Annotated in this window: 38 protein-coding genes (1 of these 38 cut by a window edge); 15 read left to right on the forward strand and 23 right to left on the reverse strand. The window is 45.6% G+C overall.

The window, feature by feature from the left end:
- On the forward strand, positions 1-373 hold the end of the coding sequence (locus tag NDI35_RS11455) for a prolyl oligopeptidase family serine peptidase (RefSeq protein WP_445312844.1). The gene continues 1,724 nt to the left of window position 1, outside the view; the window shows 373 of its 2,097 coding nt (coding positions 1,725-2,097); its start codon lies beyond the left edge, outside the window; it ends in the stop codon at positions 371-373.
- A 774-nt stretch (positions 374-1,147) separates the two neighbouring features.
- On the forward strand, positions 1,148-8,101 hold the full coding sequence (locus NDI35_RS11460; protein ID WP_445312845.1) for a DUF4347 domain-containing protein: 6,954 nt from the start codon (positions 1,148-1,150) through the stop codon (positions 8,099-8,101).
- A gap of 149 nt (positions 8,102-8,250) precedes the next feature.
- On the opposite strand, the gene NDI35_RS11465 is transcribed toward NDI35_RS11460, so the two are convergent.
- From NDI35_RS11465 to NDI35_RS11475, 3 genes are all read right to left on the reverse strand, one after another.
- Positions 8,251-8,400 carry a hypothetical protein gene (locus NDI35_RS11465; RefSeq protein ID WP_445312846.1) on the reverse strand — a complete coding sequence of 50 codons (150 nt, stop codon included), beginning with the start codon at positions 8,398-8,400 and terminating at the stop codon, positions 8,251-8,253.
- Positions 8,401-8,757: 357 nt separating this feature from the next.
- The gene (locus tag NDI35_RS11470) at positions 8,758-9,381 is read right to left on the reverse strand and encodes a GNAT family N-acetyltransferase (protein WP_333178813.1); all 624 of its coding nucleotides are present in this window, start codon (positions 9,379-9,381) and stop codon (positions 8,758-8,760) included.
- A 479-nt stretch (positions 9,382-9,860) separates the two neighbouring features.
- Complete coding sequence (locus tag NDI35_RS11475) at positions 9,861-10,163, reverse strand: hypothetical protein (protein WP_445312847.1); 303 nt, start codon at positions 10,161-10,163, stop codon at positions 9,861-9,863.
- A 932-nt stretch (positions 10,164-11,095) separates the two neighbouring features.
- Here NDI35_RS11475 and NDI35_RS11480 point away from each other — a divergent pair.
- Both NDI35_RS11480 and NDI35_RS11485 read left to right on the forward strand, forming a co-directional pair.
- The gene (locus NDI35_RS11480; protein WP_445312848.1) at positions 11,096-14,620 is read left to right on the forward strand and encodes a response regulator; all 3,525 of its coding nucleotides are present in this window, start codon (positions 11,096-11,098) and stop codon (positions 14,618-14,620) included.
- Between the two features lie 561 nt (positions 14,621-15,181).
- A complete protein-coding gene (locus tag NDI35_RS11485) occupies positions 15,182-15,628 on the forward strand; it encodes a hypothetical protein (RefSeq protein WP_445312849.1) in 447 nt (148 codons plus the stop codon).
- A 219-nt stretch (positions 15,629-15,847) separates the two neighbouring features.
- Here the strand turns inward: NDI35_RS11485 and pheS are convergent, their stop codons facing one another.
- Positions 15,848-16,852, reverse strand: a complete 1,005-nt coding sequence (gene pheS / locus NDI35_RS11490) for a phenylalanine--tRNA ligase subunit alpha (RefSeq protein WP_015177077.1) — start codon at positions 16,850-16,852, stop codon at positions 15,848-15,850.
- A gap of 223 nt (positions 16,853-17,075) precedes the next feature.
- Here pheS and surE point away from each other — a divergent pair, with 223 nt between their 5' ends.
- Both surE and NDI35_RS11500 read left to right on the forward strand, forming a co-directional pair.
- Positions 17,076-17,882 (forward strand): 5'/3'-nucleotidase SurE, encoded by an 807-nt coding sequence (gene surE, locus NDI35_RS11495; protein WP_445312850.1) that lies wholly within the window; start codon positions 17,076-17,078, stop codon positions 17,880-17,882.
- A gap of 127 nt (positions 17,883-18,009) precedes the next feature.
- On the forward strand, positions 18,010-18,408 hold the full coding sequence (locus tag NDI35_RS11500; protein WP_445312851.1) for a hypothetical protein: 399 nt from the start codon (positions 18,010-18,012) through the stop codon (positions 18,406-18,408).
- Between the two features lie 252 nt (positions 18,409-18,660).
- Here NDI35_RS11500 and NDI35_RS11505 read toward each other — a convergent pair whose 3' ends face one another.
- Together NDI35_RS11505 and NDI35_RS11510 are read right to left on the reverse strand one after the other, a co-directional pair.
- The gene (locus NDI35_RS11505) at positions 18,661-19,878 is read right to left on the reverse strand and encodes an LL-diaminopimelate aminotransferase (RefSeq protein ID WP_445312852.1); all 1,218 of its coding nucleotides are present in this window, start codon (positions 19,876-19,878) and stop codon (positions 18,661-18,663) included.
- A 186-nt stretch (positions 19,879-20,064) separates the two neighbouring features.
- Complete coding sequence (locus NDI35_RS11510; RefSeq protein WP_333052940.1) at positions 20,065-20,391, reverse strand: thioredoxin family protein; 327 nt, start codon at positions 20,389-20,391, stop codon at positions 20,065-20,067.
- Between the two features lie 144 nt (positions 20,392-20,535).
- Here NDI35_RS11510 and NDI35_RS11515 point away from each other — a divergent pair, with 144 nt between their 5' ends.
- Positions 20,536-21,288: a lipoate--protein ligase family protein gene (locus NDI35_RS11515; RefSeq protein WP_445312853.1), complete on the forward strand. Its 753-nt coding sequence runs from the start codon at positions 20,536-20,538 to the stop codon at positions 21,286-21,288.
- Between the two features lie 283 nt (positions 21,289-21,571).
- Here the strand turns inward: NDI35_RS11515 and NDI35_RS11520 are convergent, their stop codons facing one another.
- The 4 genes from NDI35_RS11520 to psaK form a co-directional block, all read right to left on the reverse strand.
- The gene (locus NDI35_RS11520) at positions 21,572-22,357 is read right to left on the reverse strand and encodes a DUF928 domain-containing protein (RefSeq protein ID WP_445312854.1); all 786 of its coding nucleotides are present in this window, start codon (positions 22,355-22,357) and stop codon (positions 21,572-21,574) included.
- A 38-nt stretch (positions 22,358-22,395) separates the two neighbouring features.
- Complete coding sequence (locus NDI35_RS11525) at positions 22,396-24,351, reverse strand: CHASE2 domain-containing protein (RefSeq protein ID WP_445312855.1); 1,956 nt, start codon at positions 24,349-24,351, stop codon at positions 22,396-22,398.
- Between the two features lie 70 nt (positions 24,352-24,421).
- On the reverse strand, positions 24,422-25,618 hold the full coding sequence (locus NDI35_RS11530; RefSeq protein ID WP_445312856.1) for a site-2 protease family protein: 1,197 nt from the start codon (positions 25,616-25,618) through the stop codon (positions 24,422-24,424).
- Between the two features lie 80 nt (positions 25,619-25,698).
- Complete coding sequence (gene psaK, locus NDI35_RS11535; protein ID WP_333251456.1) at positions 25,699-25,983, reverse strand: photosystem I reaction center subunit PsaK; 285 nt, start codon at positions 25,981-25,983, stop codon at positions 25,699-25,701.
- A 133-nt stretch (positions 25,984-26,116) separates the two neighbouring features.
- On the opposite strand from psaK, the gene NDI35_RS11540 reads away from it, so the two are divergent.
- Positions 26,117-26,764 carry a phosphoribosylanthranilate isomerase gene (locus NDI35_RS11540; protein WP_445312857.1) on the forward strand — a complete coding sequence of 216 codons (648 nt, stop codon included), beginning with the start codon at positions 26,117-26,119 and terminating at the stop codon, positions 26,762-26,764.
- 133 nt (positions 26,765-26,897) lie between these two features.
- On the opposite strand, the gene NDI35_RS11545 is transcribed toward NDI35_RS11540, so the two are convergent.
- Complete coding sequence (locus NDI35_RS11545) at positions 26,898-27,212, reverse strand: acylphosphatase (RefSeq protein ID WP_445312858.1); 315 nt, start codon at positions 27,210-27,212, stop codon at positions 26,898-26,900.
- Between the two features lie 59 nt (positions 27,213-27,271).
- Here NDI35_RS11545 and NDI35_RS11550 point away from each other — a divergent pair, with 59 nt between their 5' ends.
- Both NDI35_RS11550 and NDI35_RS11555 read left to right on the forward strand, forming a co-directional pair.
- On the forward strand, positions 27,272-27,823 hold the full coding sequence (locus tag NDI35_RS11550; RefSeq protein ID WP_445312859.1) for a CPBP family glutamic-type intramembrane protease: 552 nt from the start codon (positions 27,272-27,274) through the stop codon (positions 27,821-27,823).
- Positions 27,824-27,868: 45 nt separating this feature from the next.
- Entirely contained in the window at positions 27,869-29,203 is a 1,335-nt protein-coding gene (locus NDI35_RS11555) for a HEAT repeat domain-containing protein (protein ID WP_445312860.1), read from the forward strand.
- Positions 29,204-29,518: 315 nt separating this feature from the next.
- Here NDI35_RS11555 and NDI35_RS11560 read toward each other — a convergent pair whose 3' ends face one another.
- Together NDI35_RS11560 and NDI35_RS11565 are read right to left on the reverse strand one after the other, a co-directional pair.
- Complete coding sequence (locus NDI35_RS11560; protein ID WP_445312861.1) at positions 29,519-31,417, reverse strand: BamA/TamA family outer membrane protein; 1,899 nt, start codon at positions 31,415-31,417, stop codon at positions 29,519-29,521.
- Between the two features lie 167 nt (positions 31,418-31,584).
- Positions 31,585-31,785, reverse strand: coding sequence for a hypothetical protein (locus tag NDI35_RS11565; protein ID WP_006634481.1), 201 nt, complete (start codon positions 31,783-31,785; stop codon positions 31,585-31,587).
- A 158-nt stretch (positions 31,786-31,943) separates the two neighbouring features.
- On the opposite strand from NDI35_RS11565, the gene NDI35_RS11570 reads away from it, so the two are divergent.
- On the forward strand, positions 31,944-32,774 hold the full coding sequence (locus NDI35_RS11570; RefSeq protein WP_445312862.1) for an alpha/beta fold hydrolase: 831 nt from the start codon (positions 31,944-31,946) through the stop codon (positions 32,772-32,774).
- A 129-nt stretch (positions 32,775-32,903) separates the two neighbouring features.
- Positions 32,904-34,385, forward strand: coding sequence for an ATP-binding protein (locus tag NDI35_RS11575; RefSeq protein WP_445312863.1), 1,482 nt, complete (start codon positions 32,904-32,906; stop codon positions 34,383-34,385).
- Positions 34,386-34,539: 154 nt separating this feature from the next.
- Here NDI35_RS11575 and NDI35_RS11580 read toward each other — a convergent pair whose 3' ends face one another.
- The 7 genes from NDI35_RS11580 to NDI35_RS11610 all read right to left on the reverse strand — a co-directional run bounded on the left by NDI35_RS11580 (position 34,540) and on the right by NDI35_RS11610 (position 46,994).
- Positions 34,540-34,893: a slr1659 superfamily regulator gene (locus NDI35_RS11580; protein WP_445312864.1), complete on the reverse strand. Its 354-nt coding sequence runs from the start codon at positions 34,891-34,893 to the stop codon at positions 34,540-34,542.
- Between the two features lie 66 nt (positions 34,894-34,959).
- A complete protein-coding gene (locus NDI35_RS11585) occupies positions 34,960-35,568 on the reverse strand; it encodes a slr1658 family protein (RefSeq protein ID WP_445312865.1) in 609 nt (202 codons plus the stop codon).
- A 31-nt stretch (positions 35,569-35,599) separates the two neighbouring features.
- Complete coding sequence (locus NDI35_RS11590; RefSeq protein WP_445312866.1) at positions 35,600-36,835, reverse strand: adenylate/guanylate cyclase domain-containing protein; 1,236 nt, start codon at positions 36,833-36,835, stop codon at positions 35,600-35,602.
- 156 nt (positions 36,836-36,991) lie between these two features.
- Positions 36,992-42,442, reverse strand: a complete 5,451-nt coding sequence (locus NDI35_RS11595; RefSeq protein WP_445312867.1) for an AAA family ATPase — start codon at positions 42,440-42,442, stop codon at positions 36,992-36,994.
- Positions 42,443-42,694: 252 nt separating this feature from the next.
- Complete coding sequence (locus tag NDI35_RS11600; RefSeq protein WP_445312868.1) at positions 42,695-44,227, reverse strand: type 2 periplasmic-binding domain-containing protein; 1,533 nt, start codon at positions 44,225-44,227, stop codon at positions 42,695-42,697.
- A gap of 166 nt (positions 44,228-44,393) precedes the next feature.
- Positions 44,394-46,520 (reverse strand): SpoIIE family protein phosphatase, encoded by a 2,127-nt coding sequence (locus tag NDI35_RS11605; RefSeq protein ID WP_445312869.1) that lies wholly within the window; start codon positions 46,518-46,520, stop codon positions 44,394-44,396.
- A gap of 150 nt (positions 46,521-46,670) precedes the next feature.
- Positions 46,671-46,994, reverse strand: a complete 324-nt coding sequence (locus NDI35_RS11610; protein ID WP_445312870.1) for an SDR family NAD(P)-dependent oxidoreductase — start codon at positions 46,992-46,994, stop codon at positions 46,671-46,673.
- A 211-nt stretch (positions 46,995-47,205) separates the two neighbouring features.
- Between NDI35_RS11610 and NDI35_RS11615 the strand changes: the two genes are divergently transcribed.
- A complete protein-coding gene (locus tag NDI35_RS11615) occupies positions 47,206-47,565 on the forward strand; it encodes a VOC family protein (RefSeq protein WP_333343970.1) in 360 nt (119 codons plus the stop codon).
- Between the two features lie 3 nt (positions 47,566-47,568).
- Positions 47,569-48,849, forward strand: coding sequence for a recombinase family protein (locus NDI35_RS11620; RefSeq protein ID WP_445312871.1), 1,281 nt, complete (start codon positions 47,569-47,571; stop codon positions 48,847-48,849).
- Here the strand turns inward: NDI35_RS11620 and NDI35_RS11625 are convergent.
- The 3 genes from NDI35_RS11625 to NDI35_RS11635 form a co-directional block, all read right to left on the reverse strand.
- Positions 48,846-50,117, reverse strand: a complete 1,272-nt coding sequence (locus tag NDI35_RS11625) for an adenylate/guanylate cyclase domain-containing protein (protein ID WP_445312883.1) — start codon at positions 50,115-50,117, stop codon at positions 48,846-48,848. The two genes, NDI35_RS11620 and NDI35_RS11625, sit on opposite strands and share 4 nt — an antisense overlap.
- A gap of 195 nt (positions 50,118-50,312) precedes the next feature.
- Positions 50,313-53,993, reverse strand: coding sequence for a GAF domain-containing protein (locus tag NDI35_RS11630; protein WP_445312872.1), 3,681 nt, complete (start codon positions 53,991-53,993; stop codon positions 50,313-50,315).
- An 86-nt stretch (positions 53,994-54,079) separates the two neighbouring features.
- Positions 54,080-55,648, reverse strand: coding sequence for a sensor histidine kinase (locus NDI35_RS11635; RefSeq protein WP_445312873.1), 1,569 nt, complete (start codon positions 55,646-55,648; stop codon positions 54,080-54,082).
- Between the two features lie 681 nt (positions 55,649-56,329).
- On the opposite strand from NDI35_RS11635, the gene NDI35_RS11640 reads away from it, so the two are divergent.
- Positions 56,330-57,619 carry an AAA-like domain-containing protein gene (locus tag NDI35_RS11640; protein ID WP_445312874.1) on the forward strand — a complete coding sequence of 430 codons (1,290 nt, stop codon included), beginning with the start codon at positions 56,330-56,332 and terminating at the stop codon, positions 57,617-57,619.
- Positions 57,620-57,671 lie beyond the last annotated feature (52 nt).

The raw sequence follows: 57,671 nt of genomic DNA on the forward strand, positions 1-57,671 counted from the left end.
AGTCGGGGTTATGGATATGCTGCGCTTCCACAAGTTTACCATTGGTTGGGCCTGGACTTCGGAATACGGTTCTCCCGAAAATGCCGAGGAATTCCCGACAATTTACGGTTATTCTCCCCTGCACAACCTCAAACCGGGAACGGCTTATCCGGCGACAATGATTACAACTGCCGATCACGACGATCGCGTGGTTCCGGCCCACAGTTTCAAGTTTGCTTCTGCTTTGCAAGAAACCCACGCCGGAGAAAAACCAGTGTTAATTCGCATTGAAACTAAAGCGGGACACGGGGGCGGCAAACCTACCGCTAAAGTGATTGAAGAATTGGCTGATGAATGGGCTTTTTTAGTGCGGGAACTCGATATTGACGCTTAGCAAGCCGCGTTAGCGGGTGCGAACGACGCAGTTTCATGATTTAGATATAAAGAGGGTGTAAAGGGCGATCGTTCTTTTTGTATTCAAGGGCGATCGTTCTTTTTTGTCACCGCCATCCTAATATTAACATATATAATTTTCCACGTTTTTTTTATTAAGTTTTGTAGCGTTGAGTGGTTATTATTACATTGGTGTGAGTTTAATGTACGCCAAATTAGTATAAGTATAAATCTCTAGAAATTCGGTACTCTCAACTTTTAACAGCGATCGCACCTCAAAGTCAAAATCTGCCAATTTTTAGGAAATTAATATTTTCAGTATATTTACGGTTCAAGGTGTCTGATCCAGCCTCGATATCACCAGACGACGAACAGCGGTATGAGGGGTCAGACCCCTTATGCTGATAAATCCGTAAGTAATTTACCATATAACTAACCTTAGACCTGATATCATTTTTCCCAAAAATAGAGCATCTTGGCTAATACAAAGGCTGTTACCCCTTATTCATGTTAGGAGTTGCAGCGATCGGCCGCATCAGGACATCCAAGGGCGATCGCAGTAATTCCTGTCTAATGATTGAATAACATCACAAATAACAAATAGAGATAACTATTATGTAGCATAAAAAAAATAATTTTTAAAACTTTATAGTTGAAAGTTTATCGTCATCTATGAAAAGGGGTAGCTTAGATTTAGCAACCAAATTAACCAAAAATCAAAACCATCCCTAATCTGTCAAATTGGTCATCTACACAAACACGGAAATCTACCAATATGAAAACTAAAATCTTGAGACGAGCTAGCCATAAAGCAGAGACGGCTAGCCGAAAAAATCTAGCGATTGTGGATTCAAAAGTAGAAAACTACCAAGAGTTTCTCAGGGGAGTGAAAGGCGGTACAGAAGTAATCCTGCTCGATAGGTACCGGGATGGAATCGAACAAATTGCCAAAATTGCCGCCTCGCGGCACAGCCTCAACAGCATTCAAATAGTTGCTCACGGCGCATCAGCATCAGTACAAATCGGCCGGGCAGAACTCAATATTCACAATATAGAAACCTATGCCCGCCAATTGCAGCAGTGGGGTAAAGCTCTCAACGAAACAGGTAGTATTCTGCTGTTAAGTTGCAACACAGGTGCCGGGGAATCAGGTCCAAAATTCATACAAAAACTCAGCCAAATAACAGGAGCAAATGTTGCGGCTTCCAATAATTTAACAGGGAGTGCAGCACTAGGTGGCAACTGGGAATTAGAAATTACTACAGGACAAATAAATACCGAAATAGCCTTTGAAAAAGAAGTCTTAGAAGGCTACACATCAGTCCTGGCTACCTTAGCGGCTGAAGAATTTAAAAATTCAACCGTAATCGGGCCTTGGATATATGGAGTTGGCAACACCCTTACACCTAGCCCCGGCTTAACCGCAGGTGCCGCCAATCCCAACGGCGTTATTCCCGCTTTAGGGATTGGCGATGCACTCGGAACAGGTACTTTGAGATTAACATCAAATCAATTAAACCAAGCAGCTTTTGTAATCTACAATAACCCCATCTCGGCCACTGAAGGCCTGAGAGTTACCTTTGATTTCTTTGCCTATAACAGAGGTACTGTCCCTCCTCCGGGTGGTCCGTTACTTGGTGCCGATGGCATTAGTTTTTTCCTGATTGACGGAACAGCTACGCCAACAGAAGCGGGAGGCTACGGTGGCTCTCTCGGCTATGCTCAAAATACTTTGAGTAATCCCCCTTCACCCGGTATTGTAGGAGGTTATTTAGGTGTCGGATTAGACGAGTTTGGCAATTTTTCCAATCCTACAGCAGGGCGTGTGGGCGGCACGGGGCAGCTACCTGATGCAGTAGGACTTAGAGGCAGAGCAAGCACAATCCCAACCGAAAATTATAAATTTTTAGGTTCTAGTCTTTTAACTAACAGTTTGACTGGCGTTTCCATTGGCATAGACAATAAAGATACAAGCATTCGCGCTGAGGCTAAAAGAACCGTCCAAATTACATTATTCCCGACTAATAATTCACCAACATCTCCTAACCGTCTGACAGTAGCCTTCGACGTGAACAGGAACGGCACATTTGATGCGGGCGAAACACTGATCGACATACCAAATTTGGCAACCATAAACGGAGAAGTGCCGCGTACTTTTAAATTTGGCTTTGCTGCTTCGACAGGGGGAAACACAAACATTCACGAAGTTAACAATGTCATCGTCGAAAGTATAAATCCACCTACACTCGTAGCCGACGTTTCCATTGTTAAAAAAGGCCCGCTCTATGCCATACCTAATAGCACCATTACCTATACGATTACCTCCACAAATAACGGGCCAAACAGCGCCGAAAGCGTCCTGATTCAAGATCCCCTGCCTGCAGGCTTAAGTTTCGTCAGCACTGACAACAACGGTAGTTTCAATCCCACAACGAGGACGGTCATCTGGCCGGCTATTCCGACTCTGGCTAACGGTGCTATCGAAACCCGCACCATAACCGCAAGAGTTCTGGCAACAGTCGGCGCTTCCTTAACTAACAGTGCCTATAGCACATCCAGCACTTTCGACCCCGATCTAGGTAACAACAATAGTTCCCAACCCATCTCTCAAGTCTCAACTACAATTGTTGATGCTCTTGCCGATGTTGTTACCACCAAAATCGGGCCTGTTACCGAAACAGTGGGTAGGACAGTCAGTTACACAATTTCCACAGTCAACAACGGCCCTAGCACAGCCGAAAACGTCACAATTACTGATAGCATTGTTCCCGGTTTAACAATAGTTAGTCTATCCAACGGTACTTACGATCCAATTAGTGGCATTGTCACCTTCTCACCTGTTCCCAGCTTAGCCAGCGGTGTTCCTGCTGCGATTACCAACACAGTTAGTTTCATCGCACCCCCAGAAGCCAGCGTCAGCAACACCGCCAGAAGTACCTCCAGTACCTATGACCCTACTGCTGAGAACAATGATGGAAGCGCTGCTAAAGTCACCACAACCCTGACACCTAGTGCCGACGTTGTTACCACCAAAATCGGGCCTGTTACCGAAACAGTGGGTAGGACAGTCAGTTACACAATTTCCACAGTCAACAACGGCCCCAGCACAGCCGAAAACGTCATAATTACTGACAGCATCGTTCCCGGCTTAACAATAGTTAGTCTATCCAACGGTACTTACGATCCAATTAGTGGCATTGTCACCTTCTCACCTGTTCCCAGCTTAGCCAGCGGTGTTCCTGCTGCGATTACCAACACAGTTAGTTTCATCGCACCCCCAGAGGCCAGCGTCAGCAACACCGCTAGAAGTACCTCCAGTACCTATGACCCTACTGCTGAGAACAATGATGGAAGCGCTGCTATAGTCACAACCACTCTGACACCAACTCCCAACCAACCGCCATTTGCCAACAATGCCAACTCCAGCCTAGGGCCCAACAGCAGCAGGTTAGTCACAGGATTGGGAGGAAGCGACCCCGACCCCGACGGGTCGATCGTCTCTTACACGATCAACACTCTGCCCTCACCAGACCAAGCAGTCCTGTTTTTAGGAGATCCAGCCAACGGCGGTGTAGCAGTGACACCCGGTCAAGTCCTGACTCCAGAACAGTTGCAGCAACTATTTTTCCAAACGACGGGCACCTTTACAGGAAGCAATTTCACCTACAGCGCCACAGACAACAGCGGTGCTATCAGTCTTCCTGCTACCGCTACTGTGGATGGACTGATAGCGCCCACACCGACTCCAACTCCCACAACACCCACACCGACTCCAACTCCCACAACACCAACACCGACTCCAACTCCCACAACTCCCACACCGACTCCAACTCCCACAACACCAACACCGACTCCAACTCCCACAACTCCCACACCGACTCCAACTCCCACAACTCCCACACCGACTCCAACTCCCACAACTCCCACACCGACTCCAACTCCCACAACTCCCACACCAACTCCAACTCCCACAACTCCCACACCGACTCCAACTCCCACAACTCCCACACCAACTCCAACTCCCACAACTCCCACACCAACTCCAACTCCAACTGACAACCAACCGCCAGTTGCCAACAATGCCAACTCCAGCCTCGGGCCCAACAGCAGCCAGTTAGTTACCGGATTGGGAGGCAGCGACCCCGACGGGTCGATCGTCTCTTACACCATCAACACCTTGCCTCCAGCAGATCAAGCCGTCCTGTTTTTAGGAGATCCAGCCAACGGTGGCGTACCAGTCACACCAGGTCAAGTCCTGACTCCAGAACAGTTACAGCAACTATTTTTTCAAGCCACAGGCAACTTTACAGGAGCCAATTTCACCTACAGCGCCACAGACAACAGCGGCGCCTCCAGTCCCGCTGTCGCTACGGTGGCAGCCATACTTCCAACTGACAACCAACCGCCAGTTGCCAACAATGCCAACTCCAGCCTCGGGCCCAACAGCAGCCAGTTAGTCACCGGATTGGGAGGAAGCGACCCCGACGGGTCGATCGTCTCTTACACCATCAACAGCCTGCCCTCACCAGACCAAGCAGTCCTGTTTTTAGGAGATCCAGCCAACGGTGGTGTACCAGTGACACCCGGTCAAGTCCTGACGCCAGAACAGTTACAGCAACTATTTTTTCAAGCTACAGGCAACTTTACAGGAGCCAATTTCACCTACAGCGCCACCGACAACAGCGGCGCCTCCAGTCCTGCTGTCGCTACGGTGGCGGCTATCTTGCGGCCGGTTTCGCCAATTCCTACACCAACACCAACTCCAACAACTCCCACACCAACGCCAACTCCCACAACTCCAACTCCAACTGACAACCAACCGCCATTTGCCAACAATGCCAACTCCAGCCTAGGGCCCAACAGCAGCAGGTTAGTCACAGGATTGGGAGGAAGCGACCCCGACGGGTCGATCGTCTCTTACACCATCAACACCCTGCCCCCAGCAGACCAAGCAGTCCTGTTTTTAGGAGATCCAGCCAACGGCGGCGTACCAGTGACACCAGGCCAAGTCCTGACGCCTCAACAGTTACAGCAACTATTTTTCTTCACAACGGGCAACTTTACAGGAACCAATTTCACTTATAGCGCCACAGACAACAGCGGTGCTATCAGTCCACCCGCTACCGCTACTGTGAATGGACTGATAGGGCCAACTCCAACTCCCACACCAACTCCCACACCAACTCCCACAACTCCAACTCCCACACCAACTCCCACACCAACTGACAACCAACCGCCATTGGCCAACAATGCCAACTCCAGCCTAGGGCCCAACAGCAGCCAGTTAGTCACCGGATTGGGAGGCAGCGACCCCGACGGGTCGATCGTCTCTTACACCATCAACAGCCTGCCCTCACCAGACCAAGCAGTCCTGTTTTTAGGAGATCCAGCCAACGGCGGCGTACCAGTGACAGCAGGTCAAGTCCTGACGCCAGAACAGTTGCAGCAACTATTTTTCTTCACGACGGGCAACTTTACAGGAGCCAATTTCACCTACAGCGCCACAGACAACAGCGGTGCCTCCAGTCCCGCGGCCGCTACTGTGGCTGCCATACTTTCAACTGACAACCAACCACCAGTTGCCAACAATGCCAACTCCAGCCTCGGACCCAACAGCAGCCAGTTAGTCACAGGATTGGGAGGCAGCGACCCCGACGGGTCGATCGTCTCTTACACCATCAACACCCTGCCCTCACCAGACCAAGCCGTCCTGTTTTTAGGAGACCCAGCCAACGGTGGTGTACCGGTGACACCAGGTCAAGTCCTGACTCCAGAACAGTTGCAGCAACTATTTTTCTTCACCACTGGCAACTTTACAGGAGCCAATTTCACCTACAGCGCCACAGACAACAGTGGCGCCTCCAGTCCTGCGGCCGCTACTGTTGTCGCTATCTTGCGCCCGGTTTCGCCAACTCCCACACCCACGCCGGCATCGCCGATCATCTCAAATCCGATCGGAGAACCAGATACCGACTGTTTGTGTCAGCCCATTATTGAAAAACCGGGAATTAACTTTGCGCCCCCGCAGCAACCACCCGCAGTTGGATTTGTCCGTCCTATTTCACAATTTTCCGAAGGACAAACCACCAAAGGAACCGACGGCGATGACTTCATCGTAGACACCAAAGGCAACCAAAAAATTGTCGGTTTTGAAGGCAACGACCTGCTTTTAGGTGAAGATGGCGCGGACGAAATTTACGGCAATGAAGACAATGACACGATTTTTGGGGGCATTGACACCGATATTGTTTACGGAGACGAGGGCAACGATATCGTATTTGCAGGCAAACAGAATGACTGGATTGCCGGCGACTTAGGCGCTGACACCCTGTTTGGAGATCGAGGTGCAGATACGATTCTCGGAGACACCGGGCAGAACAACTCCCAGAGCCCTGACGATGCTCGCGATTTGATTTTCGGAGGCGAGGGTGCAGACCTCATTAACGGCAACGAGGGCGACGATACCATCCATACCGGCAAAGGTGACGATATTGCCCTTGGAGGTAAAGAAAATGACCTGGTTTGGGGCGAACTCGGCTCCGATACGTTGTTTGGTGGCATCGGCTCCGACAGCTTGTTTGGGGGCATCCGCGACCAAAGGGCCAGCGACTCCCAGGGACGCGACTTGCTGTACGGAGGCTTCGGTAACGACTTCCTCAACGGGCAACAAGCCAACGATACGCTGGTTGCTGGCAAAGATAACGATCGCGCTTACGGAGGTAAAGGCAATGACATCATCTACGGTCAATTAGGCTCCGATACCCTCTACGGCGGCCAAGGAGCTGATACTCTGCTCGGCGACAGTGGCAGTTCCCAGTCCATCGGGGATCTCGGCGAACAAGACTTAATCTTTGCCGACGGCGGCAACGACATCATCGGCGGCGGGCACGGTAATGATACCGTGCAAGCAGGTAAAGGCAATGATTGTGTTTGGGGTGGCAAAGATAATGACCTGATTTGGGGCGAGCTCGGCTCTGATACCCTTGTCGGCGACAGCGGCGACGACACCATGTACGGCGGTGCTCGAAGTCGAGCTAAAGATGTTGGCGGCGAGGACTTGCTCTTTGGGGGCATCGGTGCTGATGTGCTGTTCGGGGATGAGGGTGACGATACCATCAGTGGCGGTCAAGACAATGACTTGATTTACGGCGGCAAAGCTAACGACCTCATACACGGAGATCAGGGTGACGACTTGATTTACGGCGGTGACGGCAGCGATGAACTCTGCGGTGGCGAGGGCAACGATACCATTTATGGCGATCGTGCTGATAACCGGGCTGTCTCGGTGGGGGCCAACGACCAGCAAGACTGCATCAACGGCGGTGATGGCGATGACTTGCTTTACGGCAACGAAGGCCAAGATACTATCAACGGAGATGCTGGCAGCGATACCCTGATTGGGGGTAAAGATAACGACCTGCTCAATGGGGGCGCTGGAGACGATTGGTTGTTTGGCGACTTGGGCGACGATACTTTAATTGGAGGTATTGGGAGCGATCGATTTGTGTTGAATGGTGAGGGCGGCACTGATACTGTCATTAACTTCGAGCTAGGTGTCGATAAGTTGGTTTTGACCGACGGGCTGAGTTTCCAGCAGTTGCAATTTAGCGCCACTCCGAACGGTACCTTGCTGCTAGTAGCAGGAACCGATCGGGTTTTAGCAAATCTGGTTGGGGTTCAGGGGGCGATCGGCTCCTCGGATTTCCTACCAAATCTCTCTGAACTCTAGAATTGGCGGCGAAAGTCTCCTGTTCTGGCGAACAAAACGCCACAGCAGATCAGAACTTCTGTGGCGTTCCTCACAACCCTCAATCCGGGTTAGAAACTGTGTAGCACTTTGCCCTTGACATCGCTCTTACAGTTGCCTTTTGTTCCTCTCTAAAATGCTAAAAAATAAAGGTGTATTCCAGCCGGATTTGGTATAATATCAAATCTGTTAGCATCGGGATTATTCATAAATCTATTATCTTTATCGGCTTGAATCAGCGTCAATCCCTTGTCGTCTACGGTGAACAATTTTTTTTTCACCGCAGATACAGGCAGATAAACAGAGATTGACGCTGATTAATTATATTAATTACTGTTGCCAATTCCGTGATTTTTGACTGTTTTTTACGCCCGACGAGGCTACCGGAGTTGATATAACTTTGTATGGGGTTTTTCAGGTGTCCCCAGGTACACAATGGTTGGTAGCTCAAGTGTTTACTACCAACTAATTTTAGTGTGTTGTGCGATCGGGCCTAAGAGCAAATAAAAATTCATCACTAATTCCCCATTCCCATTTCATTGATTCACAATAGAAGGAAAGAAGAGATACACGGATAGCTATTTTTTCCTTTTTCTTGGCGAAGCCCCAATTCTCCATAATTAATTCAAATACTTAGCTTAGGATAGCGAAATCTGCTTGCGTAAAAACAGCCGGCGCGGCTGGCCGAACAGCCAACCAGTCCAATTCCAATCCACCTGTTGCAAGCGATAGCCGGCTTGATAGTACAACTGTCGCGCCGCATGATTATTTTCCAGAACGTGGAGGTAAATCTCAGAAAATCCCCATTCTCTGGCTGTCTCCTCGCAGTTGCTGAGCAATTGTTGAGCAACCCCCTGCCGCCGATACTCCGGGTGAACGGCTAAATTCGACAAATAAGGATAGTCAGAACTCGGTATTTGCCAAGGAAAGCGAGAACGCAGAGCCATTTCTACTGTTCCTGCCATGCGCTGAGCTCGGTGCGATTTATAATTCGGCGTTCCCTCCTCGCGCGAGACTAGCTCAGCAACCAGACAAATGTAATGTTCTGCCTTAGAACGCAGTCGATTTTTTAAATCTTCGTAAATGCCCAAACGCAACACTGGATACACCCATTCTACAAACCCCTCGCGGGAGTGAAAGCTCATGGCTAAAATATCAGCTAGCTGTGTTAAGTCGTTGGGCGCAGCGACCCGGATCGAAAAACCAGAAAGTCCGGGAGTTTGTTGTTGGTGAGATGGTGAGGAAAAAAATGAAGGATTCACAATGCCAGGCCACTATATTAATTTTTTTACGCGGGTTTCTAAGCTACCATCTTAGAAAATTCACTGAGGTTATACTGATCTTATAACGTAACTTATAGGCATAGTTTATTAACCAAATTAAATTACATTTTTTTTTGCTTGACTTGAACTATTATTTGAGGTAAATGGGAAACTTTTAGCCTTTAATACTCTAGTTATGAAAAAATAAAACTCATCCCCTAATACTAGATTTGTGGATAAGCTATTTGGCCTTTAAATTGAAGCTCGATCCCGGGCTTTCGGCCGGCATCACAAGAGTTTAAGTAAACAGTAGCTTACAAATTAAATGCGCGACAGCTTAGCGGGCAAGGTATTAAAAACAATCACAAAGGTTTTAATGTCAGGTTCCCGGAATCTTACCGCTCTCTGCTTACGGAAATACCCGATCGAATATAATTTATCCGTCAAGCGGTAGTTGAAAAACTCAACGACTGATCAGACTAACACCGGGCGCGCTGGCGCGTCGGATGTTGCCCGCCGCCCCCCGGCCTGGCACCCCAGCTTTCAGCAGTTGTGGGCAATCTATCGCCCGTCCCCGATCGAACCGGCCTTACCTGTTGAGCTACTGGGTACTTTTCCAACCTCCAATTTAAATTTGGATGCCTGGAAACTGTCTGCAGGGGTTTTCCCCGTCGGTTCGATACTCTGCTGCGCGCGAGCGAGACTTTCAAAACCTCGATCGAGCTGATTGACCCTGCCCAAAAACCGATACCAGCCACCGACACTCGTCGGGGACAGATCAAAATTTTAGACCCTAGTTCAAGCTCCGCGATTCATCTGTGGAGTAAATCTAAAATCTAAAATCTAAAATCTAAAATCGACTGACCGGTTTCCACAGAGTACATCCCTAGCTAAGATTAACAGATGGATGCTCGAGCTTGCGGTGTTTCGCCGTAGTAATTGGCTTGGGCGTTGGTCTGCAGGAGGCACAAAAAATGCCGAGATCGGGGAAAAAAGTGCAAGTCTAACTAAAATGGTACAGCAATTGCGTCACTCCCACAGACACCTCTGTGGTCTGTGAGCCACCCCCGAATATCAGTCAGGGGGTGGGCGCCCGATTGTGGGCGATATCCTTGGCTGACTGTTAAAGTTGCTGTTACTTGGGGGAAAAAACACAGGCGAAGAGGTTGGTTGTCTATTGTATCTTGTTGCGGGCAGCTTTCACATACCAAATAAAATAGTCCCAGGAGCCAGGAGCAAACATAAATTTGGCAAATCAACTCACAATCAGGACGGTTATTCCTATGTATTCTGAGATATCCAGACGGCAGTTAAAATGGTCAAGTTTGTGTTTGCTCTCCTGCTGCATAAAGGTAAGGGGTGAAAGAAAATTATCGGGAGACGGGTGTATATGAATATCATTAAATAATAAAATTGGGGTGCACGACAGATAACTGTGGCTCAGAAGAATTCCGAATTGAAAACCCAGACATCAAAAATCAAGGTTGATGGTTGCCTCGCACACTCACAACAACTTCATATCCACGAATTATTGTGATACCATTTTCCCAAAATAATGGCACTCTAGGCAAAATCCCAACCCTTATGTCATCAGTCATTCGCAATCGAAAATCGAAAATCGAAAATGGTATGACTTCAGCAATTTAAATCGGCGAATTCTTCCTTTAATCAGACTTATTAAATCGAACAGCCCCGGGGCACAGGAGAACGGTGCATGAATTCCCAAGAAAATCCTAAGCTAAAAATTCTGATCGTCGATGACGAACCGGATAACCTCGACTTGCTTTACCGCACCTTTCATCGAGACTACAAAGTGCTCAGAGCCGAATCTGGCCCCGCTGCTCTCGAAATTTTGGCAAAAGAGGGAGAAGTTGCGGTGATTATCTCCGACCAGCGAATGCCAAAAATGAGCGGTACGGAGTTTCTCAGCCTGACGGCAGCTCAGTACCCTGACGTGATCCGAATTATTTTAACTGGCTATACGGATGTTGAAGATTTAGTTGAAGCTATTAATGCTGGCAAAGTATTCAAATACGTTACCAAGCCTTGGGATGCTCAAGAGCTGATAAATCTTGTCAGTCAAGCTGTTGAGACTCACAATCTTCTGAAAACGCGCACCAATGAACTGCGCCGTGCTTTGAGTCAAGAATCGCTGCTTTATGCCGTTACCAATACTATCCGATCGGCTCCCAATTACCAGCAAATGCTGCAAAGAATTGTGGAAACTGTGGGGCAGATGTTTGAGGTGAGTTGCTGTCTGCTGCGGCCGTTCCAAGACGGCCGGGTGGCCGATGAGTGGTTCGTTTACCAGAAGGCAGAAACTCAAGGGTTGGGGGGCGATGAGGAAGCGATGCCCGGTGATGCTTCTGCTGCCGAACTCTCCCCGGATTTGCTGCCGGATTTGGTTTGGGAAACTCTGGATGTGGAGGTGATTCAAGATGCCCAAACTGACGATCGAGTTTTAAACTGGGATAATCAGCACCGACAGCAGGCTTACGAAGCTGCGAATATTCGATCGAGCTTGATTGTACCGCTGTTTTACAAAATCGAACTGATGGCAGTTTTGGCGCTGCACCAGTTTGAGGAACCGCGCCAGTGGCAAGACCACGAGGTACAGTTGGTAATTACGGTGGCAGACCAAGCGGCTTTGGCGCTGTCTCAAGCCCGGGCTTACGAACAGGTGCGGGCGCTGGCCAAGCGCGAGGCCTTAGTCAATACTATTACTACGGCAATTCGATCGAGTCTCGATCCCCAAAATATTTTTGCAGCCATTACTCAACAACTCGGCCAAGCTTTGCAAGTTGACGGCTGCGCCCTATCTCTGTGGACAGAAGATGATGAATACGTCCAATGCGTGGGGCTATACGACACAAATAGGGATACCGTGGCTGTAGAACAGGGTTTTATTGACAATCCAGAGGTAGTTGCCAACTCTCTGGGCTACGAGACGGCTTCTGGCGATGCTGCTGAGAACACTCGCGCCTGGGTTTTTGCCCATCCTTCTTTGCCACAGTCTTTGGTGCCGATTCGGGGCAATCCGGTGTTGCTGCAAGTTATGGTATCAAAAGAGCCGGTGGCGATCGAAGATCTCGACGAACACCCCGAGTTAAATGTTACAGAACTGCAAGTTCGATCGCCAGCCCGCGCCCTCTTAGTCGTTCCCTTACTCTCAGAAGGCAAAATCATCGGCAGCATTTCCCTGCGCCAAAATCACAGCATCCGCCGCTGGAACATCTCAGACATTGACCTGGCTCAAATAGTCGCAACTCAAGCTGCTCTGGCCGTGCAGCAGTCGCGCCTCTACCAGACTACCAGACAGCAGGCAGAACGGCTTCTGGAAGCCGATCGACTCAAAACCGAATTTTTCCAAAATATCTCCCACGAGTTCCGCACCCCTCTAACTCTAACTATCGGCCCTCTGGAATCAGCTTGCAGGCGCAAAGAAGATTTGCCCTACGAACAAGCCGTAATCGCTTTGCGTAATTCCCGCCGCCTTCTGCGCTTGGTAAATCAACTGCTGGACTTGCAGCGGCTCGATGCCGGACGGATGCAGCCGAGTTTCCGCCCCTGCGATTTGGTCGGTTTCTGTTACTCTACCGCAGAGTCGTTCCGCGCCTACTGTGAGAAAAAAGGACTGCACTTAATTACCCAACTGCAAGAATGTCCTTTACTTTATTTGGACTTGGAAAGATTTGACAAAGTTATTTACAACCTGCTGTCAAATGCTGTCAAATTCACCCCAGAAGGCGGAACTATCACCCTGAAAGTTGAATCGGCCGGCGCTCACTGCTTGTTACAAGTAAAAGACACGGGGATCGGCATTCGCACCGAACAAATTCCCTATTTATTCGAGCGGTTTCACCAAGCCGAAGGTTCAGCTAGCCGTTCCTACGAAGGCAGCGGTTTAGGTTTGGCACTTGTCAAAGAATTAGTCGAACTCCACGGCGGTCAAATTTCAGTTGAGTCAGTTTACGGTGAAGGTACTACTTTTACCGTTTGGCTGCACTTCGGTTCGACTCACTTGCCCCCGGAACAGGTACTAGAAATACCTGCGGAGTTTCACTCATCCAAAGCTGCGGTAGAACTGGCAGATGTGGAGGCGGAGTTGTCGGAAAATGAGGCTGAAAATCATAACTTTGAGGCGCTCCAACCTGTCAGATCAGAGACAGCAGTGGGAACGGTTTTGGTGGTTGACGACAATCCTGATTTGCGCTTTTATGTGTCGGCAATTCTGCGAGATTCCGGCTTTGCAGTTTTGCTCGCCCGCAACGGAGAAGAAGGATTTGCCGTGGCTAAAAAACGTCGCCCTAATTTAATTATAACTGATTTGATGATGCCTTTGATTTCGGGCTTGGATTTGATTCGGATGATTCGAGAGGATGAGGAATTGCAGGGAACTCCGGCAATTTTGCTGACTGCTAAAGCCGACGAAGATACTCGAATTGAAGGAGTAGAACGGGGTGCGGATGCTTATTTATCCAAGCCTTTTAACGATCGAGAATTGTTGGCGGAAGTGCGAAATTTGATCGCCCTCAAACAAAACGAGCGCCGAGTGCAGCAGTTGAACAGTTATTTAACTGAGTCGGTGCTACGCCGATTTTTGCCGCCGGCGATGGTGAAGGCCGCAGCGGCTGGAGATTTGGCATTGGATTTGCGCCCGGAACCGCGATTGATTACTATTTTGTTTAGCGATATTGTCGGTTTTACTCAAATGGCAAATACGCTGCGATCGCGCCGGGTAGCTGAGCTGTTGAATGAATATTTGGCGGCAATGACTAAGGCTATTTTTGACAGCGGCGGTACGGTGGACAAGTTTGTTGGAGATGCGGTAATGGCTTTCTTTGGCGCGCCGGAGGAACTAACGCCTAATGAGCAAGTACGCCGCGCTGTGGCTGCTGCTGACCAAATGCTGCGATCTCTGAAGGAGCTTAACAAGGGCTGGTTGGAGCAGGGAATTGTTGGGGAAAATGGCGTGCCTCCGGTGCGGTTTCGCTGCGGAATTCACCAGGGTACTGCGGTGGTGGGGATGTTTGGCGGCCCCGATCGATCGGATTATACTGCGATCGGGCCGAGCGTGAATATTGCCGCCCGCTTGCAAGAGGTGACGGAACCAAACACGGTGCTAATTTCGGCGGCGGTTGCAGATTATGTGGAGGAAAATCGCATTGTTAAATATAAGCCTTTGAAACTAAAGGGAATTGATGAAACGGTATTGACTTTTTTACTAAATTGTGATTAGTCATTAGTTGTTTGTTAAGTATTATATGTTGATATCCCACACACAATCTCGGAAACAACCTATTCGTAAATACAGCCGATTTCAACTGAGTGAAGTACATTCACCCCACCCGCCCCAAGGCTGTTTGATATCGATTCCGCTTGCACCCGAATCGATATCAATTGTTTAATCTTTAATCTAAAATTTACAATCGACTCACCAAAGTTCAAGATTCCAAATGGCGGCTGGGGAGTAAAATCTAAAATCTAAAATCTAAAATCTAAAATCTAAAATCTAAAATTGACTGACTTTCCTTAATCAATTGTTTAATCTTTAACCTAAAATTTACAATCGACTCACCAAAGTTCAAGATTCCAAATGGCGGTTGTGGAGTCAACTCTAAAATCTAAAATCTAAAATCTAAAATCTAAAATCTAAAATTGACAGACATTCCTTGCTTCCATCTATCAAAAGAGGGAGTTTTTTTAACCGTTGGTCGGCGGATAACCTCTCTCTAGAGAACGGTTCAGCCGAGCGCTCTGATCGAGTAGAAATAGAATGTCATATCTGATTGTGTATTGTATGAAACTGAATTCTTTTACGAAAGGGCTTTCGACAGTCGGGCGCTGGATGGCTACAACTGTGCTTTGCGTGTCAGCGATGGCCTTCGTTTGGTCTGGTGCGTTCTTCTCCAACACCGCAGCAATGGCTTCTCCTGCTGTAAACTTGATCGCAGCAGCAGATGCGGGCGATGCGGTTCAAGAAAAAGCCAGCAAAGATGCTGGACGAGCCAAGAACTTCATCCGAGATACAGAAGAGAAGGTTAAGGAAACTGCCAAGACAAATGCTTCTAAAGTCGATCGAGCATCGGATGATGGTAGTGTAGTAGAGCGCAAAGCTAAGAAAGATGCGGCCACAATTGAGAAAAGAGCATCCGAAGATTCAGCTCGGACTCAGAAAGCAGTAGACAATACCAAGAATGCTGTCGAGAGCGCTGTTGACAGCATCAAGGGTGTTTTTGGCAAGTAGACAATAAATAAGTAGGTAAGCGCAAAAAAACAATAATATCTTGCAGGGGCTTGTAGGGGCGGCTTTAGGGCTTATCTACAGTAAGGGCGAGTCGATCGTTGCAGAACCCGCCCTCTCCCCAAGGAATGTTTATTTGTACTTACTTACTTGAAACTGAAAGATTGATGTACATTGACCAAGACCTTTAGACGGCTCGTGTAAGCGACCCCAAGCCATTGTTTAAAATTGTCGCAAAAAGCGCAAATCGCTAGCATAAACCCGGCGAATGTCGTCGATTTCATAAAGTACCATTGCGAACCGCTCGACACCAAAACCGGCCGCAAACCCCGTATATTTTTCTGGATCTAAACCGACTCCTTTAAGAACATTCGGATCGACTGTTCCGCAGCCCAAAACTTCCAGCCATTTGCCGTTCCACTGCAAATCAACTTCCGCAGAAGGTTCGGTAAACGGAAAGTAACTGGTGCGGAAACGGATAGGCAAATCTTGCCCGAACATTTGCCGCAAAAATTCTTTAATTGTGCCTTTCAAGTCCGTAAATGTCAGACCTTCATCAATTGCTAAAAGTTCAATTTGGTGGAAGACTGCTGCGTGAGTAGCATCGACAGTATCGCGGCGGTAAACGCGGCCCGGAGAGACAATCCGAATCGGCGGTTTGTGCTGTTCCATGTAGCGAATTTGCACCGATGATGTCTGAGTCCGCAGCAAGTCGCCGCCTGGTAGGTAAAATGTATCTTGCATATCCCGCGCCGGGTGGTCTGGCGGTGTGTTCAGCGCCTCGAAGTTATAATAATCTGTTTCCATTTCCGGGCCGTTGGCGACGGTGTATCCGAGGCCGACAAAGATATCGAGAGCGCGGTCTATGACGGCGTTTAAGGGGTGAACGCGGCCTTGGGGGCGAAAAATCCCCGGCATCGTGACATCGATGGTTTCTGAGGCTAATTTGGCTTGGATTTGGGCGGTTTGGAGGGCGGCGCGCTTGTCTTCTAAATCCGCTTGCAGGGCTTCTTTGACTGTATTGGCGATCGCACCTACTTTGGGTCGCTGGTCTGGCGACAGTTTGCCCATCATGCCTAAAATTTGAGAGAGTTGGCCTTTTTTGCCGAGGTAGCCGACGCGCAACTGTTCGAGTTGTTCGAGGGTATTGGCAGTGGCGATCGCACTTTTGGACTCTTGACCGAGGGTTTCTAGTTGAGTTTCAATGTCGCTTAGCTGGACAGTCATTTTGATTTTAGATTTTAGATTTTAGATTTTAGATTGATGGCTGTTTTGGGCCAAGTTGAGTTTAGCGCAATTTTGGCTCTACAGTCTTGTTGATTTTAGATTTTAGATTTTAGATTTTAGATTTTCGGCAGTTACGGATAATTTGTAATAAGTAATTCGATGTTAGAGCGATCGCCCTAGTTAAATCTAGTTTAGTATTGTTATAAGGCCTATAAAAATTTCAATGAAACTTTTAATTAGCAACGACGACGGCATCTTTGCACAAGGCATCCGCAGCCTCGCCAACGCTCTCGCCGACGCAGGTCACGACGTGAGCGTAGTTTGTCCCGACAGAGAGCGTTCAGCTACCGGCCACGGCCTTACCCTGCACCAACCCATCCGCGCCGAGATTGTCGAATCTATTTTTGATCCTGCAGTCCAAGCTTGGGCCTGTTCGGGCACTCCCGCCGACTGCGTGAAACTTGCTTTGTGGGCTTTACTTGACAAACCGCCGGATTTTGTCCTTTCCGGTATCAACCACGGGCCCAATTTAGGCACGGATATCATCTGTTCGGGTACGGTTTCGGCAGCAATGGAAGGAATTATGGAAGGCATTCCCAGCATTGCTTTCAGCCTCGCCAGCTTTACTTCGCAGGAATTTGGGCCGGCGGTGGATTTCGCTGTCACCTTGCTGGCACAGTTGGAAAAACAGCCAATGGCGAAACCGATGTTGTTGAATGTCAACATACCAGCAGTCTCACAAGCAGAAATTACCGGAGTTGCGATCGCCCGTCAAGGCATTCGCCGCTATTTCGACATATTTCAAAAGCGCACCGATCCGCGCGGCAAAACTTATTATTGGCTGGCTGGGGAATTGTTAGAAGATGTAGAAGAAATCGCCGATTCGGCGGTGCCGCATGATATTCCTACGGACGTACAAGCTATTCGCGACAACAGAATAACCGTAACTCCTTTGCAATATAATCTCACCTGTGCTCCAGACTTGCACTCGTTGCGGGATTGGCAATTTGAAGGTTTTCCCAAGCAGTGAGCTCCGATCGACCCGATCGGAGCGGTAAACTAGGAATTAAGGAAAAGTGCCTCTAAAGGTCTATACCTTAGGCGTTAACACAGGCTCCCAATTACTTGTTAGTTTTTTTTACTCAAGAAAAACAGTTATGAACGCTCCCACCTATAACACTCATTCTGTCACTTGCCCGATCTGCAACCGTTCTAGCGTCGTAGGCCCAGTCGGGATGGTCAGTGGACTATTCACTTGTCCCCACTGTCATTCTCATATGGTAATTAGCTGGAGCGGTCATTTTGTGCGCGATCCTTTTAGTCTCAAACAACTGACGGTGGGAAAAATGCTCAGGCGCGAGAGCAGACCGTTAGCTCGCCTTCAGCGGGACTTTGGGCTGGGTAAGCCTTTTCCGCTGATTGCAATTTTGGGCAGTGTGGTCTTTTTCGGGTGTGCGCTAGCCGCTACGGAACAATCGCTACCCCGACAGAATTCACTTCAAGGACTTTTAGAGTGGGTGAGCGGAACTGGTAATTCCCAAGATGCCTCACGTTAACATTTCTTAAAAGAAATTGTGACAGATACTGCGTGCAAATATCTATTCCTTTAGGTAGAAATCACACTATTTTAGCAACTGCATCCATCTTGAGCTAGGGGTAAGCACTTAGACGCTGTGCCCTTCATTGTGTGCCCAAAAACGTCAAAACCCCAGTCCGGCAGGGGTTAAAACCCCTGCCTCAAAGCTCAAGTCTGGTGGGCTTAAGTCTCACGAGGGTTTTTCGGGTTAAGTTGACACATATCACATCGCTTAATTTAGAAACTCAGCAATTTTTCTAACTGCTGCTTCCAAAATTGCTGGCGACTCGACTAAGGCAAATCGCACGTAGCCTTCTCCTGATTTCCCGAAACCGGCACCGGGGGAGGCTGCGACTCCTGTACTCTGTACTAGCTGAGTGCAAAATTTCACGGAATCTTGGGCCCAAGGTTCCGGCAGTTTCGCCCAGACGTACATGGTGGCAGGGGGTACGGGTACTTGCCAGCCGATGCCCTGTAGCGCGTTTACAAAGGCATCCCGCCGTTTTCTGAAGGTTTCTACGCTGGTTCTGACGGTATCTTGAGGGCCTGTTAATGCTGCGATCGCTCCGTTCAAAATCCCTCGGTATTGGTTGAAGTCCACTGCGGCTTTTACCTGTCGCAGCGCTGCAATTAGTTCGGAATTGCCGATCGCATATCCGACTCGAAAACCTCCCATACTGTAGGATTTGGATAGTGTAAAAAACTCGATCGCCACACTCTTATCTCGATCCGCCTGAAATATTGACGGCGCCATCAATTTTCGATATTCTTCCTCGTTACCAGACTCTGCCTCTATGAGAGAATTGCGATCGTCAAAAACCAAATCCACATAAGGGAAATCGTGAACTAAAACAAGTTGATGTTCCCGACAAAAAGCCACAGCTTTCTCAAAAAAAGCAACCGGGGCGATCGCAGTTGTAGGATTGTGAGGATAGCTCAAAACCATCATCTTCGAATGAGCCAGCACTGCTGTCGGAATATCTTCAAATATCGGCAAAAACGCATTTTCTGCTAATATCGGCATCGGATAAATTTGACCGCCTGCCAAATGCACACCGCCCGCGTGGGAAGGATAGCCCGGATCGAGCAACAAAGCAAAATCTCCGGGGTTTAGTACAGCTAAAGGCAGATGCGCCGTGCCTTCTTGGGAACCAATTAACGGCAGCACTTCTGTTTCTGGATTGACTGCAATTCCAAATTTTTGCTCGTACCAAATAGCTGCTGCTTCCCGAAAAGATTTCGTCCCGTTAAATAGCAAATAGCCGTGGGTGCTGGTGTCGGACAGAGAATGTGCGATCGCATCTGTAATGTGAGCAGCCGCCGGCAAATCCGAAGAACCCAGAGACAAGTCAATCACATTTTGCCCCGCTGCTCTAGCTTGAGCTTTTGCCCGATCCATATCGGCAAATACATTAAATTGCAGTGGTTCTAAACGTTTAGCAAATTGCATATTTTCTATATTTTTGTAGAATTTTAAGGACTATTTTTATATTAGCTAAATTATTTTTTTTGCTAACCGCAGAGAGCGCAGAGGGCGCAGAGGAATATCGAGGAGAAAAGAGAGGTGTTAAAAAAATATTTTCGATTGCTATAGTTGTGAGTTGGGAGTTGGAAACTCCCGAATCATTTCCCAACTTTATAAGTGGGCGTCCAGCAAACCGATCAAAGTTTGTTTAGTAATAGCTCCTTCGTGAGAAAGCACTACTTCGGCATTTTTAAACAGCCTGAGAGCTGGGACTCCTTCTACTTTATACTGCTTGACAGTATTAGGATTGGGGTCAATTTCCATTTTAACCACTTTCAGCCGATCGCTGTAGTTGGCCGCCACCCAGTCTATCGAAGGCGCGATCAGTTTGCAAGGCCCGCACCAAGTAGCCCAAAAATAGGCAAGCACTGGTTGCTCTGCTTTCAGGACTTCTGTTTCAAATTTTTCGTCGTTAATGACAATTACACTGTTGCTCATGGTTCTGCGATTATTTTTTCTATTTATTTCTAAAGCACCGGCGGGCGTGAAACTTGCACCAACTTAGAAGACAGGCCCAAAAAACTGTTACTAATTTTAAAACATTCTGCGAATTATTGAGTGCAAACTCAGGACAGGGGACTGATGGCTAATTCTGTATGGCGTTTAATTCCACTGTTGTCGGCGTCTGGTAGCGTGCAGATGGCGATCGACCAATGGCTGCTGGAACAGCATCTAGCGGGCAAAAATCCGCCTACTCTGCGATTTTACACTTGGCAACCGGCGGCGATTTCCTTGGGCTACCACCAGCGCAGGTGGCCGGAGTTTTGGCAGCAGTTGTCTTGGCAGGGAATGCCTGTGGAGTTGGTGAGGAGGCCCAGCGGCGGGCGCGCAGTGTTGCATCAAGGGGATTTAACTTATGCAGTTGTGGCGTCGGGATTTGGAAGCAGCCGTATCAAAGCTTATCAGACTATTTGCGAGTTTTTGATTGAGGGTTGGAGGGCGATGGGTTTGGATTTGCAATACGGGGAAGCTGGAAGGGGTTATATTCACAATCCGAATTGTTTTGGTACTGCGACTGGTGCAGATTTAGTTACACTTGATGGCTGCAAGTTAATTGGTAGCGCGCAATTGCGACGGGGTGATGCTATTTTGCAGCACGGTTCGATGCGTTTGGAGCCGGATGTTAAATTATTTTCTCAAGTGTTTGAGGAGGAATTAATGCCTGTGCAATTACCTCTATCGGAACGGGGAGATGATTTGATTGCAACTGTAATTGATGTCTTGAGTGCGGCGGCTTGTCGCTGTTTTGAGATTGATTTGAAAGTGCAGCCACTTTCGGATCGGGAATGGCAGGATATTTTGGAATTAACAAGTAATAAGCTGTTGCACCTTTAACCTGCATATTTGGGGGCGGGCTTTACTGCTGCATTTTCGGAACAGCCAAAATGGCCGTTCCACAAGAGATTTCTCGAATAATTATTGTGGGGGATGTCAAAAAGTCGGCCGCCTTTTGGGAACAGGCAAGATGGCCGTTCCACAACAAAGAATTTTTATTGTAGAACAGCCATCTTGGCTGTTACTGATACAAGTTAAAAACTTGTACACTTCTTTTTATTAAAAGTCTTCTGGCCCGTTGCTCTAACGTTGCCAAAAAAGTTAAATTTATATGCAGTACAGCTTATGGCTGTGGCTGAGTTTGAACGATCGGCTCTTTGGCAATTTCGCCCAATTTCACAGAATCCAGCAAGCTTTCCCAATCAGCCTTGAACGTTGTATCATTAGGCTGATCGCGGCGAGCGGCAGCTAAAGTGCTGAGGGCATCTTGCCAAATCCCATTTTCAGCATAAATAAAGGTTTGTTGGCGCGGATCTGCCTGAGCTAATTGACGACGGATATCTGCACTGAGTTCAACTCGCCGTACAGTACCGCTTTCGATCTGATCGGCCGATCGGTCTAGAGAGTCGCAAATCACTGTAAAATTCCAACGGTAACTTTTGCCTACTTCCAAGGGCGGCACATTTTGGTTAGCGGGGATACTAACGCCGATCACCCCTGATAAATTGCTAATTGTGAGATCCTGTTTATAAATCTGCTTGCCGCTTTCATCTTTTAGGATAAATTCGGCTGATTGCGCCTCTGTTTGAGGCAAGTAGAAAAAGAACGTTGGATAGTCGGAAACAGTCCGTCCCATCTTATTTTTAGGCACTAAGGCTGTGAGACCTAGCTGACTAATGCTCGCGCAGCCACCGCGCACAGGGCGTCCCGGTTGAGTGGGGGGCGGAGCCTCCCTATCTTCAGTAGGCTGAATGAAGCGCGGCCCTCCCGGTATAGGGTTGGGTGGGCGGTCAGGTGTGGTTATTTTGGGCTGTCCCACAACTGCAAATTGAGAAATGTTAAGTGTGGCTATCAATACTATTGAGCCAACTGATATCAGATTGATGAGAAACTTAGTAATTGTTTTCATATTAACTCCATGAATTTGTAGGGAGAGATTCTCTCTTTTTATTTCTTTTTCCTTCCCAAAATCCGGTAGACATTAACTTTTTGTTCCCTGCCTCTTAACGGTAAAGGTCCCCAAGATTCTACCTCAAATTTGTCCGCCAGATGCAGAAAGGTTTCTTCTGCAATCAATATCCGGCAAGTGTCCTCTTGCCGATGCTTTTCGCAGCTTTCCAGGCGAGAGGCAATATTTACGCTGTCGCCGATCACTCCATATTCTAAACGGGTTGTGCCTCCCAGACTACCCACCATAACAGGCCCTGTAAAGATGCCTACTCGCATTTTTACGGCCGGTAAACCGCGTGTGAGCCAATTTTGATTCATTTCTGGCAAGCGCGAACTGATAGCTAGAGCGCAAGATACGGCGAGGCGAGCATCTTCGGCAATTTCTTCTGGAGTGGTGCGCGGAATGGGTACGCCAAATACTGCCAGCATTCCATCTCCAGTAAATTTATTAATCACGCCTTGATGTTCTTGGACTTCTTGGGCCATTGCTGATAAATACTCATTTAACCAACTCATTACCACTTCTGGTGGTAGTTTTTCGGAGATTGTACTAAAACCCTGCAAGTCGGTGAGGACGATCGTAGCAGTAACTTTTTGACCCGGCAATAACCCTGATTCGAGCAGATGGACGCGCTCTTTCCACAAGGCATTTGCGATCGCAGGTGATGTTTGTTGTCCTAATAACTTCATCACAATCCCTTGCTGTTGCCTCGACTGCTCGTATTTATAGGTGACTGCGACTCCTGCGGTGATTAAAAGTGCCATAGCAGGGGAAATTAGAGGTATCCACCCCTGTTGCATGAAGAGGAAAAAGGTGAATCCGAATAATGAGCCGCAACCTACGATCGCGATCGCGATCAAATCCAGGGACTTTTCTAACCGCCAAGCTAAACAACCGCCCACTGCGCCCCAAAAAGCCATCCAGAGCATTTCTTGCCATTCGTCCCAATACCAAAATAGCCCTTTGCCGTCTAACACTGCACTGAGAATTTGGCTGGTGGCCGTTGCATGAATTAATACCCCAGGCGTCGGGATATTACCGTTTTTAGTAGCGCTGTAAGGTGTCGAAAAAATATCTTTTACAGTTGGGGCGGTAACGCCAATTAAGACTATTTTACCTTTTACCAATTTGGGGTCAACTTTGCCCTCCAACAATTGAGTTAGTGTTACGATTTCTGCTATCTTTTTAGAAGAGCGGTAATTGAGCAATATTTGATAGCCTTGAGCAGGAATGTTCTGATAACCTCCTGAGTTCGAGCGCAACTTTGAAAATACTGTTTTATCTACGATAAATTCATTGTTTTCTGTAGCTTTAGATTCTATTTTGTGGCTATCAAAATATGCAAAAGCTAGCCTGGTGGAAAATGAATAAAACGTGTTTTTACCATCGCCAATAGAAATCACATTGCGACGCACTATACCATCGGGATCGAGATACAAATCGTTAAATCCTACCCGATCCTCGGGTATGTTGGGAGGTGGCTGCACTCGATCGTACTTTGAGGTGCCGATGAAGGTAATGGGAAATACCTTGGGGTTTTTCAGTTGAGTTGCTAATTCTGCATTCCCCGGTTCGTAGGGAATATCACGAATTATATCCATGCCAATAGCTGTGGCTTCCAAACGCGCTATTTCGGCGATAGCTTTTGCTAAAACGCCATCAGAAATTGGCCATCTGTTTAAAGCACTAATGTCCCCATCGGTGACTTCAACTATCAGTAACCTGGGGTCAGGGCCAGGATCGGGTCGCAACTGCACCATGAAGTCGTAAGCATTTAATTCTAGTGGCTGCAACCCGCCTAAATGCCGCACTCCCAATAGAGTTCCGGTCACGACAATCCAGATAATAGCAAGAGGCTGCAAGTCAGGGAAGGGGAAGGAATGAGTTAAGTTTTTCCAACTCCACCCTCTCTCCTTCAACTGACTATGAACTTGATGAAAGAATTTGGGCATATTAATAATTGTTGGTTTCAACAATCTAACATTGGCGCGCTCGTAAATGCCCCTTACCTATGCCGCCTTTTTAATTTTCCTGTGCGGTTTTGGCGATCGCACTTAACTGCAATCCCTGCGGATAGCTGTTTTCTTCTTTGCTGCGCTTGATGTCGGCGATTGAAATCTGGGGTTTGAGGTATTTTGCCAAAACTTTAACCACGTCGCCCCGATCGATCGTCCCCGCTACTGAACCAATCGGCGAGAGGACGATGATTCGGGGGAGTTGACGGGCTTCCATGCTGTTAATTACTTCTGCAAGGGATGCTTTTTCCGAGACTGTGGGGGTTTTTCCCAGGGGTTTCAAAATGTTGTGCAAAGTCTGAACTTGCCATTGGCTGCGTTCTGTGAAGCGGATATCGTCGATCGACACTAAGCCCAAATCCCGGCCGTTGGTCGCAGCAATGTAAAATGGAAACGGATTGACTTCTAACAAATATCGATCGGCAAATTCTCGCAGAGTCAAATCTGCATCTACAACTCGAAACTCGCGACTCATCGCATCGCTGGCTTTAATTTTGAGCAGGGCTTCTTGCAGCGAAGTAACTTGGCTATAAGCAGTGGCATTGCGAATGCCAAACCAGCCGATCAGCGCAATCCACAAGCCGCCGTACTCGCGCGCTAAAAAGCATAAACTCAGACCCAAAGCAACAGCCAGCCAACCTAAAACTTGTCCTGTTTTTGCCGCCCAGCGAACGCCGGCAAATCGAGATCCGGTGATTTTCCAAATTGCTGCTTTTAAAACTTGTCCTCCATCCAAAGGCAGACCGGGAATTAAGTTAAATAATCCCAAAACGAGATTGATTAGTGCTACCCTTTCGGTGACAATTGCTAGCAAACTTTTCGGGGGAAGAACTTGAGAACCCAAACCGAGGATTAAAAACAGCGCAAAGCTCACGAGAGGGCCGGCAATAGCTACTTGAAAAGCTTGACCCGGAGTTTTTGATTCCGAGTCGATCGAAGCTACCCCGCCAAATAAGAATAAGGTAATAGAATTAACTTTAATGCCTTGCGATATCGCCGCCAAGCTGTGTCCGAGTTCGTGCAAGAGCACGGAAGCAAACAGTAGCAGAGCTATTGCTAACCCCGCACTCCAGGAGAGCGCAGGTCCCCACAGGCGGTAACTGCTGGCGTATTCGCGGGTTGCTAAGGCTAAAATTATAAACCACGAATAATCTATAACTAGGGGGATGCCAAATAAAGAGCCGATTCGCCAACCTGTCTGCATGAAGTTTCCTGGGAAAGGAGAGCAAGAAAGAGTTTCTATTATATCTTTTCTACCCCTTGCCTTTGCCTTTCCCCTGATTTTTACAGAACTCCGGCGTTACCCAAGCCCAAGATTACTCCGGCTCCGAGCAAGTGACCGAAGCTGGCTGTTGCCAGCAATTCTGGTACGCCGAAGCCTTTGAACATTCCAGGGAGTGCGACGGGTAAAGCAGGGCCCTTGCCTCGGTTTTGCTTGGAGATGCCGTAGTAGCCGATCGTGATCGCCAGCAAATTACATAAAATCATTGTCAGTCCTACCAGTGGCGACCACTCCGGTGTTGAGGGAGTGGTAGATTGTACGGCTAACAGCAAAGATGAGTTGATCACGTTCTTATCTCCTGATTTTACAGATCAATTGATTTCCAAGATTATAAAAAGCGTTTTGCATTAAACTAAGATTTGTTTTAATAGTTAACAATTCGTTTATATTTTGATACAAATTCGGAAGGGAGGAGTCGGAGTGCGGGTTAAAATTTGCGGAATCACTAAATTAGACCAAGGAATTGCGATCGCCCGCTTGGGAGCCCAAGCTTTAGGGTTTATCTGCGTGCCCGCTTCCCCCCGCTATGTCAGCCCAGAAACAATTCGCCTGATTGTCGAGCAGTTGCCGCAAAATGTCGATCGCATCGGCGTTTTTGCCAACACCACAATAGAAAATATCTGTCAAGTAGCGGCAGAGTCAAATTTAAGCGGGGTGCAGTTACACGGAGATGAAACAGCGGAATATTGCGATCGACTGCGGAAGTTTTTGCCGGGAATTGAAATTATCAAAGCCCTGAGAGTTAAGACTCCTGAAACTCTAGAGACGGCGGCTATTTATGCTGTTCGTGTCGATACTTTACTGCTGGATGCTTACCATCCACAGCAATTGGGCGGTACTGGTAAAACGATCGACTGGAGGATGTTATCAGAGTTTAGACCGCAGTGTCCTTGGCTGCTGGCGGGCGGTTTAACACCCGATAATATTTTAAATGCAATTGATAGCGCGATCGGCAATAACTTCAGCGGTGTTGACCTTTCTAGCGGCGTAGAAATAGCGCCGGGAGATAAAGATTTGACCAAAGTTGCTCAGTTGTTTGCTAATTTAAGTCAACTTGCTCATCATTGATAAATTGGCAATACCAAATTCGCGCTTTTTATCGGATTTATTCTTTAGTCTGCTTGGGCGAAGCCTGCCGTAGACTAGGCAGACTTCGTTTGTATAGTAGCGGTTTCAACCGCAGTTTATTTCCTTTATTGTTTTATCGGCGGATCTCAAAAGTGCGTGAAGCGGAGCTATCGCCAAGGGAATCGCCCTCCGGGTCTTCGTATTCCAAAACCAACTCACTAACCGTAGCACCGGTGGGGCCGCGGCGGCACCAACTAATCATTCCTTCCACAGCTTGTTTGGAGCCTTCAAAGACAGCCTCGACGCGCCCATCGGGGAGATTTTTTACCCAGCCGCCCAGGCCGAAATACTTTGCTTGATTCCTCGTTGAATATCGGTATCCTACTCCTTGAACTAATCCCGAAACAAAAACGCGGACTCTGACGGGGGGCAATGATTGGTTTTGCATAATAAACGGCTCAACTTACTGCTAACATCTGTTTGAAAATTTTAAGGATCAGTTTGATTATGTTAAATTTTAGTGCGATGGCGCTGCCGGGATTCCTGATACGCCGCATCACCCTAGCTTTTTCAACTATTCCCGATTTCACTGATTGGCTGGTTGCAGCTATGCTCGCGCTGGTTTACACTTCGATCGCTCTTTCCATTGGTTTTTGGTCAGGATTTCTAAAAGTAGACGTGCAAACCTCTCGGCGTACAATTGTGGGAGTGCTCATTGGCTGTTTGTTAAGTCCGGGCATCACCGAGGAATTATTGTTCCGCGTGTTAATGCTGCCACATCCGTTCGAGAAGGCTTCTGGCTTAATGCTGTGGTTTTGGGGATGCGCGAGTTTGGCGGTTTTTGTAGTTTACCACCCGCTGAACGCGCTGACTTTTTATCCGGTTGGTCGATCGACCTTTATGAATCCAGTGTTTTTGCTACTGGCTGCAATTTTGGGAGTTGCGTGCTCCATCGCATACCTGCAAAGCGGTTCTATCTGGCCTGCGGTGGCCGTTCACTGGCTAGCAGTGACAGGCTGGCTGTTGCTACTGGGCGGTTACAGGAGGCTGTATGGTTAAATGTAAAAAGTCCAGCATCACTATTTTGTCGGGAGGATCTCAGTTGTGGGTATCATAGGAGCGATCGTAGGTTTTTTGGCAGGGGTAGCAGTTGCTTACTGGTTAGTGGAAAAGCGCTTAAAGAAGCAAAAGCAAGAATACTTGCAGCAAACTCGCAGAATTAGTGAGGAAATAGAATTAGCTCAGATGTCTCGTGTGCAACAAGCTGTCGAATCTCAGCAAGGAGAACGGGAAAATCAGCTTAGAAAAGCTACTATCGAACACGAAAATTTACTCAGACAAGTTACTACCCAATACGAAAACCAGCTCAAACAAGTTGCGGCTCAATACGAAAATCAGCTCCAACAAGTTCGGGCCGAACGCGACAGTCAGCTCCAACAAGTTTTGGCCGAACGCGAGAGTCAGGTCCAACCACTTGCCACCGTAGACGAGTACGAGCTGCGACGACAAATCAGCGAGGAATTAGAAGCCGCTAACAATGCTAGGATGCAGCAAAATATCCAATTTTTGCAAGCAGAACACGAACATCATTTACTCAGAGTTGCTGACGAATTGCATCTAAATTATCAAGCTCAGATGGAGCAACATTTGCAAAACCTGCAAGATGAACACGAAATTCGATTGAGGCAAATTGCCGAGGAATATGAGAACCGAGAGGTTGAGATGCAGTTAAATATGGAGGCTTTGCAAGAGCAATACGAGAGTCAGTTGCAAGCGGCTCACGAGCAGTTGAGAGAGCACGAAGCTCAGATGCAAGCTACTATCAGATCTTTGCAAGAGCAGTACGAAAGTAATGTACAACAACAAGAAGTCCCCGAGGAGCAGTTCAGTCAGTTAAATTCAACAGAATTTGCCGAAGGTTTATCACAAGAAGAAGTTTGGCAGGAACTGTCAAGTGAGTTAAATCAAACAGAAGTTGAAGAAGAGTTAAATTACACAGATTTTTCGGAACCACAACCAATTGATTTACATCAACCAGCAGTCGAACAACAGCTTCCAATTAACAGACAAGCACCAAGCTATTCCATACCGCAGTTGATGGGATGTGTTCAAAGTCAGGACAAAGAAACCCGCAAGTTTGCAGCGTCTGCTTTAGGTAAAATGGCTGCTGCTAATGCTCTGAGATCCGAAGGTCAGCGAGCAATAGAAACCTTGGGAAAATTAGCTCAAGATATTCACCCGGAGGTGCGCGAAGCGGCAGTGGAAGCACTAGCAATGATTAAGTCGGAAAAAGTGATTCCGCTGCTACAAAAAGCTTTGCGAGATATAGATAGCGGTGTGGCTAAATCGGCAAGTGCTGCGCTCAATAAGTTTAAGTTTTATCCGCGCACTCCGGCGGCTAAGCCGAAAACTGTTGATGTAAAGAAACCAAAGCGTTAAGCATTTACGAGCATAAATAAATATAGCAATTGTCAATTGTCTACCACACAGTAGGGATACAACATTGTTGTGTCCTTACCGAGGTGCTGTATTTCACTCAATTTCGATTACTACTACAAACTTGGGAGGTTGGGTTGAGGAAAGAAATCAAACTCAATTATTCGATCGACAACTCGCCCAATCCTTAGCAGCAATCACCGACACCCCCCAGCCGAGGCCGATAGGGTTGATGATTCTCTGCCAACGGCTTTGGCGGCAATTTCGTCGCACAAAATCTATTTCAGACTGTGGGTTAACTGATCTGTTGCACTATTGTTAAAATCGCTGCTTTGTACCGAGTATAAATTTGAGGTCGCCAGAGTCGCTAACACCCACATCTAAGCGAATTAATCCAAAGGACGATCGCACCCTTACACCCACCCCAACACCCGCCCCAGTCCCCGGTTTGTCCCTGACTACCGCCGGTTTTCCGAGTACACTATCTCCTGTGCCCAAATCCGACGCAAAATCAACAAATATCACGCCGCCGACATCCTGACCCACAGGAAACCGATATTCGCCGGAAGCTAAAAAATAACTCCGGCCACTGCCAATATCCCCGCTATCGTAACCCCGCACAGAATTGCGGCCGCCGAGGCGAAAAGCTTCCGTTGGTGGCAAATCCCCGATTACCGTCCCCGCTTGCAAGTTAAAAGCCAGCATTTCGGGCAAGGCTTCGGACTCGCTGATGCCCAACAAACTTACTGGCACATACTGTATATAATTTGCCAAGAGCCGGTTACTCACAATGTTCCCTCGACCCAGAGGTATCGACTGCTCGGTGCTGAGGCTGAGAATCGAGCCGCTGGTGGGGTTGAAGGGATTGTCCCGCCGATCGAGCATCGCACCCAAAGAAACAGTGTATAACTCGTCAACGCCGCTGCCGCTGAATGTGAGAGGATTGCCGAGTTCGTCGCGGCGGGCGATATTTAAGTTGCGATCGCGCGTACTGATATTTGTATAATTGAGCCCCAAAGTCGATTGCCAATCGCCCAAAGGTCTGGTAAACCTGAGATTTCCGCCCCTCCGAATTTCCCGAACTCGGTTCCCGTTGGGCAAATCAATATCTTTGTTGAAAATTTCCGATATTCTGCGATCGCCAAAAGCTCTCACACTGTATCCCAAACGGTCTTCGGCGGCAACGTAAGGGCTGACAAACTGGACATCGTACTGGATACCTCGGAGGCTGGGCTGAAGTTCCACCGCCAGCCGCTGCGGGGTTGTTCCGAAAGTTCGATCGGTATAGGAAAGAGGAACAGCAACGCCAACATCATCACTAAGACTCGCACTCACGCTAAAAGAGCGAGCAGATCGCTCTTGAACGTTGTAGATTACATTAACATCCGTCCCAACTTCTTCGATCGAAACCGTAACCTTGTCAAACAATCCCAATTGCTGCAACTGCTGCAAGTCCGATCGTACAACTTCCCGGCTGTAGTTATCCCCCGCCTTGAGTTTGAGTTCGCCTCGGATAAAATCTTCCGAAATTCTGCCCTCAACCGGATTCCCTTTTTTATCAACAGCTTCGCCTCGGGAATTGACAAAGCGAATTTTCACCTCTGCAACGTAAACACCCTCAGCATTGCCCGCTTGAGTGATGTGTAGAGTACCGCCTAGCTGTCGGGCGTTGCTGTTTACGGCTTCGGGGATTTCGGCGTTGGCCGCGATCGTCGCCGGAGTTTTTAACAGAGATGTAAAATCTTTATTGTGGCTGGACTTGAGAGAGAGAGATTCCCTAGGGGATAGCTGCGCCGCGCGTACTTCTGGAGAAGCTGCGAGCTCATCCGATGCCGGCAAATCCCGCACAGTTGGGTTCACCTCATCCGATTGGTGACTATTTAAGACTGGAACCGATAACAAATGTCGCTTGTCATCGAGTCTAGATCCCCCTAAATCCCCCTTAATAAGACCCACTTTGAGCATATTTCTTGTCCCCCCCTTATTAAGGGGGGTTAGGGGGGATCTAGACTTCGCTACAAACAACAGAGATGGTCGGTTTGACGTTAAGTTGTCACCAATGACCTCATCCTCCTCTCTCTGCGTCCTCTGCGCCTCTGCGGTTCCCTCTCTAAACTCCGCCTCAGTCGGTGTGGCACTCGGATCGATCGCCCGCGCTGCCAATTCGCCGCCAGCCAGCGCAGCCAAAGTCAAAAATGCAATAATCGGAATTCGCATAAAAATAAAATTCAAGCACACCCAACGCATATTACCCAAAACCGGGCCCCCTGCATAATTAGCCGAAAAGAAACCCGGTATTTTTGAAGATACCGGGTTTCTGGGATGCTGAAATTTGGGAAAGTTCGATCGCGGGCGATCGTAAATTGGGGAAACCGAAAATTTGTTTAAATAGCTTGGCGAGAAACTCGTTTCTCAAAATGAGCCTGAGTCTGCTGCAACAGTTGTTCGCGACTATCCTTAGCGGTGGTAATGGTAGGGAGCAAGTTGCGAGCTTGTAACGTCATGTGAAGCTGTAGGTGTGCTACGTACTCACTGACATCTTCGCGAAGAGAGCAAGCCGGGTACTGTTTTAAAGTAGAGTTCAAAGTGTTCTCCTGCTTTGAGTTTGTAGAATTTTCTAATAATCATAGAGAATATCATGGTCTATTTCTAAGTGTGTACTCCGTAATGAAGTTTAACGTTTGGACTGCTTTTTTGTTACAATTATTTACAAAAATTTCTTACCTATCAGGAGTCGATCCCCATGCAGTCTCAAGCCCTTGTAGGACACAAGCACACATTAAGTACATTTGTCAATAGCACCCCCCAAACAGCCGCCTACCTCGACATCGGGTGCGGCAGACCCTTATTGATGCTGCACGGTTTCTTCGGAGAAAAGACTTGCTGGCTGCCATTAATTGAGTTATTGCAATCTCAGTTTCGGTGCATCAGTTTAGATATGTTGGGTTTTGGAGAATCCAGTAAACCAGAAATCCGCTATGACGTAGCTGTAGAAGTTGATTTTGTCCGGCAAGTTGTAGAACAACTAAATATCGAACCCTGCTGCATCATCGGACATTCTTTTGGCGGTTGGGTAGCATCTGCATATTCCCTCAAATATCCTAATTCTGTTAGCAGTTTAGTGTTAGCAGCACCAGCCGGAATTCGGGACGACAGTTTTTGCGGTCAATACGATGCTTTGCGGCCGCTGCTGTGGGAAACCCCAGCCGTTGATTGGGCCTTGCACTTGGCAAAACCTTTTGCGAGTTTAGCTGGAAAAAGTGAGAAATTGCAGCAAATTTCCGGGTGGCGCAGGGAGTTAATGTCTCAACCAGTAGCAAGGTCATTTTTAATGAGTCGGATGCGACCGGAAGACGCAGTTGATACAGTAGAAAAAGAAATTCACCAATTGCAAATTCCTACCTTAGTTATCGCAGCAGATAGCGACGAAACAATTCCTTTATGGCACTGTGAAACCTACGCTAAGGAGATACCGGGGGCAGAGTTAGTAATTATTCCCAATGCGGCTCACGGGTTGCCGCAAACTCAAGCTCAAATTATGGCGAAGTTGACTTGTAAATTTTTGAATAGTTAAGAAAAACTGTGCAATAAGCCGAATCATAAAAATTGTGATAAGCCACCAATTGAAAATAATTGTGTTTTAGTATACTACTTTATTAGGAAATACAGAATATATTGATTAGTGTCTTGTACAATTATTTTTATGGCTCTTAAATCTTGTGTCAGCAGGAGCTACAGACATTTAGTTGAGTCGGGGGTATTACCAATGGCAGCACTGAGCAACTACTTTAATCTGGAAGAAATTACGACTGCCAGAAAAATTAGTGCTGCGGTAATTAACATCAGCGGCCGCCAGCGAATGCTTTCCCAACGAACGGCTTTTTTTTGCATGAGGTTAGTTTGCTCTCAGAATGGGGTAGAAAGATCCAAACTGCGGGGGAATTTGTTAGAGGCGATCGAGCTTATGGAAAAATCGCACCGCGACTTAATTAATATTGGCAGCAGCGTCAACTTAGTGAGTCCCCCTTCACCCGCCCTCAAGGCAATGTATTTTGAGCCGCCACTGTATTTAGACAAACAAGTGCGCGCATATATCGATCGAATAAAAGCACTGGTGCAAGTTCCTGATGCCGAACTCATGCTGGAAAACCCGCACCTGCTGTACATTGTCGAAGCAGCGGGCGGCGACTTGCTAGAAGCTTTCGATGCCGTGGTGAGTCAATACCAGCAAGAAAGCGAAATCGAACAATTTGAAATCGACCTTAAACAGGTTGAACTTTATCAAGAAAGTTGTGCTGCTACCTCGAAAGCGGAAGCTCAAGCCGCCCAGCTCGATCGCGCACTTTGCGAACTAAAACAAACTCAAGCTCAACTCCTCCACAGCGAAAAAATGTCTTCGCTGGGGGCGCTAATGGCTAGTATCGTCCACGAAATTAATAACCCAGTTAGTTTTATTTACGGCAACTTGAGCCATGCCGCAATTTATACTCAAGATTTGTTGAACCTGCTGTGTCTCTATCAAGAATGCTATCCCAATCCCTGTCCCGAAATCACAGCTAAAATCGAAGAGATAGATCTTGGTTTTCTAGTTGAAGACTTGCCTAAAGTTATCTCTTCAATGCAAATGGGTTCCAATCGCATTCGCGAAATTGTCAAATCTATGGGCAACTTTTCGCGAACCGATAACAGTCACATGACCATGTGCGATTTGCACGACAGCATTGACAGCACCGTGTTAATTTTGCGAAACCGTCTCAATTCTCAAATAGACCGTCGCGACATTCAAGTAGTTAAAAATTATGGAAAATTGCCTCTTGTAGAGTGTTATTCAGGACAGCTAAATCAAGTATTTATGAATCTAATTACCAACGCGATCGATGCTTTGGACGAAGTATCACAAAATCAGCCCTATGCTGCGCTAAAAATTTTTATCACCACAGAATTAGCGGGGCCCGATCGCGTGAGAGTGCGGATTGCTGACACGGGAACTGGAATGACACCAGAGATAAAAGAACGAATGTTCGAGCAGTTTTTCACCACCAAGGAAATCGGTAAAGGTACCGGTTTAGGATTGTCTATTGTCTACAAAATCTTAGTAGAAAATCACCGAGGATCGCTTCGGTGCGAGTCGGAACCCTGCAAGGGAACCGAGTTTATCATTGAACTGCCGATCCAGCAAACTTAAGCAATTTACTAATCATCCAAATTTATCTATGTTAACTGTGGCACGGGCGTCCCGCCTGTGTTAACTGTGTGTGGCACGGGCGTCTCGCCTGTGTTAACTGTGTGTGGCACGGGCGTCCCGCCTGTGTTAACTGCAATTAAAATTTACACATATCCTACGCTAATTCCAGCTTCAAAGTTGGCAACAGCTTTTCTAAATTTCTGAGAGATTTCTGTTGCCAAGGAATATCATTTGAACCCAATACCAAAAGTTGAATCGTTTTCTTTTTCCTGACGCTAATCACAAATTTAGACAGCATACTGATACCAGAACTGTTAACAAATTCCAATTGTTTTAGGTTTAAGGTAATAGTAGGAGGTTCGCCATTGGCGACCTCATCTAACAATTCGGCTATGGGTGCATACTCTGGAGGGCCACTCAGGCTAAGTTCGCCTTGGAAAGTGAGTGTGATTGATTCGGGATCGTACTGAATACTGTAATCTTCACCTTTAATTTCTTGAATGCCCATTGTGATTTTGTTTCCTGAGTAAAATATTGCGATCGCACAAGAGAGTAAATATGGAAATGCTAGAAACTAGACCATAATTTGAACCACAGTCGTAACAATGATGGTATCACTATCTGGTCTGCGATCGAATTTCCAACCTATCTTAGCTGAATAGTCATTAATCATCGTCAGCAATCCCAATCCCGAGGTATCGCTTTCAGCTTCCGCATTCTTTTCAAGCTGCTGCAAATAAAGTTCATTTGGATCGGAATCGAGAATTTCTCCAATAAACTCCCTCAACTTCTTAGCCCCTTCTGGATTGACACTATTACTGGCAAAAATTACCGCCGTCACCTCTGTTTCACCAATAAAGTGTATGCCAAATTTGACTTTGTAATTAATATCATCCTTATTAAATTTTATCGCATTTTCTAACAGTTCGTTGGCTACGTAGCTCACAGCTCCCTTGCTTTCTTTGATCCGTTTCTCGCTCCTAGCATCCTCCTCATCCACCGGTAGAAAGCTAGACAAATAATCGGCTACAAAATGAGCTGAAAGGCGGTTGTTGCGCCAGCGCTGTTTGATGGGGCGAGAACTGGGGGTAAATGTAAGTTCTAGGGAGTCGTGTTCAGGAGGAAATTCTTCAATGAATTCTCCAAAGATTTGTGTCATTGTTTTTAAGCTTCCAGATGTCATGATTTTTCTCCCTCTAATTGATGTATTAATGTCACTTCTGGGTGAATTTCCACACGCCATTCCAGTTAGCAGGAATACTATTTACTAACAGCGATTGGATGCGTTTTAGGTAAAGTTGACTGGGCTTGTCATCTGGATTTAGGGCTACTATCTGTTCAAAACAAACTATGGCCTTAGCAAAATTCCCCTGACAATATTCTTGGAGCCCCTCCTCAAATATAGGCAAAGTTTGAATTTTGAGCGATCGCACTGGTTCTACTTCAACATCTAACACCTCACAAACTGAAATGGCTTCTTGTCTACCTTTGACAATAGCCCGATCCAAAAAACGGATATGATACTTTTCGGGTTGACTCAAACGTTGTACCACATCTCCAGAAATTAATAAAGATACGCCATAATACTTAGTCAAACCTTCCAGACGAGCGGTGAGATTGACATGATCTGAGAGCGCATCTGCTTGCATCCGATTTGCGTCACCAATAATCCCAACCATCGTATCACCCACATGGATACCAATGCCAATCTTCAGCGGTATATCCCCATTTATTTTACGGCTTTGATTGTATTTATGCAACTGCTCCAATTTCACAATTCCTGCCTGAATAGCATCATCAACGCCCTCAGGAAAAACTGCCATGACTCCATCTCCAATATACTTGACAATAAAACCGTTGTGCTTACGAATTTCGGGACTAATTTGCTGTAAATAGTTATTGATGAAGTCAAAGTTTTCTTGAGGAGTCATTTGCTCCGCCATCGTGGTGAACGAACGCATATCGGAAAACATAATTGCCATCTCTTTGCTCACGTGATCTCCAAGCTGGAAATCAACCATGCTCTGCTTGCCGAGAAATTGGAGAAATTCATCGGGAACGAAACGTCCGTAAGCCTGCAAAAGTTTCTCTAATTCTTGTTCCCGCGCTTTCACCGTTTGCACCATATGGGAAAATACCTGTGCCAGTTCTCCCAGTGCATCACTGCGCGCTGCCACATCTGACAATATCTGGGGTTGAAAGCTATTGTTTTTTACAGCAATAGCTGCATCTATAACCTTTTTTACCTGCTCGATGTAGGTCTGCATCTCTCGGTTTTTATGACGGATCTGGTTTTCCAGATCCGTGGAGTGTTGTGTGACAATTTCTACTAAGGTTTCATAGCTGTTTTTTTCATCCTCTACTTCCTCAAGTTTTTCCCTCAACTCCTGTAGCTGGTTATGGAGTTCTTCTGGAGATTTAGATGGTGCTAAATTTATTTGTGGTTTCATAATTTATACTTCCGAATCTGGAAGCGCAAAATTGTTTGACTTCCTCGTTGTAAATTATTATAACTTACAGGCGTGGAACTCGAAATCCTGTTTCTGCTTCGATGCTTGACCATTAAATCCAAGACCCCCCGTAGAAACCGGGTTGACGACCGTCACTCATAAATTATGCACAATATTTCCCTGTTGCTTCAATACTAGCAAAGTAATGTCATCAAATACCTTTTGTTCTCCAATAAATTTTCGCAAATCAGCGATGGTGGCTTCCTTGATTTGTTCGGCGCTCAAATGCCAGTTTTGAGAAACCACTTCACAGAGTCTTTCGATACCGTAGAATTTTTTGTGCATATTTCTAGCTTCGGGGATGCCGTCAGTATAAAGCACCACCCCGTCCCCCGGCTCTAAGTCTACTAAAACATGGCTAATCCAATCGGAAATATCCTCATCTAAGCCGATGGGAAATCCTAAATCCATCATATTAATACGCTCAATTTTACCGCCTCTTCTGACTACAAGAGTTTCCTCGTGTTGACCGCTAATACTAACTTTACTGTCTGCGTAATTAAGGAGGGCTAGGCTCAGGTTTTTGTCCGAGTTCATCCGCTGGATATTTTTATAAATAGTGCGGTTAAGGGTATCTAAAAAGCGAACCGGGTCTATTTCTTGAACTTCTTTCAAAGCGCGAACAGCAGCTTGAGTCATTACCATCAAAATCCCGCTTTCTAGTCCGTGTCCGGTGACATCACCAATGCAGAGCGTAACCACCCCCTCAGTACAAAGTACGTCGTAGTAATCGCCACCAACTTCATCTGCTGGTTCCATAAAGCCAGCGATATCTAAGTCTGCAATTGCAGCTAATTCCGCAGGTTTGGGCAGAATTAACTGCTGCATTTGTTTGAGGATATCGAGTTCGGCACTCATCCGCAGATTTTCGGTTTTGAGGCGTTGGTTGAGGGCAGAAATTGCCTGATTCGCTTGGGCTAGTTGGGCGGTACGTTCTTCCACTTTATCTTCTAGAGTTTGATATAGCAGAGCATTCTCCAGCGAAATAGCTGCTTGGGAAGAGAGAATTTTTAAGACTTCCAATCTGTCAGGAGTAAATGCACCTGGGGCGAGACTATTTTCTAAGTACAAAATGCCGATCGCTTTACCTTGGTTAACGATGGGAGTACACAATACAGATTTAGGTTGTTGCTTAATAATGTAGGGGTCGGCCGCAAAGATATTTTCAGTAGCAATATCATTAATTACCAAGGTTTCTCTGGTACGCCAGACGTAGTTAATGGCAGTGATGGGAAGATTTTGACTTTGAGAAAGGGGAATATTGGGTAAATAGCAGCGCTCGTCTAAGTATTTAGCAACAATCGATAATTTGCCGGATCTTTCTAAGATGATAGAGCCTTTTGAGGCACCCGCATTTTGCGTCAAAATTTGGATCAAAGTTGATAGCAATTCCTCGACGTTTATTTCTCCCGATATGGCTTGAGAAGCTTTAATAACTGTTGCCAAATCCAGCATATTGCCAATATTATTGCCAGTAGAGGTGAGGGGTCCGACTATAGTTTGAGCGATTGTATCTCCCGCATACACACTTATTTTTTGTTCGAGAATCTGGCTGAGTAATTGGGGATATTTTTGTTCTAAATCATGAATTTTTGCTTGACTTCCCCAGCGAGCATAAGCGTAGTAAGCGTCCGTTAGATAGACGCGGGCAATTTTATCTTTGCCTAATTCAAGGTAGAATTTAGCTGCCAATTCGCCTGCGAGTGCTTCTTCTTGCAGGTATTGGTTTTCTTTTGCCCTAGCAATGGCGCGATCGTACAAATCCATTGCTTCGAGCCTGTGTCCCAATATTCGTGCTATTTCTGCGGCTACTAAGTCATACTTGTGCTGATAATTCATCGGTGCATGGAATGCCCAAGTTTGCATTTTTTCCTGATTGGCTGCAACTTGGTTCAAGTATTGTTCTTGAGCGATCGAATCAGCATGGGGATACAGTGCCACGAGGGCGAGGGAATGGTAAAAATTGTACTGGGGAACCATCATCAACGAGCCGACACCCGCGGCATATTGTTCTGCTAGCTGGGCATTTTCCACAGCCCGATCGCGATCGCCAAACAAATAATTTACAACCAATTTAGCAAAATAAACCCCAAAGATGGAAGAGACATTATTTGCTGCCAGCAAAACAGGCAACATTTCATCTTCATTAAAACTATCGCCAACTAACCGACAATTGTCCTCAGCTAATCCTTTTAAGTTTAATGTAAGTTGTCGCCAGATTTTAGTATAATAAGTCTGATATTCTTGTTTGGAATTCAGCATCATCTCGAGATATTGCTCGTATTTTTTATCTACAGAGCTTAAGTCTTCACCGCTAAAAAAGCTGTAGATGCAAAGATACATAGCCGAATAGCAAGCATACTCGATATCGCCAGTTTCTAAACCGCTTTGGACTGCTGATACCAAAGACGATATGCTCGCTCGACTGGGTTCTTTCCAATGTCTCACGCAAGCATTGTACACCATCACCACTTTCGAGTGAAATTCTTGGGATGGGAATTTATCTAATACCTGCAAAGATAGTTGGCCGTATTGATAGCCTAATTCAATTTCTCCCATTACTTCACAGATTAAACTGCAACAAGCATAGACATAACTAGCCGGTGCAGAGTTCCCATATTTGCTACAAATATGTGCCATTGTAAACACAACGGCTGGGTAAATTTCTGGACTAGCTAGATAAGCGGCAGAAGCGATCGCACATAAAATCCTCAAAGCAGCAATTTTATAAGGATTATTAATTTGAGGCAAATTAGCTAAGGCAGATATCTCTACTGTAGCGGGAAGTTCTGTTTCCAAAGAAACACCCAGCATTCCCAAAACTTGCAATCCAGTATCTACTGCCGATTTCATCTGATTTTGAGCAATATAAGACTGAATTTGCGCTTCGTAAACTCTGAATTGATCGAGGAGATTGTGCGCTCGACATAGAACTATTTCCGCAAGTTGGTGCGACAAATCGAAATTGGTATTCAAATATTCGGCTTCAACCGCTTCTACATAAAGATCGATCGTCAAGTCGTATAAATTTGTCCAGCTATCATCTGCTAGCAGGTTTCTGCCGATAGTTAAATAATCCACAGCAGCAGCATAAGCTGTAGAAGTTTTAGCTTTACGTCCCGCAATTAAATTCAAGGAAGCTAGTTGATTTTTTTCGGTGCGATCGACAATTAATTCCACTCCAATATTCAAGTGGTTGACAATATCAAATATCCGATCTTCTTTTTCATGTTCTGGGGTATTACTCAACAACAATCTGCCAATTTTTAGGTGAGTTGACTGTTTGGCCTCATCGGGAATCAAAGAATAAGAAGCTTGTTGAACGCGATCGTGCAAAAATTTGTAACTGGCCAATTGACAATCGGCAACAGCTAATGGTGCAGACTCCCCATCATCTGCAAAAAATTTGTAAACTTCACTTTGCGGTAAAATTAGACCTTCTTGCAATGCTTTCCATAAATCAGCCGCAGTGTCTATTTGAGATTTTTCATAAACAACTGCTAAGGTTTCTAAATCAAATTGACTGCCAATACAAGCAGCTAGTTTTAAAATATTTTGAGTATTTAGCGGCAATCTTTGCAATTGATTCGCCATAAATTCGACGACATCATCGCTGACTGCCAATTCTCTAATTTTAGTAATATCGCACTGCCAACCACCCCTTTCTCCCCCATCCAACGGGGTAAAATCAAAATAAATTAACTTATCTTCATGCAGCTTTTTGAGGAATTGATTGCTAAAAAAAGGATTGCCTTTAGTTTTTTGAAAAATCAATTCGGTTAAAGAAAGCGAGCGATTCAGGGGACAGCTTAAAGCATCAGCAACTAGACGATTTAAGTCGATTTTTGAAAGTGGCGCGAGAGTAATTTGATTAATTATAGGGGCTGGGCGATCGATACTGCGATTTGGTAGATTGCGAATCTCTGATAAAGTCAGCATTAATGGATGAACGCTGGAAACTTCATTATCTCGATAAGCGCCAATTAGCAGCAAATGTTGAGCCTCTGATTCCCCGATCAACAATTGCATTAGCTTGAGAGATGCTGAATCTGCCCATTGCAAATCATCTAAGAAGATCACTAAGGGGTGATTTTTGGTAGCAAAGACACGAATGAACTTTTGAAATAACAGATTGAAGCGATTTTGTGCAGGACTGGGTTCTAATTCCTGGACAGCAGGTTGCTTGCCAATTAGCAGTTCTAATTCTGGGATAACATCAATAATTACCTGAGCATTATCGCCTAAAGCGGACAAGATTCGGGCTTGCCACTGCTGAACTTGAGTAACACTTTCTGTCAGTAATTGCTGCAGGAAACTTTGCAAAGCTTGCACCCATGCTGAGAAGGGAATATCGCGCCTGAATTGGTCGAATTTCCCTTTGATAAAGTATCCCCGCTGCTGGACAATTGGTTTGTGAACTTCGTTAACCACAGCGGTTTTGCCAATCCCGGAAAAGCCTGCTACCAACATGATTTCGGTAGTAGCTGTACGGGGGAGTTTCTGAGGCTCTCGGCTGCTACTAGGGGAAACCTCCAAATCGGCGGCTGCGGAATTTTCTTGGGGACAGGCGACGCGGTGGAAGGCTGCTAATAGGGCCGAAACTTCGGTTTCTCTGCCGTAAAGTTTTTCGGGAATGACAAAGCGTTCGGAAATGTCTCTGCTGCCTAATTCAAACAATTGAATAGTGCCATGATCTGAGTATTCTTTTAAACATTTTTCTAAATCGTGTTTGATGCCACCAACTGTTTGATAGCGTGCTTCCGCTGTTTTCGCCATCAGTTTGAGCACTATGTCATTCAATACTTGGGGGATGGCAGGATTGAGGGCTATGGGGTGAATTGGCTGGCGAGCAATGTGAGAGTGAACCAATTCCATCGGCTCGTTAGATTGGAATGGCAATTGTCCTGTCAACAGTTCGTAAAAAGTTACTCCTAGCGAGTAAAAATCGGTGCGGTAGTCAATCCCACGATTCATTCTTCCAGTTTGTTCGGGAGACATATAAGCTAATGTCCCTTCTAAGATGTTGGGGTTTTTAATTTCTGGATTTTCGCGAGGCAAAAGCGAGGAAATACTAAAGTCTATTATTTTAAGTTCTTGAGTTTTAGGGTTAATTATAATGTTCTGGGGTTTGATATCTTTGTGAATAACTTGACTGTTATATATTGCTTCTAAACAAGAACACATTTTAATAGCAATCTGTAAAAATTTTTCTATGTTATTGCTAACTTTGTCTTTGAGGTTGCCAGCATCATTGGTGATGTATTCTGCTAGAGAAATTCCCCCAAAATCCTCCATCACTAAGGCAAAACCGTTACGGTATACTTCCAAACTTAAGTGTTTGACAATACCGGAATTTTCAATATTTTTGGCAATGGTGTACTGATTGCGAAACTGCACCAGTTCGCTGAAAGTCGGATACTCAGATTTGAGCAGTTTGATGACGACGGGTTGATTGTCTGATTCAGAAAAACCTCGAAAAACCGAGGTTCTGGGGCCAGAGTAGAGTTCTTCGATCGCCCGGTAGCCCGGAATTGAGATCAGGGTCATAGTTGCTATATTACATATTGAAGGAACAGGGCACAAATCGATGGAGCGATGCAATTGGGGGCAATGGTTTCAGCGATTCAGAACGTACTTACCACCGCTCAGGTTGCTAAATCCTAGTAAGCTTTTAGTTTAAGGAATATAAAAAAGTTTGCGGTCATTAGTGATTAGTTTACTACAGCCCGCAAGGTTTAGGGAAGATTTTACCAAAAAACAATGATCGATCGCTAACCATCGCACATCCGAGCCATGGTGTTAAAAACCTTTGAAGCGCTTGCTTCGTAGGATAGATCGCCTGGTAAAGTCACATTTGGGATATTCCGGTTCCTGTTGGTTAAATTCCGTACAAATTTCTTGGTACATCGCTATTTTTTTATTGTCCGAAATAGAGTTAGGAAAATTTGCGTTTTGGTTCTTGACTACTCGTGCGAATTGCGGATATAGTTCGTCTTGCTCGACTCGCGGCTGGTCGTAGAAAGCTTTGATAGCTGGTAGCGATCGCCGGGGTGGCGTACCGCTATCTAAATCTTCGCTAAAAGCAATCCAGAGTTTGGTATCAACGCTGCTCATGTAGTCGATAAACTTGACAGCATTAGCCTGACAATCTTGATTGTTACATCGAGAAGAATTCACAACTAAAGTATCAGCAAAAACCAATGGTTTAAGTTCCTGACCATAGGGAGCTGATGTTGCAAAAAGAGGTAGCTTTTGGGGATCGGACAAGCGGATATAAAAAGAATTTTCCGAGAACCCAATAAAGCTAGTTGCTCCTGCTAAAAAGTCCTGATATCCCGCGTTAGGATCTTGATTATAGTAGCCGTTGACACAGCCATTTGTACCATTGACTACACATTCCGAAGACATTTCTACTAAATTGTTCATTACCTGCGGATCGATCGGTTTCTCCAAAGCTTCTGTCACGTGCTCAAACCCAAACAAGTCTGTATAGCCATCCAAATAAAAGCCGATCGCATTCCAGTCACTATTAAAGTTGGCAATTAATCGCGGTTTTACGGGTGGTTTGTGAGATAAATAATTAATTAATTCTGGCACTGATTTAACTTGCAAAATATCCCGGTCTCGCCCGAATAAAAAATATGAGCACAGCCAAGTCGGAAAACCGTAGAGTTGATTGTTGTAAGTTGATGCTTCTAGACCTACTTGCCAAAACTTTGAAGTTGATATTGCTTGGGAAGCTGGAAGAATCAAATGGTTATCGACTGCATCACCTAACATTAAGGTATCAAGTTCAACTAAATCAAATCCCTTTTTACCCAGAAGCTTCGGCAAATTGCTGTAGGTATAGGTGTCATATTCTAAATCTTGAGTCATTACTGCATTGAGCAAAATCTGGGGATTTTTTTGTTGAAACTCATTAACAATCCGCTGTACCATCGGCTGAAAATTTGCTTCTGGTGTTGTCGGTAAATAGGGGTACAACAATACCGATAAAGTCTGCTGGGCTTGACCTGTGAAAGATAAATAGCGATCGGGACTATTTGGGGTGACGTTCAGATTGTCAACATTGTATCCCGTACACTCCACGCGAGCGATCGTTTGCGTCGAGAAATCCTGTGGGTTGAGTGCAAGAGTTTGGCCTGGTGAGAGCAATAGCCTCTGCATATTTTGCTTAACTGTGTTGCGAATACCACCAGAAGCATCGCAAGTAATTGGCTGGTTACTAGAATTGTGAACAAAAATCTGACCTGCATTAGCAACTCCTGGAAACAGAGTTATTACTGCGATAGTTAAGAATATTGACAGGAGTCTAAAGATGCTGTTTGTCATTTATTTAGAGCGCCGAATAGAGCTTTAATTACTAATGCGGTAGAGGCAGCATTTTATCAAAGTTTATTCATATATATTTGAATAGTTAACACAGCATATGATACTAAATATTTTTTTAAGTATAGCATTTATGGGTGAATAAAGCAAGAAAAAAAACAGACCCGACTTAATCCTTTTTCTTGATAACAAGCAAGGTAATGTCATCAAATACCTTTTGTTCTCCAATAAAGTCTCGCAAATCATCAATGGCGGCTTTCTTAATTTGTTCCGCGCTCAAATGCCAGTTTTGAGAAACCACTTCACACAGTCTTTCGATACCGTAGAATTTTTTGTGCATATTTCTAGCTTCCGGGATGCCGTCAGTATAAAGCACCACCCCGTCCCCCGGCTCTAAGTCTACTAAAACATGGCTAATCCAATCGGAAATATCCTCATCTAAGGCGAGTGGAAATCCTAAATTTATGGTGTCTATCCGCTGGATTTGACCACCTTTCCTGACCACAAGAGTTTCCTCATGTTGACCGCTGATACTAATTGTGCGATCGGCGTAGTTGAGCAAAGCTAGGGTCATATTTTTGTCGGAGTTCATGCGCTGGACATTTTTATAAATAGTGCGGTTGAGGGTATCTAAAAAACGCACAGGATCGGATTCTTGCATTTCCTGAAGAGTGCGGACAGCAGCTTGAGTCATCACCATCAAAATGCCGCTTTCTAATCCGTGTCCGGTGACATCACCAATGCAAATCGTGACAACCCCGTTAGTACAAAGTACGTCGTAGTAATCACCGCCTACTTCCGAGGCTGGCTCCATAAATCCGGCAATATCTAAATCTTCAATCGCTGCGAGTTCCGCAGGTTTTGGCAGAATCAACTGCTGCATTTGTTTGAGCATATCGAGCTCGGAACTCATGCGGAGGTTTTCCGCTTTCAGGCGCTGGTTGAGAGTGGCAATTTGTTTAGTGGCTGTGGCGAGTTCAAAGGTACGTTCTTTGACTTTATCTTCTAGCGTTTCAAAGGATTCTTGCTGTTGTCTCGCCATGCTGTTAAAGGAATTTCTTAAGGTTTCAATTTCCCAAATCAGACTGGAATCAACGTTCTGATTAAGAGTACCACCTGCTAGATATTGTGAAGCTTGAGCAATTTGATTCAGGGGGCGAGTAATCCAGCTAGCGGTGAAAATACCCACTCCAACAGAGACAACTAGAGCCACAATACACAGCAAAATGGTGTGGCGACTGTTAGCATAAATTTGCGCCATAAAGTCGGCTTCAGGAACTACTACTACAATCAGCCAATTGAGACCGTACTTGTCAGTTAGCGGAGAAACTTGGATAAATTGCCGCTCACCGTTCAGCTTAAAGTCAAGTTGAACAGTTTGATCGATATCTTCCAAATTCTTGAAGCGTTCGAGCAGCTCAACCACACTTTGACGCATCAGCGGGTTGCTGCTTTCCTGTGCTTTGATCCGCTTTGTATCTTTGCCTGTTCCCACCGAAAGAGGCTGTTCTTTAACCGAGGTGGCTATTAATTCGCCCTGGGGCTCAATGATAAATACTTGACCGGAATTACCCACCCTTAAGGTTTGCAGGAAGTGGCGAATTTGATCTAGTCCCATTTGGCAAGTCAGCAGGCCAATTAGTTTACCTTCGGCATCATAATAGGGTAGACTCGCATTAATTTGCAGCGTACCGTAACCAAAATTAATATAAACTTTACTCCAAGCTGCCTGTTTCTTCTCAATAACAACTCTGTAAAAAGGGCGCGTGCGAACGTCATAATTGGGCGTGGTTTTGTCAATCTTTGTGGGGTTTCCATCAGCGTCAAGGTTGTAATATATCAAGTCGCCACCCCCGGGAATTAGTTGCTGGGCAAGCTGAGGTTGTTCAAGTCCAACCAGCCGATTTACCCAACCCACACGCAGGTACTGACCTTTGGCGTTGGCAATTCCCGCGTGACCGATCGAATTAAATTGCAGAACTTGTTTCCAAAAATAGGGTCGAGTTTGCTCTAAATCGTCAAAGTTCAACACCCCCAGACGTAAAGCATCGTAATTAATCTGATTCACCAGTGGCGGATCTTCCAGATAGGTTTGGACACGTTCGTAAACTCTCGCACTCACTTCCTGCCGCAACTGATTAACAATGTCGTTGACTATCTGCTCTCCGTTTCTGTAAGAGAGATAGCCAACGCAGCCAACAGCAGCCAAAATTTGGAGAACAAAAGGAACTACCAAGACATTGCGGAGAGGGAATTTGCCCGATCTGGAAACGATCGCACTTTTTTCTGAAACCATTGTTAAAAACACTCCCAGCGAGCAGTTTACAGTAGGTGGATTAACTTTTCAAATGCTGCCTTAAACCGGAATAACGACGCCGCGAACATCTTTGGCAGCTTCCGAACCAAAAAAGTAAATTACTTGAACTAGAGATTCAGGTTTCACCCCTTAGTGAGCCTTTTCCGAACCCATTAACGATGGATTTGTCGGAGTATCAATCACACGGGGGAGGACAGTATTAGCAGTGATATTAGTACCTTTTATTTCATGTGCGATCGCCTGTGTGAGCGCCACCATTCCAGCTTTAGCAGCACAGTAAGCCACCCATTGTCCAATCGGCTGTTCGCCCCCACGCGAAGCGACAGTCACAATCCCCCCATTCAGCCAGTCAAAAATACTTGTTTGCTTTTCATGATTTATAAGTAAGTAGGTAGAAATAAATATAACATGGGGAGACGGCGGGTTTGGCAATAGTAAACTCGCTGCTGCCATAGATTCTAACTAAACGCGCCCCTACAATTTCCGATTTTCTATTCAGGTTTTTTCGGACGACCTATTTACCTTTTTGGATAGGTTAAGAGCCAGTGACAATGTTATCATATGCAAAACTGAACAAACATCAACCAATCTGCGTTCATCAGCGCTCATCAGCCTGCATCAACGGTTAAAATAATATAAAATAAAATAAAAATACCAAACAAAAATGCAAATTACTCAATCCCTCCACAGCGCCATACTCATCTCCAACCTGGAAAAATCCCAACACTTTTACAGCACCGTACTAAAACTGCAAAAAATTGATCGAGACTTAAAATTTCCCGGAATCTGGTATCAAATCGGCGACTTCCAGCTCCACCTAATTTTAGGTGCAACAATTATCCCAGATGCCGTAGACCATGCCAAATGGGGACGCAACCGACATCTAGCATTTTCTGTGGCCAACTTAGAGGCAGCCAAACAGCAGTTAATCGCTCACAATTGCCCGTTTCAAATGAGCGCGTCAGGTCGATCGGCATTATTTACCCAAGATCCCGACGGCAACATCATCGAACTCAGCGAGTAACAGATGAAAATCATCGCTTATTCTTACACCGAACCGCTACTGGAAGCAGCACCCGCACCGGAAATTTGGGGTCAAGAAGTCGATCGCACCTATCAAGACTTAGGAGGGCGACAACAACTGCAACAACTCCTCAAAGACTGCGAAACAGAACCAGTCAAATACCTGTTAATTCAGCGCTTTGAAGAACTCGGCGACACCGTACAGCAAGTGTGTTCGCACCTCGCCCAACTCGAAAACCTCGGCGTCGAAATCATCGTACAAGCAGAAACAGAACCGCGAAACCGCCAAAACTTGCTGCAAATCCTCGCAGAAATCCAGCGCAGCCAACACAGCCGGAGTATTCGCAAAGGACACGCCCGCAACCGCATCAAATCCCGGATTCCACCGGGTAAGGCTCCCTACGGCTACCGGCGCGGCAAAGATTGTTATACGATCGATAAAACCACCGCCCCCACCGTCAAAGACTTTTTTGAACACTTTTTAATTTACGGTTCCTTGCGAGGTTCCGTGCGGTATTTAGCCAAGAAATACAACAAAAAAATCTCTGTAAGCACCGGCCGCCGCTGGCTGACAAATCCCGCCTACCGAGGCGATTTGGAATATCAAAACGGCCAAGTAATTTCTAACACCCACGTCCCGATTATTTCCAGAGAAGAAGCCGCCCAAATAGACAGATTGCTGCGCCGCAACCGCTGCCTTTCTCCTCGCAGTGCTAGCGCCCCACGTTCCCTCGCAGGTTTAGCGATTTGTGCAGAATGCAAATCGCCCATGACAGTTGCCAAAGTCACCTCCTACCGCAAAGAAAAAGAATACCTTTATTTGCGACCGATTAACTGTCCAAAACAGCCTAAATGTAGCGGCCTTTCCTACGATGAAGTATTGCAATTAACTATCGCGGGTATTTGTCGGGATTTACCCGATGCTGTTGCTGGGTTGCAAATGCCGAATATGAGTGGAATTAAAGCAGGAATTGTCAGGGCGATCGCATCCAAACAAGAAATCATAGAGCAACTTTCCGCCCTGATTGACAGCGGCATTTTAGACACGGAAACGGCCGAGTTTAGAGCCTACAAAATCCGCACCGAAATTGCCGAACTGCAAAGCAAATTAGCCCAACTACCCCCAGTAAATTTGCGAGAAATTGCCCAAACAGTTTCCCTGCCGCAATTTTGGCTGGATTTATCAGAATCAGAACGCAGGTTTTACTTTCGAGAATTTATCGATCGCATTGAAATCGTCCGCGAAAATACAAATTGGAAACTGCAAATTATTTTCATTTTTTAAGGATTAGCTCGACGTTCATCCGTAGTTCCTAGGTTAGATTGCCGACTTCTTAAAGAAGTGGGGGTATTTGGGTACTCTCTTAGTTCGCTAGGAGTGGACTGCGTTTGACAAGCATCGGTTTCAACCGCTGAATTATCTTTTTTAGCCTTTAGCCAATAGGCGATCATCTCTCCTTTTCCTTTAATCGCGATCGCACCTCTTTCCTCAAATAAATACCGCTCTTTTAACAGTTCGTAAATAGCCGTAGTAACTTGAATGTATCCCGGTAATCCTTGACATTCCATCCGAGAAGCAACATTAACAGTATCTCCCCACAAGTCATAGATAAATTTTTTAGTGCCAATTACGCCAGCAACTACGGGCCCTGTATGAATGCCAATCCGAATTTGAAATGGTTCGCCTCTGTCAGTTTGAAAATCCGCGATCGCTTCCTGCATATCCAATGCCATATTCGCGATCGCTTCTACATGATCTGCCCTCGGCACCGGCAACCCCCCCGCTACCATATAAGCATCTCCAATTGTTTTAATTTTTTCCAAACCGTGTTTTTCCGTTAGCTGGTCAAACCTTGAAAAAATCTGGTTCAGTACATTTACCAATTCTAGAGGTAACATTCTAGCAGCAATAGACGTAAAATCGACAATATCGGCAAAAAGAACTGTTGCTGAATCAAACCTCTGGGCAGGAGAACCCTCGCCCTTTTTCAAATTTTCAACAATTGCTGCTGGTAAAATATTCAGCAATAAATGATCCGACTTTGTTTGAGCAAGCCGTAAAGCTAGCTCCACCCCCTGCCGCTCTTTAATTTCGTTTTGCAAACGTTCGACAAGTTCTTGGGATTGCTTCGTGTGCTCTTGAAGTAACTGTTGTTGACTTTGAATTGTTAACTGATTTGCCACTCGTGCCAATACTTCTTTACCGTGAAAAGGTTTAGTAATATAGTCAACTCCTCCCACCTCAAAAGCTTTCACCTTATCTAAAACGTCATCTAAGGCGCTTAAGAAAATCACCGGAATGGAACTGGTTTTTGGTGAAGCTTTCAACTTTGCACATACCTCATATCCATTCATGTCTGGCATCATCACGTCCAGCAAAATTAGAGTCGGCGGAAACTCTTGCACTGTAGCGATCGCCCTTTGCCCGTTCAGCGCTTTACGAACCTGATACCCTTGTTCGGTCAAGATTGTAGATAAAAGCCGCACATTATCGGGCTTATCATCAACTACTAAAATGTTGGCTTGAATTGTATGATATTGATGGCTGTCCATGCACTCGCTCACGGTAGTTTGTCAAGATAAAAGATATTAACACTTAAGAAGTTGACTTCAAAAAAAACGTAACAGTATAAAGTCCAATTGTCTCTCCTAAAAATAGATGGCCAAGAGGCGCTATTAGGGCTTAATGTTAGACCTTTTTTTAATAAGATAGCCTCCTAAGTTTAGATTAGTTAAAAACTGGCATTTTTACCGCGCCGTAACTGCTGATTGTGCTATATCGATAATATCGTCAAAGAGGAAATCCTGCACTAAAGTAGTTAAATATTCGGCGGCAAAAGCAAAGTCGCTAGGGATTTCCTCAATCAACTTGACAATTTTATCGTCGCAACATTCATGAGCAGCATGAGATATCTTTTCTACCCACTCAATAGGCATTTGAGCGAGTTGTGACTCCACAGATTGATTGCTAGTCACTTCGCTAATTTTGCTTTCATTTTCTAGTGGTGCATCAACAGATTCCTCGTAAATGTAACGCACTCCTAAAAGTTCTTCCATTTTCGCAAATAATATCTTTGCCTCGAATGGTTTACGCATGAAATCATCGCAGCCTGCTCCTAAAATAGTTTGTCGTTCCTCTTCAAAAGCGCTAGCAGTAAGAGCAACTATTACAGTTTGTTTTCCGAGAGGATGAGCTTTAATTTTTCTGGTGGCTTCATAGCCATCCATGACAGGCATCTGCATATCCATCCAGATCAGGTGCGGTTGCCAATCCTCCCATACAGCAATAGCTTCTTCACCATCTCTAGCTTCTCGCACGAGGATGCCTAGTGGTGACAATAATCTCTCTATGACTAGGCAGTTATCGGCGCGATCGTCAACAACCAAAATCCGGTATTCTGGTTGATTCGGTGCTAAACCAATTACTTTTTTCTGCGGTTTAAGGATTTTAATCTCGCTGGGAGTGGCAAGGCTGATTTGAATATCAAATGCAAAGTTACTTCCCAATTCGGGTGTACTCCTGACAGTAATATCTCCTCCCATCATTTGTACAAATTTGCGGCTAATTGGTAAACCTAATCCAGTCCCCTGTTGAGACTTTTGACCTGTTTTTGTTTGCTCAAAGGGTTCAAATAACTTATTCATCTCTTCAGGGGCAATGCCAAGGCCAGTATCTTCAATTTCAAACTGAAGGCGTAACACTTCCGGGCGAAGGTCATTCGCGTCTACACAATCACAGTCCCCCAACCTTTCGGACTGATTAAAACCAGTGCACCATCCGGGTTTTTTTTGTATAGCTGCGGTTTCAACCCCTAAGCTTTCGGAATGTTCAGAACCCGCGTAGGCAAGTTTTGTTTGTGTGTCCGAAAACTCTGCATTTTCAGCCCCCAAACTTTCTTCTACCTTCTTTTTCACTCGCAAAGTAATGCTACCCATCTCTGTAAACTTGATCGCATTTCCTACAAGATTAATCAAAATTTGGCGCAATTTACCTTCGTCTCCACTAACAAAGTGTGGTACGCCGTCACCCACTTCCAAATTGAGCTGCAATTTCTTAGATTTAGCTTTTAATCGAAACATTTCTTCTAAGGTTTTTAGCAGGCGCATTAAGTTAAAACTGCTTTCATTAAGCTGACTTCTGCCCGCTTCAATTTTGGACATTTCCAAAATGTCATTAATTAGCGAAAGCAAGTGTTCGCCGGCGCGATTAATAATTTCTAGGTGCTGCTGGTGTTGATTGTTGAGAGATGAATCGCGCACCATCACCTGACTAAATCCGAGAATGGCATTCAGGGGAGTCCGCAATTCGTGGCTCATAGAAGAAAGGAATTCGCTCTTGGCGCGGTTAGCTGTATCAGCAGCTACGACAGCTTTTTGTAATGCTGTTTCTGCTAATTTTCGTTCGGCAATTTCTGTTTTTGCTTGTTCAAAAAGGGTGGATTGCTGGAGGGCAATTGCTAGCTGCACGGAAATTTGCTTGAGAGATTCTATCTCAGAAGAGGTCCAATGCCTGTGACTGCGGCAGTGATGAGCAATGAGTAGCCCCCATAGTTTTTCACCTTGCAAAATGGGAACCACGAGGTTAGCTTTAATTTCAAACTGGCTCAGTAAATTAACGTGGCAATCTGAAAGGCCTGCCGTATAAATATTGTCGATCGCACGAATGTGTCCCTCCGCGTAAGCAGAAATGTAGCCTTCTCGAAAGCAAGGGTCATTAATGTCAATTCCCAAAATCGGCATTGTATCGGCTGCTACCGACTCGACGGCTACCAATCCACTCCAATCAGGGTTAAAGCGGTAAATAATAGTCCTGTCTGTTGACAAAAACTGGCGGACTTCTTCCACAGCCATTGTCATTACTTCTTCTAGGTTAAGAGAGGAGCGAATCCGCTCTTGAATAGCATTCACGAGCCGCTCCCTTTTTACTTGTTGCTTCAAGGCTATTTCCGCCTGTTTGCGAGCAGTAACATCTACTCCATAACCCACGCACTCCACAGGTATGCCCGCAGAATTTTTGACTAACTTGATCTCATCGTAAATCCAGCGATAACTACCGTCTTTGTGCCGTTCGCGGTATTCGTAGGAAATCGATTCTTTTTCCAATATCTGAGCGTATGAAGTATCAACAATCTCTCGATCTTCTGGATGAACCAGGCTATGCCAATCAAGGGAACCATCAACCAATTCTCGTGCTTCGTAACCAATCATTGAAACAACATTATCGCTGACAAATGTTACATCGTAATTTCCCCCTAATTTGCAGCTAAAAATTACCGCCGGAGTAGTCGCCAGCAAATATTGCAAGCGTTCGGTGACAGAACGCAAGTTTAACTCGGCTTGCTTGCGATCGCGGGCTTCCATTGCTAAAGCTGCGATCTGCGCCACATAGCTAGCGAAGCTTTGTTCGTCGAGCGTCCAATTCCTGGTCGTTCCCTGATGTTCTAAACAAATTACACCCGCAATTTGCCCTTTATGGGTAATAGGAACATCTAGCATCGACGAGATGTTTAAAGGCTTCAAATAAGATTCGCTAAATTCTCGGGTGCGCGGATCGGTTTTGGCATCAACCGCTGCGATCGCCTGTTCTGTCTTCAAAGCTTGGAAATAGCTAGGATAGTCAGCAACTTTCAGTTCTGCACCGGCGCAGTGTTGATTGGGAGTCAGTTCGTAAATATCCGCACAGCACAGTGCGGATTTATCTTCCTGATAAAACCAAATACTTGCTCGATCGACATTCAGGGTACGAGTTGCCATTTGCGTAATCTCTCTCAAAGCCTCGCCGATATTTCCCTCGTAAATACTAGAATTTTTTGCTAATTCTAGCAAGCCATTCTGTTGTTCTGTTAACCTAGTTTCTCGTTCGCGCAAAGCCGATTCAGCAGCTATTCTTTCTCTAATTTCTGCTTCTAAATAACCATTAATTTCTGTCAACTGTGCGGTGCGCTCTTGAACCTTAGTTTCTAAATCATCATAAGCGTGGCGCAACGCTAATTCAGCATCTTCACGCACCGCAATCTCAGTCTGCAACTTGCAATTTATGGCCTCTAATTCTTGGGGGGTTTTTAAAGACAAAAACTGGGGCAATAGTGTTACCATGGAGGCGGCGGTGTAGCAGGAAACCAGTGCAGTAATTCCTTTTTCAATCCCCGACAGCCAATAAGCGGAATGCCACAGCGTCCAAATGTCTATCAAGTGACCGGTGCCGCAGAGAATAATAAATGCACCAAATAAAGCAAAGATTCCTAAAAAAGGAACATCGCGCCGCTTGAAGATAAAATAAATTAGCATCGCCGGAATTGAATAGTAGGCGATCGCGATTAAAAAGTCCCCAGTTACGTGCAGCCACACTAAAGGCGTTTGCCAAAGATAGCAATGACCGTGAGGCATATATTGAGTTGGGGAAAAGATATTTTTGAGTGCTTCCCACATAATACTTGTTATTGGCAGATAATATGGATTTGACCATGCCTAAGTTAGGCAAAAAAATCAACCGAAAAGTCTAGCTGGATTCAGCATTATTTATTAACGCCTAAACCCAGCTTGTTCATAACAGCTTGCTTTTGCCGCAGGTGGCGCTCGCTAAATTGCGATCGCAACGGAATTTCAATGATAAACTCCGTACCTCTCCCAACCTCGGAAGTGCAGCGCAAATAACCTTCATGGGCTTGAATAATCTGATAAGAAATCGCCAAACCCAGCCCGGTACCAGCACCGATAGGTTTCGTGGTATAAAATGGATCGTAAATTTTAGCGATCGCATCATAATCTATGCCAGTGCCATTATCAGCAATGTGAATCTGCACCCACTTGCCATCAACTAAAAGCGTGCGGATGCGAATTTTTAGCAGTGGGCAATAGGTGTTTTGTAAGTTGTCAGAGAAATTATTTTCCCAATAGCCGTTGGTCGAATATCCCTGCTCTACAATCTGCTCTAAAGCATCAATAGCATTAGAACAAATATTCATAAATACTTGGTTAAGCTGCCCCGCGTAGCATTCTAATAGTGGCAAATCTCCATACTCTTTAATCACTTGAATCGGCGGACGGTTTGGTTGTTCTTTCAAGCGGTGCTGCAAAATCATTAAAGTGCTATCGAGACCTTCATGGATATTTACCTTTTTCATATCAGCTTCGTCTAACCGGGAGAAAGTCCGTAAAGATTTAACAATTTCCCTAATTCGCTCTGCTCCAATTTTTATGGAACCAAAAAGTTTTTGCAGGTCTTTTAAAACAAAATCGAGCTCGATGGTTTTAATTTTGTCTGCAATTTCCGGCGCAGGAGTGGGATAATAAACTTGATAAGACTTAATCAATGCCACAAGGTCTTTAATGTATTCCTCAGCCGGAATCAGATTGCCATAAATGAAGTTGACAGGGTTATTTATTTCGTGGGCAACTCCAGCTACCATTTGCCCCAAAGACGACATTTTTTCAGTTTGCACGAGTTGAGCTTGAGCGCCTTTAAGTTGTTGGAGAGCGTTCTCTAACTGCTGAGTTTGTTCTAGCAGTTTAGCTTCCGAGTGCCGCAATGAATTTTCAGCCAAAGAGCGATCGCGATTTTCCTGTTGCAAAAGTTCATTAGCAACTTCTAAAGCGATCGTCCTCTCCATCACCCGTTTTTCCAATTCTAGCATTAATTCCGAGAGTGCTTCTTGAGCTTGTTTGCGCTCGCCAATCTCATTTTGTAAAGCCAAATTTGCCACCGCTAATTGATCGGGACTGGGGATAGCCAAGATTTTTGGAATTAGTTCCACCAGCACTGCAGCTGTAGATAGCGAAATCAGCGCTGTAATCCCTTTAAGAAAACCAGAGAACCAATAATTAGGATGCCACAGCGTCCATATTTCCATAATATGGGTAATTCCGCAGCAGATAATAAAAGAGCCAAACAGCATGAAAACCCAGTCAAAAGGCACGTCTTGCCGCTTTTTTACAATATAAATCAGCGTGATCGGTATCAAAAAATAAGCGACGGCTATCAAACCATCGGACAAAACGTGTAGCCCTACTAATCCAGGTTTCCACAAGTAGCAATGACCGTGAGGAATAAAATAATTTGAAAACATTTCATGAACCATTTGCATCAAATTAACTCGGTTATTTGCTAATCTTTTTTAAAGCTGGTTACAGGAGAGTTTTAAAAACTACTGCCACAAAAATAAGAATTAGAGTTTCGGACTTAACACTTGCGATGAGTAGATGCAGCAAGATGAAACTACTGTTAATTAAATTAACATCAATCGACTCAGCTTTAGCAAAGTCAACTGTCACATTTTTAATTCTGCCTTCACTATCAACTGTGACACCGACATGACATTTTCGCCAACCATCAAGAAAAACTGAGCGCAAATCCTTTCCAGTAGGAGCGCCAGCGCCCATTTAAATTGGGTTATAGCACTCAGTGATCGGTCACGCAACTGGGTAATCACCAGATTTAACGGATTTCACGGATTTAACTTAATGAAGAGAACCCTTCTCAAAAACCTGTAGAGGTGGGTTTACTCTTGTACCCTTGAAGAGTGCAGACAGGCTAAATGCACCCGCCCCCACCCCGCGAGGGAATTCTTTATTGATAGTGATACTTTCGGGGGAGAATTAACCGATGTGACCAATTACCCCCTGAGAAATGTCGCGACAATAGCGTGTGGCAATCCAATAGGCGATCGCTCTGAGCTTTACACTCAATCATAAGTGATAATATCAACGATACACTTATATGGTTATTGCCAGTTATGACGATAGATGAGGTACTACAGCTAACTCGTGTGCGATTACAAAAAGATTTATATCCCGTACAAGAAATCATACTCCGCCAAGTTTGGGAAGGAAAGACTTATACAAGTATCGCATCGGCCTCTCATTACGGAGAGCATTACCTGAGAAACATCGCCTCATCCTTGTGGCAATCTCTCTCTCAAATCTTGCAGACATCTATTAGCAAATCAAATTTTCGCTCTTGTGTAGAATCACGTTCCCTGACCGCAGAGGAACGAGAATTAATTGAAGAATTCACCCGCAGCAAATGCCTAGCAACACCTTTAGAATTTCCCGGCTCTCCCGTGCCCCTGGATTCGCCATTTTATATCCCTCACCCGCTAATTGAAGAACTCGCCTATCGAGAGATTACTAAACCCGGAAGTGTGCTGCGGATTAAAGCTCCCAGGAAGATGGGAAAAAGTTCCCTTCTGCTACGCATTTTAGAGCGCGCGACTTCTCTTGACTATCGCACTGTAAGTTTAGATTTTCAGCAAGCCGAGGAAGCTGTTTTAGACAACCTCGATAAATTTTTACGCTGGTTTTGTGCCAACATCAGCCGTAACCTAGAATTACCACCTCTATTAGATGATTATTGGGATGAAGACATGGGTAGCAAAGTAAGCTGCACCATCTATTTGCAACAATATTTATTAGCAGAAATAAATACTCCTCTTGTGTTAGCTTTAAATGAAGTAAATATAATTTTTGAGTATCCAAAAATTGCCCGAGAATTTTTGCCGCTCCTGCGAAGCTGGCATGAAGAAGCAAAGCGGATTGAAACCTTGGGAAAACTGCGGTTAATTGTTCTTCACTCCACAGAAATTTATATTCCTTTAAAGCTAACTGAATCGCCTTTTAATGTCGGTTTACCGCTGCAATTGCCCTATTTTACAGAAGAGCAGATACTTGCTTTAGCCCAGCGTCACGGACTGGATTGGACAGAGGGTTCCGATGCCGATCGACTGATGGCAATGGTTGGGGGACATCCTTATCTGGTGCGGCTAGCTCTTTACCACCTCTGTCAAAACAGTGTAACGCTAGATCAGCTACTACAACAAGCTCCGACAATAGCGGGAATTTATAAAGATTACTTGCGGAGTTTTTGGGCAACCTTGCAAGAGTATCCCGAACTTGCGGTTGCACTTAAACAAGTGGTAAAATCGGAACACGGAGTGGAATTAGAGCCGATAGTAGCTTCTAAATTAGTTAGTATGGGGCTGATTCATATCGATAATAACCGCTGTACGCTGAGCTGTGAGTTGTATCGCCTATATTTTGCTTCGCACAACTTTATTTAGATCGAGGTTTGAGAGTTTATTTGCGTAAATTATTTTAGAAGGAAGCGATCGC

Origin of the sequence: Microcoleus vaginatus FACHB-2002 (assembly GCF_040004035.1) — a bacterium.
GTDB lineage: Bacteria > Cyanobacteriota > Cyanobacteriia > Cyanobacteriales > Microcoleaceae > Microcoleus > Microcoleus vaginatus_C.

What these genes read in the sequence shown, in the direction of transcription:
- NDI35_RS11460 (WP_445312845.1), top strand. Translation starts at nt 1,148, where the DNA reads ATGAAAACTAAAATCTTGAGACGAGCTAGCCATAAAGCAGAGACGGCT.
- NDI35_RS11480 (WP_445312848.1), top strand. Translation starts at nt 11,096, where the DNA reads ATGAATTCCCAAGAAAATCCTAAGCTAAAAATTCTGATCGTCGATGAC.
- NDI35_RS11485 (WP_445312849.1), top strand. Translation starts at nt 15,182, where the DNA reads ATGAAACTGAATTCTTTTACGAAAGGGCTTTCGACAGTCGGGCGCTGG.
- pheS (WP_015177077.1), bottom strand. Translation starts at nt 16,852, where the DNA reads ATGACTGTCCAGCTAAGCGACATTGAAACTCAACTAGAAACCCTCGGT.
- surE (WP_445312850.1), top strand. Translation starts at nt 17,076, where the DNA reads ATGAAACTTTTAATTAGCAACGACGACGGCATCTTTGCACAAGGCATC.
- NDI35_RS11500 (WP_445312851.1), top strand. Translation starts at nt 18,010, where the DNA reads ATGAACGCTCCCACCTATAACACTCATTCTGTCACTTGCCCGATCTGC.
- NDI35_RS11505 (WP_445312852.1), bottom strand. Translation starts at nt 19,878, where the DNA reads ATGCAATTTGCTAAACGTTTAGAACCACTGCAATTTAATGTATTTGCC.
- NDI35_RS11510 (WP_333052940.1), bottom strand. Translation starts at nt 20,391, where the DNA reads ATGAGCAACAGTGTAATTGTCATTAACGACGAAAAATTTGAAACAGAA.
- NDI35_RS11515 (WP_445312853.1), top strand. Translation starts at nt 20,536, where the DNA reads ATGGCTAATTCTGTATGGCGTTTAATTCCACTGTTGTCGGCGTCTGGT.
- NDI35_RS11520 (WP_445312854.1), bottom strand. Translation starts at nt 22,357, where the DNA reads ATGAAAACAATTACTAAGTTTCTCATCAATCTGATATCAGTTGGCTCA.
- NDI35_RS11525 (WP_445312855.1), bottom strand. Translation starts at nt 24,351, where the DNA reads ATGCCCAAATTCTTTCATCAAGTTCATAGTCAGTTGAAGGAGAGAGGG.
- NDI35_RS11530 (WP_445312856.1), bottom strand. Translation starts at nt 25,618, where the DNA reads ATGCAGACAGGTTGGCGAATCGGCTCTTTATTTGGCATCCCCCTAGTT.
- NDI35_RS11545 (WP_445312858.1), bottom strand. Translation starts at nt 27,212, where the DNA reads ATGCAAAACCAATCATTGCCCCCCGTCAGAGTCCGCGTTTTTGTTTCG.
- NDI35_RS11550 (WP_445312859.1), top strand. Translation starts at nt 27,272, where the DNA reads ATGTTAAATTTTAGTGCGATGGCGCTGCCGGGATTCCTGATACGCCGC.
- NDI35_RS11560 (WP_445312861.1), bottom strand. Translation starts at nt 31,417, where the DNA reads ATGCGAATTCCGATTATTGCATTTTTGACTTTGGCTGCGCTGGCTGGC.
- NDI35_RS11570 (WP_445312862.1), top strand. Translation starts at nt 31,944, where the DNA reads ATGCAGTCTCAAGCCCTTGTAGGACACAAGCACACATTAAGTACATTT.
- NDI35_RS11575 (WP_445312863.1), top strand. Translation starts at nt 32,904, where the DNA reads ATGGCTCTTAAATCTTGTGTCAGCAGGAGCTACAGACATTTAGTTGAG.
- NDI35_RS11580 (WP_445312864.1), bottom strand. Translation starts at nt 34,893, where the DNA reads ATGGGCATTCAAGAAATTAAAGGTGAAGATTACAGTATTCAGTACGAT.
- NDI35_RS11585 (WP_445312865.1), bottom strand. Translation starts at nt 35,568, where the DNA reads ATGACATCTGGAAGCTTAAAAACAATGACACAAATCTTTGGAGAATTC.
- NDI35_RS11590 (WP_445312866.1), bottom strand. Translation starts at nt 36,835, where the DNA reads ATGAAACCACAAATAAATTTAGCACCATCTAAATCTCCAGAAGAACTC.
- NDI35_RS11595 (WP_445312867.1), bottom strand. Translation starts at nt 42,442, where the DNA reads ATGACCCTGATCTCAATTCCGGGCTACCGGGCGATCGAAGAACTCTAC.
- NDI35_RS11600 (WP_445312868.1), bottom strand. Translation starts at nt 44,227, where the DNA reads ATGACAAACAGCATCTTTAGACTCCTGTCAATATTCTTAACTATCGCA.
- NDI35_RS11605 (WP_445312869.1), bottom strand. Translation starts at nt 46,520, where the DNA reads ATGGTTTCAGAAAAAAGTGCGATCGTTTCCAGATCGGGCAAATTCCCT.
- NDI35_RS11610 (WP_445312870.1), bottom strand. Translation starts at nt 46,994, where the DNA reads ATGGCAGCAGCGAGTTTACTATTGCCAAACCCGCCGTCTCCCCATGTT.
- NDI35_RS11615 (WP_333343970.1), top strand. Translation starts at nt 47,206, where the DNA reads ATGCAAATTACTCAATCCCTCCACAGCGCCATACTCATCTCCAACCTG.
- NDI35_RS11620 (WP_445312871.1), top strand. Translation starts at nt 47,569, where the DNA reads ATGAAAATCATCGCTTATTCTTACACCGAACCGCTACTGGAAGCAGCA.
- NDI35_RS11625 (WP_445312883.1), bottom strand. Translation starts at nt 50,117, where the DNA reads ATGGACAGCCATCAATATCATACAATTCAAGCCAACATTTTAGTAGTT.
- NDI35_RS11630 (WP_445312872.1), bottom strand. Translation starts at nt 53,993, where the DNA reads ATGTGGGAAGCACTCAAAAATATCTTTTCCCCAACTCAATATATGCCT.
- NDI35_RS11635 (WP_445312873.1), bottom strand. Translation starts at nt 55,648, where the DNA reads ATGCAAATGGTTCATGAAATGTTTTCAAATTATTTTATTCCTCACGGT.